The organism is Shewanella sp. A32 (assembly GCF_029167175.1).
GTDB classification, from domain to species: domain Bacteria; phylum Pseudomonadota; class Gammaproteobacteria; order Enterobacterales; family Shewanellaceae; genus Shewanella; species Shewanella yunxiaonensis.
On the sequence record NZ_JARFTS010000028.1, the window covers coordinates 1 to 46,329 of the forward strand.

At 47.2% G+C, this 46,329-nt stretch carries 51 protein-coding genes and 1 riboswitch; of the genes, 7 read left to right on the forward strand and 44 right to left on the reverse strand.

Translation table 11 applies throughout. The annotated features are described in order from the left end of the window. The 44 genes from PY479_RS15625 to flgB all read right to left on the reverse strand — a co-directional run. Positions 1 to 419: SDR family NAD(P)-dependent oxidoreductase (locus tag PY479_RS15625; protein ID WP_275484315.1), on the reverse strand; the 419-nt coding region annotated here is incomplete at its 3' end. Between the two features lie 55 nt (positions 420 to 474). Next, complete coding sequence (locus tag PY479_RS15630; RefSeq protein ID WP_275484316.1) at positions 475 to 1,638, reverse strand: nucleotide sugar dehydrogenase; 1,164 nt, start codon at positions 1,636 to 1,638, stop codon at positions 475 to 477. Positions 1,639 to 1,696: 58 nt separating this feature from the next. Then, positions 1,697 to 2,659 (reverse strand): DHH family phosphoesterase, encoded by a 963-nt coding sequence (locus PY479_RS15635; protein WP_275484317.1) that lies wholly within the window; start codon positions 2,657 to 2,659, stop codon positions 1,697 to 1,699. Positions 2,660 to 2,672: 13 nt separating this feature from the next. Next, positions 2,673 to 3,290: an adenylyl-sulfate kinase gene (gene cysC, locus PY479_RS15640; protein WP_275484318.1), complete on the reverse strand. Its 618-nt coding sequence runs from the start codon at positions 3,288 to 3,290 to the stop codon at positions 2,673 to 2,675. 24 nt (positions 3,291 to 3,314) lie between these two features. Next, positions 3,315 to 5,051 carry an SLC13 family permease gene (locus PY479_RS15645; protein ID WP_212595938.1) on the reverse strand — a complete coding sequence of 579 codons (1,737 nt, stop codon included), beginning with the start codon at positions 5,049 to 5,051 and terminating at the stop codon, positions 3,315 to 3,317. Positions 5,052 to 5,086: 35 nt separating this feature from the next. Then, positions 5,087 to 6,496 carry a sulfate adenylyltransferase subunit CysN gene (cysN, locus tag PY479_RS15650; protein WP_275484319.1) on the reverse strand — a complete coding sequence of 470 codons (1,410 nt, stop codon included), beginning with the start codon at positions 6,494 to 6,496 and terminating at the stop codon, positions 5,087 to 5,089. A gap of 56 nt (positions 6,497 to 6,552) precedes the next feature. Continuing rightward, positions 6,553 to 7,461 (reverse strand): sulfate adenylyltransferase subunit CysD, encoded by a 909-nt coding sequence (gene cysD / locus PY479_RS15655; RefSeq protein ID WP_212596538.1) that lies wholly within the window; start codon positions 7,459 to 7,461, stop codon positions 6,553 to 6,555. A gap of 722 nt (positions 7,462 to 8,183) precedes the next feature. Then, entirely contained in the window at positions 8,184 to 8,594 is a 411-nt protein-coding gene (locus PY479_RS15660) for a hypothetical protein (RefSeq protein WP_275484320.1), read from the reverse strand. Then, positions 8,581 to 9,909 carry a FliI/YscN family ATPase gene (locus tag PY479_RS15665; protein WP_275484321.1) on the reverse strand — a complete coding sequence of 443 codons (1,329 nt, stop codon included), beginning with the start codon at positions 9,907 to 9,909 and terminating at the stop codon, positions 8,581 to 8,583. Before PY479_RS15665 ends, PY479_RS15660 begins: the two co-directional genes overlap by 14 nt. Then, positions 9,899 to 10,525 (reverse strand): FliH/SctL family protein, encoded by a 627-nt coding sequence (locus PY479_RS15670; protein WP_275484322.1) that lies wholly within the window; start codon positions 10,523 to 10,525, stop codon positions 9,899 to 9,901. Before PY479_RS15670 ends, PY479_RS15665 begins: the two co-directional genes overlap by 11 nt. 3 nt (positions 10,526 to 10,528) lie before the next feature. Continuing rightward, complete coding sequence (locus PY479_RS15675; RefSeq protein ID WP_275484323.1) at positions 10,529 to 11,545, reverse strand: FliG C-terminal domain-containing protein; 1,017 nt, start codon at positions 11,543 to 11,545, stop codon at positions 10,529 to 10,531. Further along, entirely contained in the window at positions 11,526 to 13,268 is a 1,743-nt protein-coding gene (gene fliF / locus PY479_RS15680) for a flagellar basal-body MS-ring/collar protein FliF (protein WP_275484324.1), read from the reverse strand. Before fliF ends, PY479_RS15675 begins: the two co-directional genes overlap by 20 nt. 10 nt (positions 13,269 to 13,278) lie before the next feature. Beyond that, a complete protein-coding gene (locus PY479_RS15685) occupies positions 13,279 to 13,590 on the reverse strand; it encodes a flagellar hook-basal body complex protein FliE (protein WP_275484325.1) in 312 nt (103 codons plus the stop codon). A gap of 19 nt (positions 13,591 to 13,609) precedes the next feature. After that, positions 13,610 to 14,905 carry a sigma-54 dependent transcriptional regulator gene (locus PY479_RS15690; RefSeq protein ID WP_275484326.1) on the reverse strand — a complete coding sequence of 432 codons (1,296 nt, stop codon included), beginning with the start codon at positions 14,903 to 14,905 and terminating at the stop codon, positions 13,610 to 13,612. Further along, positions 14,902 to 15,789 (reverse strand): OmpA family protein, encoded by an 888-nt coding sequence (locus PY479_RS15695; protein WP_275484327.1) that lies wholly within the window; start codon positions 15,787 to 15,789, stop codon positions 14,902 to 14,904. The genes PY479_RS15690 and PY479_RS15695 overlap by 4 nt, the downstream gene beginning before the upstream one ends. A gap of 105 nt (positions 15,790 to 15,894) precedes the next feature. After that, positions 15,895 to 15,981, reverse strand: a riboswitch (cyclic di-GMP riboswitch). 142 nt (positions 15,982 to 16,123) lie between these two features. After that, positions 16,124 to 18,196 carry a flagellar biosynthesis protein FlhA gene (gene flhA / locus PY479_RS15700; protein WP_275484328.1) on the reverse strand — a complete coding sequence of 691 codons (2,073 nt, stop codon included), beginning with the start codon at positions 18,194 to 18,196 and terminating at the stop codon, positions 16,124 to 16,126. Positions 18,197 to 18,213: 17 nt separating this feature from the next. Beyond that, positions 18,214 to 19,347, reverse strand: a complete 1,134-nt coding sequence (gene flhB / locus PY479_RS15705) for a flagellar biosynthesis protein FlhB (RefSeq protein WP_275484329.1) — start codon at positions 19,345 to 19,347, stop codon at positions 18,214 to 18,216. 3 nt (positions 19,348 to 19,350) lie between these two features. Then, on the reverse strand, positions 19,351 to 20,130 hold the full coding sequence (gene fliR, locus PY479_RS15710; protein ID WP_275484330.1) for a flagellar biosynthetic protein FliR: 780 nt from the start codon (positions 20,128 to 20,130) through the stop codon (positions 19,351 to 19,353). Further along, positions 20,127 to 20,396: a flagellar biosynthetic protein FliQ gene (locus tag PY479_RS15715; protein WP_275484331.1), complete on the reverse strand. Its 270-nt coding sequence runs from the start codon at positions 20,394 to 20,396 to the stop codon at positions 20,127 to 20,129. The genes fliR and PY479_RS15715 overlap by 4 nt, the downstream gene beginning before the upstream one ends. Continuing rightward, positions 20,393 to 21,142, reverse strand: coding sequence for a flagellar type III secretion system pore protein FliP (fliP, locus tag PY479_RS15720; RefSeq protein ID WP_275484332.1), 750 nt, complete (start codon positions 21,140 to 21,142; stop codon positions 20,393 to 20,395). The genes PY479_RS15715 and fliP overlap by 4 nt, the downstream gene beginning before the upstream one ends. Beyond that, on the reverse strand, positions 21,135 to 21,485 hold the full coding sequence (locus PY479_RS15725) for a FliM/FliN family flagellar motor switch protein (protein WP_275484333.1): 351 nt from the start codon (positions 21,483 to 21,485) through the stop codon (positions 21,135 to 21,137). The genes fliP and PY479_RS15725 overlap by 8 nt, the downstream gene beginning before the upstream one ends. Before the next feature lie 6 nt (positions 21,486 to 21,491). After that, positions 21,492 to 22,364 (reverse strand): FliM/FliN family flagellar motor switch protein, encoded by an 873-nt coding sequence (locus PY479_RS15730; RefSeq protein WP_275484334.1) that lies wholly within the window; start codon positions 22,362 to 22,364, stop codon positions 21,492 to 21,494. Then, entirely contained in the window at positions 22,357 to 22,785 is a 429-nt protein-coding gene (locus PY479_RS15735) for a hypothetical protein (protein ID WP_275484335.1), read from the reverse strand. Before PY479_RS15735 ends, PY479_RS15730 begins: the two co-directional genes overlap by 8 nt. Further along, positions 22,782 to 23,789: a flagellar motor protein MotB gene (locus PY479_RS15740; protein ID WP_275484336.1), complete on the reverse strand. Its 1,008-nt coding sequence runs from the start codon at positions 23,787 to 23,789 to the stop codon at positions 22,782 to 22,784. Before PY479_RS15740 ends, PY479_RS15735 begins: the two co-directional genes overlap by 4 nt. A gap of 2 nt (positions 23,790 to 23,791) precedes the next feature. Next, on the reverse strand, positions 23,792 to 24,649 hold the full coding sequence (motA, locus tag PY479_RS15745) for a flagellar motor stator protein MotA (RefSeq protein WP_275484337.1): 858 nt from the start codon (positions 24,647 to 24,649) through the stop codon (positions 23,792 to 23,794). A 19-nt stretch (positions 24,650 to 24,668) separates the two neighbouring features. After that, the gene (locus PY479_RS15750; protein ID WP_275484338.1) at positions 24,669 to 25,382 is read right to left on the reverse strand and encodes a FliA/WhiG family RNA polymerase sigma factor; all 714 of its coding nucleotides are present in this window, start codon (positions 25,380 to 25,382) and stop codon (positions 24,669 to 24,671) included. Positions 25,383 to 25,391: 9 nt separating this feature from the next. After that, complete coding sequence (locus tag PY479_RS15755; protein ID WP_275484339.1) at positions 25,392 to 25,841, reverse strand: flagellar basal body-associated FliL family protein; 450 nt, start codon at positions 25,839 to 25,841, stop codon at positions 25,392 to 25,394. A gap of 24 nt (positions 25,842 to 25,865) precedes the next feature. Further along, positions 25,866 to 27,233: a flagellar hook-length control protein FliK gene (locus tag PY479_RS15760; protein ID WP_275484340.1), complete on the reverse strand. Its 1,368-nt coding sequence runs from the start codon at positions 27,231 to 27,233 to the stop codon at positions 25,866 to 25,868. Then, complete coding sequence (locus PY479_RS15765) at positions 27,227 to 27,550, reverse strand: hypothetical protein (RefSeq protein ID WP_275484341.1); 324 nt, start codon at positions 27,548 to 27,550, stop codon at positions 27,227 to 27,229. The genes PY479_RS15760 and PY479_RS15765 overlap by 7 nt, the downstream gene beginning before the upstream one ends. A 204-nt stretch (positions 27,551 to 27,754) precedes the next feature. Then, positions 27,755 to 28,141 (reverse strand): flagellar export chaperone FliS, encoded by a 387-nt coding sequence (gene fliS / locus PY479_RS15770; RefSeq protein ID WP_275484342.1) that lies wholly within the window; start codon positions 28,139 to 28,141, stop codon positions 27,755 to 27,757. A 17-nt stretch (positions 28,142 to 28,158) separates the two neighbouring features. Continuing rightward, positions 28,159 to 29,460, reverse strand: a complete 1,302-nt coding sequence (fliD, locus tag PY479_RS15775) for a flagellar filament capping protein FliD (RefSeq protein ID WP_275484343.1) — start codon at positions 29,458 to 29,460, stop codon at positions 28,159 to 28,161. A 68-nt stretch (positions 29,461 to 29,528) separates the two neighbouring features. Further along, positions 29,529 to 30,401 (reverse strand): flagellin, encoded by an 873-nt coding sequence (locus tag PY479_RS15780; RefSeq protein WP_275484344.1) that lies wholly within the window; start codon positions 30,399 to 30,401, stop codon positions 29,529 to 29,531. A 211-nt stretch (positions 30,402 to 30,612) separates the two neighbouring features. Then, a complete protein-coding gene (locus PY479_RS15785) occupies positions 30,613 to 31,641 on the reverse strand; it encodes a hypothetical protein (protein WP_275484345.1) in 1,029 nt (342 codons plus the stop codon). A 6-nt stretch (positions 31,642 to 31,647) separates the two neighbouring features. Further along, positions 31,648 to 32,547 (reverse strand): flagellar hook-associated protein FlgL, encoded by a 900-nt coding sequence (gene flgL, locus PY479_RS15790; protein WP_275484346.1) that lies wholly within the window; start codon positions 32,545 to 32,547, stop codon positions 31,648 to 31,650. Positions 32,548 to 32,556: 9 nt separating this feature from the next. After that, positions 32,557 to 33,897, reverse strand: a complete 1,341-nt coding sequence (gene flgK / locus PY479_RS15795; protein WP_275484347.1) for a flagellar hook-associated protein FlgK — start codon at positions 33,895 to 33,897, stop codon at positions 32,557 to 32,559. A 4-nt stretch (positions 33,898 to 33,901) separates the two neighbouring features. Further along, positions 33,902 to 34,330: a rod-binding protein gene (locus tag PY479_RS15800; RefSeq protein WP_275484348.1), complete on the reverse strand. Its 429-nt coding sequence runs from the start codon at positions 34,328 to 34,330 to the stop codon at positions 33,902 to 33,904. A gap of 11 nt (positions 34,331 to 34,341) precedes the next feature. Continuing rightward, on the reverse strand, positions 34,342 to 35,445 hold the full coding sequence (locus PY479_RS15805) for a flagellar basal body P-ring protein FlgI (RefSeq protein WP_275484349.1): 1,104 nt from the start codon (positions 35,443 to 35,445) through the stop codon (positions 34,342 to 34,344). Between the two features lie 12 nt (positions 35,446 to 35,457). After that, positions 35,458 to 36,123: a flagellar basal body L-ring protein FlgH gene (locus tag PY479_RS15810; RefSeq protein ID WP_275484350.1), complete on the reverse strand. Its 666-nt coding sequence runs from the start codon at positions 36,121 to 36,123 to the stop codon at positions 35,458 to 35,460. A gap of 5 nt (positions 36,124 to 36,128) precedes the next feature. Further along, a complete protein-coding gene (gene flgG / locus PY479_RS15815; protein WP_275484351.1) occupies positions 36,129 to 36,914 on the reverse strand; it encodes a flagellar basal-body rod protein FlgG in 786 nt (261 codons plus the stop codon). Positions 36,915 to 36,939: 25 nt separating this feature from the next. Continuing rightward, a complete protein-coding gene (locus PY479_RS15820) occupies positions 36,940 to 37,671 on the reverse strand; it encodes a flagellar basal body rod protein FlgF (RefSeq protein WP_275484352.1) in 732 nt (243 codons plus the stop codon). 15 nt (positions 37,672 to 37,686) lie between these two features. Continuing rightward, entirely contained in the window at positions 37,687 to 39,048 is a 1,362-nt protein-coding gene (locus PY479_RS15825) for a flagellar hook-basal body complex protein (RefSeq protein ID WP_275484353.1), read from the reverse strand. 18 nt (positions 39,049 to 39,066) lie between these two features. Next, positions 39,067 to 39,726 carry a flagellar hook capping FlgD N-terminal domain-containing protein gene (locus tag PY479_RS15830; RefSeq protein ID WP_275484354.1) on the reverse strand — a complete coding sequence of 220 codons (660 nt, stop codon included), beginning with the start codon at positions 39,724 to 39,726 and terminating at the stop codon, positions 39,067 to 39,069. 13 nt (positions 39,727 to 39,739) lie between these two features. Next, positions 39,740 to 40,162, reverse strand: a complete 423-nt coding sequence (flgC, locus tag PY479_RS15835; RefSeq protein ID WP_275484355.1) for a flagellar basal body rod protein FlgC — start codon at positions 40,160 to 40,162, stop codon at positions 39,740 to 39,742. Positions 40,163 to 40,164: 2 nt separating this feature from the next. Further along, the gene (gene flgB, locus PY479_RS15840; RefSeq protein ID WP_275484356.1) at positions 40,165 to 40,536 is read right to left on the reverse strand and encodes a flagellar basal body rod protein FlgB; all 372 of its coding nucleotides are present in this window, start codon (positions 40,534 to 40,536) and stop codon (positions 40,165 to 40,167) included. A gap of 27 nt (positions 40,537 to 40,563) precedes the next feature. On the opposite strand from flgB, the gene flgA reads away from it, so the two are divergent. The 7 genes from flgA (at position 40,564) to PY479_RS15875 (ending at position 46,040) form a co-directional block, all read left to right on the forward strand. Next, positions 40,564 to 41,376: a flagellar basal body P-ring formation chaperone FlgA gene (gene flgA, locus PY479_RS15845; RefSeq protein WP_275484357.1), complete on the forward strand. Its 813-nt coding sequence runs from the start codon at positions 40,564 to 40,566 to the stop codon at positions 41,374 to 41,376. A gap of 59 nt (positions 41,377 to 41,435) precedes the next feature. Beyond that, on the forward strand, positions 41,436 to 41,726 hold the full coding sequence (locus tag PY479_RS15850) for a flagellar biosynthesis anti-sigma factor FlgM (protein WP_275484358.1): 291 nt from the start codon (positions 41,436 to 41,438) through the stop codon (positions 41,724 to 41,726). Then, positions 41,723 to 42,154, forward strand: coding sequence for a flagellar protein FlgN (locus PY479_RS15855; RefSeq protein WP_275484359.1), 432 nt, complete (start codon positions 41,723 to 41,725; stop codon positions 42,152 to 42,154). Before PY479_RS15850 ends, PY479_RS15855 begins: the two co-directional genes overlap by 4 nt. A 459-nt stretch (positions 42,155 to 42,613) precedes the next feature. Next, the gene (locus PY479_RS15860) at positions 42,614 to 42,817 is read left to right on the forward strand and encodes a cold-shock protein (RefSeq protein ID WP_212596537.1); all 204 of its coding nucleotides are present in this window, start codon (positions 42,614 to 42,616) and stop codon (positions 42,815 to 42,817) included. Between the two features lie 374 nt (positions 42,818 to 43,191). Next, a complete protein-coding gene (locus tag PY479_RS15865; RefSeq protein WP_275484360.1) occupies positions 43,192 to 43,530 on the forward strand; it encodes a helix-turn-helix transcriptional regulator in 339 nt (112 codons plus the stop codon). Next, positions 43,517 to 44,776 (forward strand): HipA domain-containing protein, encoded by a 1,260-nt coding sequence (locus PY479_RS15870; protein WP_275484361.1) that lies wholly within the window; start codon positions 43,517 to 43,519, stop codon positions 44,774 to 44,776. Before PY479_RS15865 ends, PY479_RS15870 begins: the two co-directional genes overlap by 14 nt. 133 nt (positions 44,777 to 44,909) lie before the next feature. After that, the gene (locus PY479_RS15875) at positions 44,910 to 46,040 is read left to right on the forward strand and encodes an MFS transporter (protein WP_275484362.1); all 1,131 of its coding nucleotides are present in this window, start codon (positions 44,910 to 44,912) and stop codon (positions 46,038 to 46,040) included. The last annotated feature ends 289 nt before the right edge of the window (positions 46,041 to 46,329 follow it).

A 46,329-nucleotide genomic window follows, 5' to 3' on the forward strand; every position in this document is an offset into this window, starting at 1 on the left:
GCAAATGGCATCTTTTTATTGAGGCCATACGTTGAACTGGAGGACGCGTAGACCAAGTGTTCCACTTTATTGTGACGGCAACCTTCCAGCACACATAAAGTGCCGACTAAGTTACTATCTGCGTAAGCAAAGGGATTACTGATGGAGTAACGAACCCCCGCCTGTGCGCCTAAATGGATCACCCGCTGAAACTGTTCTTTGGCAAACAACGCTGCCATACCCGCTCTATCGGCAAGGTCCAGTTTCAGAAATTGAAATTTGTCAAAGTTGGCCAAGTTGCTGAGACGGGCTTGCTTCAGACTCACGTCATAATAGTCATTGAGGTTATCAATACCGACAACCTGATGGCCGGCCTCACACAATTTTTCTGACACGCGAGCACCAATAAAACCCGCAGCACCAGTGACCAAATACTTCATTGCCAAACCTCTTTAATATGGGTAACCCATCGATCACAAGGGTTACTTAACTCACTTAGTCCTGACCGAACAGGTCGCGGGTATAGACTTTGTCGGCAACGTCTTTCAACTCTTCCATCATACGGTTGGAAATAATGACATCAGACATTGCTTTAAACTCATTTAAATCGCGGATCACTCGGGAGTGGAAGAACTGATCTTCTTTGAGCACGGGCTCGTATACCACCACTTCAATCCCTTTCGCTTTGATCCGCTTCATCACGCCCTGCACCGCGGATGCGCGGAAGTTGTCGGAACCGCTCTTCATGATCAAACGGTACACACCCACAATTTTCGGCTTGCGGCTAATAATGGAATCCGCGACAAAGTCTTTACGTGTACGGTTGGAATCCACAATCGCAGCAATCAAATTATTCGGCACATCATTATAGTTGGCTAATAGCTGCTTGGTGTCTTTCGGCAAACAATAGCCACCATAACCGAACGAGGGGTTGTTGTAATGACTGCCTATGCGAGGATCCAGACAAACGCCATCGATGATTTGACGAGTATCCAGTCCGCGAGAGTCAGCGTAGGTATCCAGCTCATTGAAAAATGCCACACGCATCGCCAAGAAGGTGTTGGCAAACAGTTTAATTGCTTCGGCTTCAGTACTGTCGGTAAATAAAACCTGAATGTCAGGCTTTAAGGCACAATCTGCGAGTAATCGTGCAAATGTCTCTGCCCGCTGAGAACGCTCCCCGACAATAATCCGAGACGGATAGAGGTTGTCGTATAACGCCTTACCTTCACGCAAAAATTCTGGCGAGAAGATGACATTATTAGTCCCCAAGGACTCTCTAATCTCTTGAGTGTAACCAACGGGTACCGTTGACTTAACAACAATGGTGACATCCTTGTTGACCGCAACCACATCCTTTATCACCGACTCTACAGAGCTGGTATTAAAGTAGTTGGTTTTAGGGTCGTAATCGGTAGGCGTTGCGATGATGACAAAATCCGCATCGTTATATGCAGATTTATCCAATGTAGCAGTCAGGTTCAGATGGCGTTCCGCCAGATACTCTTCAATCATCGGGTCCGCGATAGGTGATTTGCGGGCATTAACTAAATCGACTTTATCCTGAATAACATCGATGGCAACAACTTCATGCTTCTGTGCTAACAACACAGCGTTAGATAGGCCAACATACCCAGTACCCACCACAACAATCTTCATAACCTTTCTATTCCCTATGCTCTAATTTTCAATTCCAGAGTTAAGGGCAACAACTATACTAGCGGTGAGCATAATACGCTATGACGGATTCCTTAAATTGGCGCAATTGTTGCGCTGGCAGGCTATTTATTCCTGCCGCGGCTGCTCTTCCACCACCGGTGGCAAACTGGCTACAAATATCGCCAGCTCCCTGTCGATTGTTAATTGGCGCTCGTAATGAAATCATCAGGGTGCCATCTGCATTGTTGGTGACCACTGCAACGGCTTTATCAGGGTTGTCATTCGCTAATGCATTACCCATCACTCCGCTGACACGTTTTGCCCAGGGAGCATCCGGCAATTGATACATTATCAATGTGTGATCATCATGAACCGGTGACAATGCTTCTAGATTTTCCATATCGGCCTGATAAGCTGCCTGTAATTTATAAAATGGCGATGAGGGATTTTCGCGTAATTCAAGAGGTGAACGGTACATCACCAACTGATGAAATAACTTATCTGGTGAGATGTGTAAATCTGCAGTTGAACTACCATAGCCGTTGTAATTCACCAACGTGCCAAGTTCTTGTAGGAAAACGATATCATCTTCATTCAGGTGTTCCACTGCAGCTAACTGGCGGGCAGCAGTCACCATATTGTCACCAAAAGCAGCGGCAATCGCCCATTTCTGAAACTGACCATTCAATAACTTATTTACAATTAACGCCGTGCAAGTGTCAGGCGCCAAATCAATGTGCACAGCTAATAATGGTGAATCCGGGATATCACCAGTACGATGATGATCGATGTAACTTATGGGTATGCCATTCGCCAACAAATCTTTCAATGCTGGCAGGTTTTTCTCCATCGAAATATCGAGAACTTGCACAGTGTCACCGACTGCAGCTTTGACGTTTTTAAGTAATGCGATGTCCCGTTTGACGCCTGTAACCAAAACTGCGTCTTTCGGTTCAGCTAAGCGCAATTGTACTAACGATAAAATGCCATCAGCATCACCGTTAAACACATCATAATGCATTGAAATTTCTCGTCTATTGTCGGATCAGATATTCGCCATTCTGCAGATATTGCAGAATAACGCTTACACATGCATCAATATCCATTTCATCAGTTTTTATATGAATATCCGGTGTTAAAGGCGCCTCATAGACAGAATCAATGCCAGTAAAGTGCTTGATCTCACCTGCACGAGCTTTGATATAAAGGCCTTTGGGATCTCTTTGTTCACACACCGCCAAAGGCGTATCGATAAACACCTCAATAAACTCGCCTACCGCATGTAATTGACGAACCAGCTGACGATCAGAACGAAAAGGCGAGATAAAGGCTGTCATCACAATTAAACCTGCATCGACAAACAACTTGGTGACTTCACCAATGCGGCGAATATTTTCAACGCGGTCAGCATCATTAAACCCCAAGTCTTTATTGAGGCCGTGACGCACATTATCCCCATCTAAAAGATAGGTGTGATACCCAAGTTCAAACAACTTTTGTTCAAGGGCATTGGCAATAGTGGATTTGCCTGAGCCACTCAATCCAGTAAACCACAACACTGCTGGTTTACGATGTCCTTTAGCATTGGCCCGCGCATTTTTACTCACGTTATGCTGGTGCCAGACCACATCAGGGGAATGTTGATTTGTCATAAAATCATCCTTCACAGGTGCCAGTTATCCCGGCTTAAATGGGAAAAATTCCGGCACCATCAACACTACAATTGCGCCATAGGTTAATGCCACGGGTAGCCCCAGCTTCAAAAAATGGGTCAAGCGGTACTTACCTGCGTTATAGACCATAAGATTCGTTTGATAACCAAACGGGCTAACAAAGCTACCACTGGCGGCAAAAGCGACGACCATCACAAAGGGCAGAATATCGACGCCCAGTCCCTTGGCTAGACCTACACCTAACGGAAACATCAGTGCAGCTGCCGCATTATTCGTCACAACTTCCGTCAACAACCAGGTTGCAATATAGGTCAGCAACAGGAGGTAAAAAGGGTCCAAACCCACCGCATAATCCTTGACCTGCTGAGAGAACCAAGCGGTAACCCCACTGTTAACTAGAGCATAAGATAATAAAATTGCTACTGAAACGATTAACCAGATATCTAATGGGAAGCGCCGTGCCAGCTCATTTACCGTCACACACCCAGTGAAGATATATACTCCGAGTAACAGCAACATTGCCTGCATCAAATCTGTGACGCCTAATGCCGATAATGTCACTGCGGCAATAAAGCCGCCAATGGCCAACCATTCACAGCGACCACTGAGTTTCTGATCCGGTTCAACACCACTAACACTGATGAAATTCTTCGAGATGTTATGACGCCGACGATAATCTTCCCCGACGGCCAACACCAGAAAATCACCGGCTTCAATCGTGACCTCACCAAGTTTGCCTGAAATGTTGTGACCATCACGACGGATAGCGACTACAGCGGCATCAAATAATGCCCGGAAACCAACAGTCTTCAATGTGCGTCCCACCAGAATACTTTCCTGGCGCACTACCACTTCCGTCAGTTCTCGACTCAGCAGTCCATCTTTATCGGCAAACAATTTGAGTCCAGTGAAGTGGTGTAGCTGCATCACCTTATTAATGTCACCCGCAAAAACCAGCCTGTCGCCCTCATATAGAATTTCTGCCGGCGAAACGGGGGATATCAATTGATCGTTACGGATCACTTCGACTAAAAACAGCGATTCAAGATGTCGTAAACCATTAACTTCGACACTCTTACCAACTAGAGGCGAGCCTTTGCTCACCTTTGCATCAATAAAATAGCCTTTGGGACTCAGATCATTCGTGCGACTGTCGGGTAGGAACCGACTGCAAAATCCTAGTACGATGCCGCACCCGAGCACCAAAATAATGCCTACCGTTGCAAATGAGAAAAAGGGCAAAGATTTGCCGGTTTCATTAATATAAAAACTGTTCACTATCAGATTGGTAGAGGTCCCAATCAGTGTCACTGTGCCGCCTAGAATGGCGGCATAGGACAAAGGCAACAATAAACGGCTGGCATTGTGGTAAGGATTATTGCGGATAGGAGCCATCAGCGTAGCAACCACTGCAGTGTTATTCAGAAATGCTGAACACACTGCGGTGATCCCTAACAGCCTCAACCAGCTGGATCGGTAACTTTTAACAATAACTTTAGTGGCTATCAGCCTCAAAAAACGCGTTTTCTCCAGGGCCAGTGAACACAACATCAACAAGATCAGTGTCACCAGCCCAGAATTCGCCATACCCGACAATATTTGCTGTCTGTTTACCAGACCGAAAGCGACCAGACACAGCAACAGTCCGCCAAAGATCATAGCGGGGCGCGTCTGGAACCGGATAAGCCCAGCAATCGTTGCCGCAAACAACAGTAGCGTCAGGTAGGCGTCTAGCGTCATTCATTCCCATCCAATATATGTGTAAACGATAGACACTAGTCTTTGCTGATGTCTCGCACACCCCAGTGTGGGTATTGCTTACGGATCAGCGCATTGAACTCCAATTCAAACTCACTGTACTGTTTGCGTAACGCGCCTGCCGACTCAGTGATTCGACCAATCATTCCCGCGCCAACAGTGGCATTAGTGAGTCGATCAATGATGATAAATGCTCCGGTATTACGGTTATCATCATATTGATCAAAAGGAATTTTTTCATTGAGAATGAAGCGACACTCGCCCATTTCGTTGAGCGACAACTGCCTGGACTCACTGTGCTTAAGGGTGTTGACATCCACCTTAAAATTCACCGCTCGCACATGACCAGACGTAAGTTTACTACCGGCTTTGATGAGATATTCCCGGTCAGCATAAAGAGGTTCCTCTGACATCCAGACCACGTCAGCATCGAAGCTGTCACTCACTAAGCAGGGCTCATGTGGCCTTACCAGCATATCGCCACGACCGACATCAATTTCGTCATTTAAGGTAAGGGTAACCGCCATGCCGGCAGAGGCTTTTTCCAAATCACCGTCGAACGTTACAATTGACTTAATCTGACTGCGCTTCCCCGAAGGCAGCACAGCAATTGTGTCACCGACACGAATATCGCCAGAAGCCACCGTGCCACTAAAGCCACGAAAATCCAGATTGGGCCGGTTTACATACTGCACTTGAAATCGAAAGGCATCCGCGACTCGTCGGTCGATCGTTACTGTATTCAGTAGTTTCAACAGCGGGGAACCTGGGTACCAACTCATATTGGTACTTTCATTCACCACGTTATCGCCCTTCAGTGCAGAAATTGGCACAAAACGGATATCTTTAAACTTCAGTTGTTCGGCGAAATCACGGTAGTCCTTTTTGATTTTCTGGTACACGTCCTGATCATAATTCACGATATCCATCTTATTGATCGCGATGATCACGTGTTTAATACCGAGCTGTGAACAGATGTAGCTGTGACGTCGAGTTTGAACTTGTACGCCATGACGGGCATCAATCAGAATAATGGCCAAATCACAGGTCGAAGCACCAGTGGCCATATTGCGCGTGTACTGTTCATGCCCGGGAGTATCGGCAATAATGAATTTTCGCTGTTCAGTAGCGAAATAGCGATAAGCCACATCGATAGTGATCCCCTGCTCTCGCTCAGACTGCAAACCATCCACCAGCAAGGCTAAATCAAACGCTTCATCTGTTGTGTTAAACCGCTTGGAATCCTTCTCAATCGCGGCCATCTGATCTTCAAAAATCATTTTGCTGTCATACAGCAATCGGCCAATTAAGGTGGACTTCCCATCATCGACACTACCACAAGTTAAAAAACGCAAAATATCCTTGTTTTCATGGATCTTCAGGTAACTTTCGATATCAGTGGCAATTAATTCTGAACTCGGTGACATTTATTTAAATTCCTTACTTTCTCACATGTATCAATGGAAATGTTTACGCCAAAAGATCAGAAGTAACCTTCCATCTTTTTCTTCTCCATTGAGCCGCTACTGTCATGATCAATTACCCGCCCTTGGCGTTCAGAAGTCGTACTCAGTAGCATCTCCTGAATGATTTCGGGAAGCGTTGATGCCGACGATTCAACGGCACCGGTAAGTGGATAACAGCCTAAGGTTCTGAAACGAACGGTACGCATTTGCGGAACTTCGCCCTCTTTCAAAGGCATACGCTCATCGTCCACCATGATCAGTGCGCCATCACGTTCAACAACAGGACGTTCAGCAGCGAAATAGAGATCTGGAATTTCAATATGTTCTAAATAGATGTATTGCCAGATATCCAACTCAGTCCAATTGGATAATGGGAATACACGGATACTTTCACCTTTATTTACTTTACTGTTGTAGATGTGCCACAACTCAGGTCGCTGGTTCTTGGGGTCCCAACGATGTTTACTATCACGAAATGAATAAACCCTTTCCTTGGCACGCGATTTCTCCTCATCACGACGCGCGCCACCAAAGGCGGCATCAAACCCATACTTATCCAACGCTTGCTTGAGTGCCTGCGTTTTCATGACGTCGGTGTGTTTAGCACTGCCATGATCAAAAGGATTAATGTTGAGTTTTACCCCCTCCGGATTAGTGTGTACAAGAAGCTTAAAGCCGTGCTTTTGCGCCATCTCATCACGAAAGCGGATCATCTCTCGAAACTTCCAGGTGGTATCAACATGAAGTAAAGGAAAAGGAATTTTGCCAGGGTAAAAAGCTTTACGAGCGAGATGCAGCAAGACAGAAGAGTCTTTGCCGATGGAGTACAACATCACCGGATTATCAAATTCGGCAGCGACTTCACGCATAATATGAATCGATTCAGCTTCCAGCGCCTTCAGATGCGTCATGCGCTGCTGATTTATGCTTTGTTCCACTCCACCTAACCTCTCGCTAAAATCCGGTGTGAAAGTATCTGATGACACTAACTGACACCAGCGGCTTTGCCTATGTTTGCGTTTGTTTAAGCGGAGTCTACCAGATGCCTATATACTCTAAATCTTCAATTTTGGAACTTATTATTCAATTAATGAATATACAAAGAGTAACCTTCTCGGTAAAAACCTAACAGTCTATAAATTCAAGTAAATCCACCGACCATATTTAAAACGGAAAGGCATTAGGAGCCATGAATTAGCCAATAATTATGGGAATTCAATCCAACAGTATTTTCGGCAACCATATTGGTCGCCATCATGTTGCTGTGTATCGTGCAGTGGAGCGATGATAGAAAAACGCTGAAAATATAGAAGATTAAGATAGCCGGCCTTGACAGGGCAATGGATTACCAAGATTGAGACGAACACAACTCAAAGGTTGTACTGTTAACAACAGTCTATGGTTATACAGGCGCATGGGTAATCGAGGTAGGTATCCAAAAATGGAAGACAACTGTTGGTTTTGAAATATGAATCACGTTAAATATTGTATGGGCCTTACCAGGACTTAGTTAGCGGCGAAGTGACCATTCACATCACTAATCCAACTGAATTACTTTCTGATAGCCCATCTGCATGCCGACACAGTCATATTATAAAAACAAATAAGTTAGCAGCTACAGGCCGTTATTTTTGCACCTTTTGATATGCTAGCTCCTCGAATGATACCCGCACACAAGTTCATCTAGTTGCTTTTGTTCTATTAGTTGCTGCTGCTTTTTGACGGCGTCTGCTCGCTGTGTCAGCATATGCTGTAGCCCCAGATTGAAACTCGCCTGTTGCAAGCAGGCTCGTTGCTGTAAACGGTATTCCTGAGAAGCCTCCATCACCCGCCGCTGTTGTTGCTCACATAGCTGCTGCATCTGGGATTTGATATCCCCCATATTCTGCAGATAAAGCGCCGAACCGCCACCATTGATCGACAGCGCATCCATATGTTCATGCAACTGTTCAAAGCGACTTTGTTCCAGTTGCTGGCTTTTCAGCAGTTGCGTTCTGCGACTCTGCATGCGCTCAAACTTTTGCTGCTGTAACACCAGATACTGACTAAGCGAACTCACGCATTAACTCCATTAGCTGATGATGACTATCGGCATAAACTGATTGTTCATTCAACCCTTGACATAAAAAGGCTTCGATAGCAGGGAAGCGTTTAACGACGGCATCCAACTCTGCATCTTCACCCTTCTGGTAGGCACCGAGTGGAATAAGCTCCTGGACCTGTTGATAGCGGCTATACAAACGTTTCAGCCGATAACAGGCCTGAAGATGAGCTTCACTCACTATCTGAGGCATTACCCGACTAATAGAGGCGCCGATATCAATGGCCGGGAAATGTCCCTGTTCCGCCAATGAGCGACGCAGCACAATGTGGCCATCAAGTATCGCTCGGGTGCTATCAACTATCGGATCCTGCGGATCATCACCTTCAGCCAGTACGGTGTATATGGCCGTCATGCTGCCGCGAGAACTATTACTGTTACCTGAGCTTTCCACCAGACTAGTAAGCTTACTGAATACCGAGGGAGGATAACCTTTGGTGGCAGGCGGCTCGCCAAGCGATAAGCCAATTTCGCGCTGAGCCTGGGCGTAGCGCGTTAGCGAATCCATCAGCAGCAATACATTTTTACCCTGCTCACGGAAATAGGCCGCAAGCTTGTGGCTGAGTTCAGCAGAGCGTAACCGTAACAACGGGGACTGATCCGCGGGTGCTGCCACTACAATGGCTTTTTTGCGACCTTCCGGTCCTAGAGCATGTTCAATAAAATCGCGGACTTCCCAACCACGCTCGCCAATCAGGCCGACAATCACCACATCGGCGGCAGTATAGCGGGTCATCATGCCTAACAGTTTACTTTTGCCAACGCCAGAGCCAGCGAACAAGCCAATACGTTGTCCTTTCCCCACGGTAAATAGACCGTTAAGCGCCCGAATTCCCACGTCTAGCGGTTGTTCTACACCACGCCGCTGCATGGGGCTCAGATGCGGGGCATAAAGCGTTTGTCGTGGCGCATCGATTTCCCCTAGGCCATCTATTGGCCGCATCAGTCCATCGACAACGCGCCCCATCAACGATTCGCCTACCGGCAGTTGATCGGAATTCTCAGTCACCCTCACTTTGGCGCCAGCATAAAGCCCAGAAACGGCAGCCAGTGGCATCAGGAATGCCTGTTCCTGATCAAATCCGATCACTTCAGCATCAAACCACTGTTGTCCGCCTTCCACTTGGCAGCGTTGTCCAAGAGATAGCCGCCCCCCTTTAACCGTCAGGGTCAGGCCGTTGATGCTCAACAGTCGCCCATAACTTTGGAATCGCTGAGGGGGTTTAATCGCGGCACTAGCCAGCCGCAGGCGCTGTTGCCATTCAGTCTGCATCGGTCAATATTGGCTTTATTTGTTGCAGTAATTCCGCCAGGCGTTGACGAAATGACAGCTGATGCAGTTGTGTTTCACCTTCAAACTGCACCTGCCCTGCCGGTAGGGATTCATCGACCCGAAACGGGATACCATCAATATCAGTCACCCCCTGACTTTTCAGCCACTGGTTATCACTGGCAGCGACACTGATAGCGGTAATTATGTCACGCCCTTGAAGCGCTTCCAGAGTGCGTTCAATCGCAGTTAGATAAGACTGTGGTTGTCCAGACAACTCACTTTCAATGACGGTCTGAGCCAACTCGCGGATCAGGGTGTATAGATCTTCACTTAACTGTGACGAGTTGATTTGCAATTGTAATTTGACGCCATTCATCAGTTGCGCCAACTGCTGACAATTATCCGCTTCAATGGCGATTTTCTGTTGTTGCAATTGCTTTTGGCACTGCATTTCCATCTCGGCTCTAAGTTCATCAGTCGCCCACTGCCGCCCAAGTTCCTCACCGGCTAATCGTCCATCATTCACGCCTTTCTGATAGGCATCTTCAAGCCGTTGCTGCAGCGTTAACTGAGACTCCGGACGAATAATTTCTGGAAACTGGAATAGATCTGACATGCGTTACCCCAGCACATCTTCCTGATAGAGCCGATAATCAATGGTACCCTCACTCATCATCTGGCGAATGATCTTCATGATCTCTGCACGAGCAGACTCTACTTTTCTGACCGGCTGCGGTGCTAAACCATCAAGTTGTTGCTGATAAACCTGCGCGAGACGTTTTGGCAAGGCATCCAAGATTGACTGAATAAATTCAGCTTTAGCGCCTTTGAGCGCGACAATCCACAGCTCATCTGAAATTTCATTCATTAGCTGTACCCGTACCTCTTCTGTCTGCAAGGCAATCGTCTCGAAATCAAACATCCGTTCTTCAATGGCTGTTGCAGTTTGTTTATCGTGTTGCCGCAGCAAGGCAATAATCTCTGCTTTATTGCCATTGTAGCGGTTTACAATCTCAGCAACTTTCTCGACACCGTCGACTCTGGCACCCGTTTGCTGCCCGACAAAATCGATACAGCGCTCCAGAGCAAAACGTAAATCATCAATAATAGGTTCACTCACTTCACGCATTCCGGCGATGCGAAATAACAGATCTTCATGGCGATCCTGCGGTAATAGTGCCAGCACTGCTGAACTTTGCTCCGGCGGTAAAAATGCCAGGATCAATGCCTGCATCTGTGCATGTTCCTCTTCTAAAAACCTCGCAATTAGCTCGGAAGGCACCCATTCCAGACGGCGTAACTCTTCGATTAAAGTGACACCATAAATATCATCAAGCATTCCACGCGCTAGCTTGCAACCGACGGCCTTATCCAGCGCCTTTTCAAGGTAACGACGCGATGCGCCGCTCACGCCACTCTCATTGCGGTAGCTGTCAAAGAAGTGCTGCAGTGTCTGGCTCATGTCCTCTTGCGTAATGTGTGCGATTTTAGCCATGCGTTCAGACAGCGCTTTGACTTCGCCCTTACCGAGGCGCCGAATCACATTAGCGGCGTTATCTTCCCCCATGCTTAGCAATAAAATGGCCGCTTGGTCGAGCTCAGATAACTCCCTGACGTCAGGACTTACTGGATTCAATTTCTATTCCTCGTTCTACCCAGGCTTTAATTACCGCAGTGACACGGTCAGATTCTTTATTGGCTAGGTACTGCATATGTGCGACCTGCTCTTCAAACAAAGCCCCGGCTTTAGGTAATGCCATGGTAGGAATTTCATCCTCTGTGGCAGCTTTGTTCTGTGACTTAGCGATTTCAGTCGATGCGGCAGTCTTATTTGACGTTGTAGCGTCAAAATCATCCAGTTTGCCATCACTGCTGTGTTGCTGAGCCAGTAATTGCGGGTTGGCTTCACTATTGTGACGTTTTCCCTTAACCAAATGGCTCACTAACGGTCTGACGCCAAAGAAAATCAACGCCAACGCAATCAGCGTACCGAAAAGGTATCGAGCATATTCCTGCATGATCGGCAACTGCCACCATGGCGTTGTATCTGTAGAACCCGCAACATCCGCCTCAACAAACTGAAAGCTGGAGATATTAAACTTATCACCACGCTGAGCATTGAAGCCAGTGGCCGTCCGCACCATGTCACCGAGTGATGTCAGTCTTGCATCTGTCCACCCCCCCTTACCCGCGGCAGCATCATTGACCAGCACTGAAACACTCATGGCTTTGAGTCTACCCACTTCATAGCGAGTGTGCGTAACTGAACGACCACTATCAAATGTGCGTTGCGCTTCTTGTTTCTGGCTAGTACGGCCATTCGGATTGGCATTAGCCTGTTGACCATTGGGGCTAGCAATTGGAGGATTGTTTGCCAAAGACCCCGGGATACCCATCGCCAGATCGTCCTGAGACGTACCGGTCTTGGTATTCTCTGACTTCACTATCGTATTAGGGTCAAGCGTTTCCTTGGTTTCTTCAACGACACTGAAATCCACATCTGCAGATACCTGGATCCGGTAGTTGCCTTCACCAACAATCGGCAACAACATAATTGCTGCTCTCTGTTCAATATCCTGCTCTAGCTTATTAATAAATTGCAGTTTCCTGTTGGAATCTTTGCCAACCGGCGAATCGTCAAACAGTTCCGCCGTCAACAGTTCCCCTTTTTGATCCACAACCGAGACAGAGCGCCGATCAAGGCCAGGAATACTACCTACGACCAAACTAACAATAGCCTCTACCTGCTGTTGCTTTAGCTCGTAACCGGGGGCGAGGTCGATCATGACCGACGCACCAGGAAGTTCCTCTTTGCGGCCGATAAATAGACTACGTTTGGGAATAGCCAGATGAACCCGGGCACTTTGAATACCGGTCATATTCATGATGGTACGCGCCAGTTCACCTTCCAGTGCATGCTGGTACTGTTTGGTTTCCATAAATTGGCTGGTGCCCATCTGCACCTTGCTGTTGATACTACTCATACCGTCAGGCAATGCCGCTTTGATACCACGGGCGGCCAAGGTGATCCTAGCATCAGCCAGTTTATCCTGCGGCACCATAATATTGCCGGTATCGGTATCAATTCGAAATGGAAACTTCTCTTTATCGAGGATTTCTAAGATGCTGGCTTTATCGTAATGTTCCTGATTACCATAGAGCGGTACATAGTTTTTGGCAGAGGTCCATAAAATAATCACGATGGCCGCGGCTACTAGCGTTGCCAGAAGGGCAATGGATGCCAGACTTCTGTCACCACTCTGTGGCCAACCAAACTTACCCGACAGATTAACGACCTTCTCCTTTAATCCACGATTACCAGAAAAATGTTCATCTTTGGTTGCCACTACACCCTTCATCAATCACCACCTACAAAGTCATACGCATAACGTCATCGAAACCCGAGAGGACCTTATTACGTACTTCCATCAACATATTGAAACTGAGGTTGGCCTTCTGACTTGTGACCATGGCACCGACCACGTCCTGAGAAGCGCCAGTATCGACTGCCTGCATCATTTCTGATGCCAGATTCTGCTGAGCGTTAACATCTCTAACCACTTGCATAAAATCTTGTTGGATGCCGCTGTTATTCGCCGGTGCAATCGCACCATTCTCGGCCATGAGTTCCATTTGATTCATGCGATTGAGCAAAAGGTTCTGCGTTGATATTGGTTCCATGTTTAACGTACCTGTATGTTTATGCTATGGCATCGATATCGATGCCATTTTTTCTCATTGCCGCTAACTTGTATCTCAGTGCACGGGTAGTCATTCCGAGAGCTTCTGCGGTACGACTTCGGTGTCCATTAAAACGTTGAAGTAAATCATAGATATAGTCGAATTCTGCCTGCTTGCGTGTGTGTTGCAGGCATTTTTCGTCACGGTTGAGTTGCTGCAGCGGCAAGCCCAGATCCTCAGCCTGCAGTTCCATTCCTCGCGCCATGACCACCGCACGCTGAATAACGTTTTCTAACTCGCGGACATTACCCGGCCAGTCATAACTCATCAGCACTTCACGCGCTGAATCACTCAGGTAATAGCGGTCTTCACCATATTTGCGGATAAAATACTGCACTAGCGGGATCACGTCTTCCATACGCTGTCTGAGCGCAGGCCAACACAAGGGCAACACATCGAGGCGATAATAAAGGTCCTCACGAAACGCCCCCTGGCTCACCAATTCGCGCAAATCTTTGTTGCAGGAAGCAATTACTCTGACATCCAAGCTGACTTTACTGTGGCTGCCGAGACGTTCAACTTCTCGTTCTTGAAGGACGCGCAGTAACTTGCCTTGCAACTCCAGAGGTAATTCAGAGATCTCATCCAACAACAAGGTGCCGCCATTAGCCAATTCAAATTTGCCTGCGGCAGCATTGACGGCGCCGGTGTATGCTCCTTTGGCATAACCAAACAACATGGCTTCAAGCATATTGTCAGGAATGGCGGCACAGTTAACAGCCACAAAAGCTTTATCTCTTCTCGCCGACATCTGATGGATAAACTGCGCTAATTTTTCCTTACCAGTTCCGGATTCACCTTGGATGAGCACGGTAGTGTTATTGGTCTGAGCAGCCCGGTTAGCAAGACGCAAAACTTTCTGGCTGGCTTGCGATACCGCCACCATATCTTGCATGTTTTTGAGCATGAAACGGGCGTTGCGCACCGAGGTAAGCAATTGAGTACAACTGAATGGCCGTAATAAATAATCTACCGCACCACAAGACAGTGCATCCGACGCCAATTGGCTCTGAGAGGACTCTACAATCACGATGATGGGAGTGACGGGGAATCGATGATGTATATTTTTTACCCAATCATTAACAATGTTTGGATAATTAACAAAATCAATGAATATAATTTCAGGCGCTTCAGTTAACCCATCGAGATAAAGGTCCTTCGCATGTTTTAAATATAATGATTCATTATTAAAACAGGCGACTTCATCAGTTTTTGGCTTTTTCCCTGATAACCACAAGACACAATTATCTTTCATCGTGTTACTACTCCATTATCCTTGCGGATAAGTCTTACTGATACCCTTCTATTTAATCCATTACCTTTTTCGTCATTATTAATTACAGGATAACGACTTCCATGTGCCCTCACTTCCAGTTGTGAAGGTTTCAACCCAAACTCGACCAATCTTGAAGCAATTTCATCTGCTCGCTGCTGAGAAAGTTGTCGATTGGCGATACGATCTCCTACATTATCGGTATAACCATCAATCAATACTTTAGTAACTTTATTATCTATATGAATATAACTAACTAAATCCTTCAATTTTTTTAGGTCTAATTCTGAAGAAAGATTTTCGCTACCTTTTTCAAAAAAGAATTCATTATCTCTAGCACTTTCCCACGACATAGGTGCCATATTAGTCACACAATCTTGGAACGCAGTAACCGCTGAAACACCTCGGAGATTAGTGAATATTATGTCTTTACTATTACTCTCCGAATGCAATTCGAAATCCAGCCAATCACCTGCCGCTACAACATTCAGAGCCTCACCAGCAACATTGTCATAAATAATTGATAAATCTTTAACATTACCTTCATAAGTTGATTGATAGGTAGGATCTGAGTGATTTTTCCAATCCGCAGGCTTAAATTTTAGCGTTGCTAAAGAGATTTTTTTTTCAGGAATTTTCAGCTTTAAAATTATCCGAGCTTTATATTCTGGCGTTTGAACAATATAAACATCCGCCACGCCATCAAAATTTTGTGACATAGAGCACTTAAATTTATTTGACTTTAAATCCCAAACGCCGTTTTCGTAAGTCTGTTGCCAACTTTCCTTAGCCAAAACATTCGTTATTGTTATTAATGGCAGCAAGAAACATGCTGGCAGAATAACTCTCCAGTACGAAAAAGACATTTTTATTCCATAAAAAATCACTGACCAAGAAAATTCCTGGCCCAGTAATATTAATAACAGCGGAAGAAAGATAGGCATTACGCCAGATAAGATCTACCGCTAAGTTAATGTAACCCCGCTATCATATTTGTTAACAAACGTAGACCGGAGGCTTTGCGTCCCAAATTTTCATCTGGTTTGCTATTTAATTGCCTTAGCAATTATTCACTATGAAAATTTACATAACACTGTAGTTCTTTTACTAAAGTATTATAAGCTAATCCAATAATCAATATTCCTTCACACTATTTTACACTTTCCTTGTCATTTTTCAGCATGATGACAAAAATTTGACCTAACCTAATGCCCCCATCACATTGACTCTGACATTGTCAGGTATTTCATTGTAAGAGAGTACTACAAGTGAATTATGCGTAAATGTCTTCGCATATCTGGCCAATAAAGGACGGAGTTGTGGAATAACAACCAATACCGGAGTCATCCCCTGTTTTTGCATTTCCTGCTGCACTACAGGCATCATGCGTTGAAACTGTTGCAGCAGATTTGGGGCAACCGGAAAGCTATCTAAAGCCACCTTGCCGGCCTGCATCGCCTGGTTCAAAGAACTTTGCAGCGTTTGTTCCAGCTTATTATCTAAGCTATAGGCAGCCAGTTCATCCTGTTCCCCCATCAACTGCCGGGTAATTGCTCGTTGCAGTGCACAGCGAACATCGGCAGCAAGTAATATTGGATCTTTGGTGATATCGGCGCTATCAACCAGCGTACTGGCAACGGTAACAGCATCTTTTATGGACACAAGTTCCCGTAGCAAGTAACGAAAAACTTTAAGCTGAATACTTTCTGATAATACTTTTTCCAGTGTCGCGGCCAGTTCAGGAGCCACATCTTTCACACGCTTGTTGAAATGTTTAACATCTTCAAACAAAAACAGCTCATCCAATGCTCCTTTGATAACTTTACCCGCATGAGTCGCAATCACCGTCGCCAGATCAACCACAGAATATCCCATGTTTAGCGCTCGGGATTTATCTTCCGACTTGATCCAAACAGCGTTGAGTCCATATGCGGGATCACGAGTAACCTCTCCATCCAACTGTCCATAAACATCGCCAGTTTCAAGCGCCAACACATGCTGAGGCTTTAACGTTCCACCGGCAACCGGTACCCCGGACAGCAATATGCGGTACTCTTGTGGATTGAGTTTTAAATTGTCACGGATCCGTACTTCAGGTAATAGGAATCCCAATTGTTCACATAACGTTTTACGGATGCCGCGAAGGGTACTAATCAGTTCCTCGCCCTTATCTTTTTCTGCCAAATACACCAACATAAAACCAAGCTCGACAGAAATCCGATCCACATGGGGGATGTCCTGCCAACTCAGAGGCTGCTGGTTTTCAGCAATCGTTTCTGTGAGCTTTTCAACTTGAGCGAGCTCATCAGCCGGCACCCGTTTATACAAGCGCCAAGCGACATAAAACAATACGAGGCCAAAACTTCCGAATGCCAGCATTGGCATTCCTGGCACAATCCCGAGCACAATCATGATACCGGCAGCAGTTGCGACAACCTTCGGAGATGCCAACAACTGTCCCCCTACCGCCTCTGACATATCCTCGTCATCATTCATCCGGGTGACGATGATGGCGGAAGCGACAGCCAGTAACAATGATGGGATCTGCGCAACTAAACCATCACCGATGGTGAGCAGTGCAAAACGCTGAAAAGCTTCGCCCATGCTCAAGTCATGCTGGAACACCCCAATACTGACACCACCAAGTAAGTTGATTACCAGAATGATTAATCCAGCAATTGCATCACCGCGAACATATTTGGAGGCCCCATCCATAGAGCCGTAAAAATCGGCTTCACGAGAAACCTCTACCCGGCGATTCTTGGCCTGTTCAGGACCAATCAGACCAGAGTTGAGATCAGCATCAATTGCCATCTGCTTACCGGGCATCGCATCCAGTGTAAAGCGGGCAGCAACCTCTGAAATACGTTCGCCACCTTTGGTGATCACCACAAAGTTCATCACCATCAGAATGGCAAACACCACAATGCCGACAACATAGTTGCCGCCGATAACCACTTCACCAAAAGACTGGATCACCCGTCCGGCAACGTCAGCGCCCTCATGCCCATGGAGTAAAACCACACGAGTCGACGCAACGTTCAAGGTCAGTCGCATCAGGGTGGCCACCAGCAAAATGGTAGGGAATGCCGAAAAATCCAACGGCTTACGACTCGAAACGGCAACCAACAACACCATGATGGACAGGACGATATTGAAGGTAAACAGCGTGTCCAGCACCCAGGCTGGCAACGGTAGGATCACCATTGCCAGGATTGCCAGCAACAAAATCGGAATTGCAGTATAAGGTCTGGTGAAGTTACGCCAGTTCAATTGTCTTCTCCAACGTATTAATTTTTAGCTAAATTTTTGGGAATTTTCAGTTCTGGTATTGGCGCAGGCTTGCTGCCACGCCCGGCCTTATATGCCTTCAGCTGTACAACATAAGTCAACACATAGGCTACCGCGGTATACAGTACTGATGGCACTTCCTGATCGACCCGGGTTGACCAGTAAATTGCCCGGGCTAACGCCGGGATTTCTAGAATTTCCTTTTGATGTTGCGTTCCTATGGCACGAATACGCAGCGCCATTTCATCAACCCCTTTAGCCACGACATAAGGTGCTTTGGCATCCTTTTCTGAGTAACGTAATGCAACAGCAAAGTGGGTCGGGTTAGTAATTATCACATCAGCTTTGGGTACTCGTTCTTCAATGCGACGTCGCGCAAACTGGTACTGAATCTGACGAATACGGCTCTTGATTAATGGGTTACCATCAGAGGTCTTACGCTCTTCTTTGACCTCTTGGCGGGTCATCTTGATCTTGTCCAAAACACTTTTGTATTGAAATGGAATATCAATCGCCGCGACCAAAAGTAATAACGTCGCCATTAACAACAGCGTAAAAAACAGCAACTGGAATCCCTCATGAATCGACATCCGCAACGACTCGCTTTGCATGGTCACCAAGCGGTTGATCAGCTGTATCAAAAATGCCGTCATACTGCCCATCAATAACCCAATTTTGATGACTGACTTTAATAATTCCAGCAGACTGCTCTTACCCATAATCCGCGATAGTCCTTTTAGCGGACTCAGTCTACTCGCCTTAAATGCCAGCAGGTTCCATGAAAAAATGACCCCGCCCGGCAAAGATGCAGCGATCCACATGGCAACAAAAATTACCACTAACATTGGCACCAGATTTTTCAGCATCTCAATCAGTGCCGCGGACAATCCCAACCCCATTTGTCGGGTATCGTGCAACAGTGATTGGTCCAACTGCATCGTTTGACGCATCACAACCAGCACCATCTGCATCAGGCCATCAGCGAACCATAAAAATGCTGCAATACCGACCATCATTAATACTGCGGTATTCAACTCACGGGATCTGGCGATCTGACCTTCTTTACGGGCTTCTCTAAGGCGTCGTTCACTGGGTTTTTCGGTACGTTCCTGGGAGCTATTGTTATCGGCCACACATCACCCCATTAGCCGTCGCATGACGTCGAGAGCATCAAACAACAGGCCGGAGAACACGCTGCCCGCCTGAGCGAAAGTCAGATACACCACCACGAACCCCATCAGCAGCGTCACAGGAAAGCCGAACGTAAACAGGTTCAGCGAGGGCGCTGAGCGACTGGCAATACCGAAAGTCATATTGACTAGTAACATGGCGATCACCGCCGGCAGCGCTACTATGATTGCCGATGTAAAAATCCAGCCAAACATGTTGATGACAGAGGCAAAGTTCAACTGATATAAACTGTGCCCTACCGGCCATAACTTAAAGCTGTCCACCAACATTTGTAGCGCTAGCAGATGCCCGTTCAGCGCGAAAAACAACAGCGCTATCATCAGCCACAATAGATTACCAAGCAGCGATACCTGGTTACCGGAGCCGGGATCCATCACAATCGCCATCGACAAGCCCATCTGCATTGACAAAATGAGACCTGCCTGGGTAAACACTTCAAACAGCATCCGCATCACCAGCCCCATCATCAATCCAAACAGCACTTGCTCCGTCGCCAACGCCACCATGGCCAGCGAAAATGGATCAACGTCAGGCGCGGCGGGTATCTGTCCTGCAAGGGCGAAAGACAAGAAAAATGCCAATAAAATCCTGGTCCTCACAGGTAATGCTGGATTATCCATGACCGGCATTGCCCAAAAAAACGCAGAAAGACGCACAAAGGGCCACCAGAGGGTACCTAACAGATGCAAGATATCGCTACCGCTAACAGAGATGAGCGGTGTCATCCAAATACACCCGGAATGAGCTGTGATAAACGTGCAAACCAGTCAGTGAAACTTTCAATCATCCAATGCCCTGCGAATATCAACGTCAGCAACGTAACCAACATACGAGGCAAGAATGTAAGTGTTTGCTCCTGCACTGAAGTTGCAGTTTGAATAATCGCGACCACCACACCAACAACCAGTCCCGGCACAATCAGTACCAGTAACATCTTGATGATGGTAATCACTGCATCACCAATAAGCTGTACCGCCAGTTCAGGGCTCACCAGTTAGCTCCAAAAGTTGCCGCCAGTGTGCCCGCGACCATGGACCAACCATCCGCTAGAACAAAAACCATCAGCTTGAAAGGTAAACTGATAATGAGGGGCGACAGCATCATCATCCCCATTGACATCAGGACACTTGCCACAACCAAATCAATGATCAGAAACGGAATAAACAACATAAACCCAATCTGGAATGCAGTTGTCAGCTCGCTCAACAGGAACGCCGGGACCAACACATCCAATGGCACATCTTCTGGCTTCAGATCGGAGGGTTCGCCCGCAATTCTCAGCACCTGCTGCATTTCATTTTCACGGGTTTGTGCCAGCATAAATTTACGTAGTGGCACGGCCGCACGCGCCAACGACTGCTCGGTAGTGATTTGCTCACTTTGCAGCGGCTTGTAGGCGTTTTGATAAATGTCCTGCCACACAGGCCGCATGATCAGCATGGTTAGCATCAAAGCGATACCAATAAGTACACGGTTAGGAGGACTTTGCTGTAACCCTAATGCTTGTCGCAAGATTGCCAGCACAATGACGATGCGGGTAAAAGAAGTTGCGACCATTAAAATACCGGGCAACAATGTCAATAGCGACATCAGCAACAGGATCTGCAACTTAACGTTATAATCCTGGCCATCAGCAGTATTATGCAGCGAAAACAAGGTGACATCCTGGGCACCAGCGCCGAACGAGAATGCCAAACCCGCAAATAACAGCACGCTGCGTATCACAGATTTACTCATCAGAACCCGTTTCATTAGTCGCTTGCTGTGGTAAAAAACGGATACCGTAAGCCCCATCCACCAGCACCACTTCTGCCTTAGCAAAAGCGACACCGTTAACCATGACATCCAAAGGTTCGCCGGCCGCTTTATCTAACGGCAGAACATCGCCGTCACGGACTTTACTGAGTTCACCAAGCGTCAGCTCGGTGCTGGCAACCTCAAGGGTAATAGTCAACGGCACGTCGCGGAAGAAAGTCATGTCGGCCCCCATATTTTTAGTTTGAGGTACCTCATTTTCCGTCAACTCATCGATATCCAGCGCATCCAGTTCTGCTAATGCTGCATCCAAATTATCTGTCATTATCTGTCACTCTTGTGTTTGTGTTACCTGAAATGCCAACTGGCCGTCTTCTTGGGCCACCTTTCCTGAAAACAGTTGCTTGCCCCCGAGTCTGAAACTGGCGGAATCTTGCAGAGATATCGGCATAAATTCGCCCTGCAATAGCTGCTGCAGCTGTCTGACATTTACCTTTTTTTCCGCCATCACAACGCGACCTTTTACGGGAAACTGGGGCCATTGGGTTTGCAACAGTGGCAGTTCTGAGGGTGTCAAAGCCGGCGAATGATCTGCTTCGAGAGGGAACAGCTCCACCGGCAGATTTAGAAACCAGCTGATCACATCCTCATCCAGCAATATCCGGACTTTCAAAATGAGATAAGAAAAAGGCTTCAGTGCCTGAGGCTGTTTCAACGGTTCCGCCATAGGCAGACTTTTATGGCCCCGAACCAACTCCTGAATGCTCCCCATTAACCGATTACAGGTACGAATAGCGATACGTAATTCTGTTATTGTGAGCTCTCTAGGGGATTCTGCCTGACGACTAATCTTGCCCCCCAGGCACAGGTCTGCCAGATGTCTAATGGCCAGGTGATCTATGGTCATATACGCTTTGGCATTATTTGCCGCAGGCAGCTCACAACCCATCATTAATTTGTCAGTTTCAGAGAACAAAAAATCAACGCCCCATCCCTGACACAATGCCATTTCCACTTCAAAGCTCAGGCCACTGATCAACTGGGACAATGCTTTCTGTAATACCTCTTTGAACTCTGCTTTAGACTCACCAAAGGCGCTAACCGCTCTTTGCTGACAGCGTTGGTCGCGGGTCAGTGGAAACACTTGCAACACGTCAGCATTTTCGCCCCTGATGAGTCCGCGCGATTTCTTTTTCTTAATCAAGCTCTCTGTCCTCCACGTCAGACATTGCGGCCTTTGTGCGTTTCGATCTGACTTTATCTTTCATCAACATCCCTGCCACCTTTAATACCTGACGACGTTTGTTGTCAGCTTCCCGACGCCAGTCGATGCCGATAAATTGCAGCCTTTCACTTATGGCGCGTCGATAGACGACACGGCCTTTAATGCGGACGCTGCCATCGATTTCGACAACCAATCTGCTGGGGATTTTCTTTTCCAGAGGCACCAGCAATCCCGCACCGCCCAAGCCAACATCTTTCATAATGGCATTACAGACATACCATTCGATCACCAGTGGCCAGTACAAAAGCACAGCAATACCATCATGTTGCTCATCTGCTGGCGTCAACTCCTTTGTCAGGTCATGGCGTCTGAAAAGACGGTCATTGCTTGTTCGCGTCATTGCTGCATTTCACTTATTCTGGTTACCGGCTGGTTGGCCTCAGCCTTGTTGGCGGCATCAACAACGGCCGGAGCCGCTTTAGTGGCTGGCGACATCGATGAAAACAGTGCATTGAGCTGCTTTTCCGCTTTGGGTGTGAGGATCAGCAACTCGACTCTGCGGTTCTCGCTGCTGGCTTGATTTTCTTTGTTCAGTAATCGGGTTGAGGCGAAAGCGTTTACTTGTTCCACGCGTTCTGAAGGCATCCCCCCAGCTTCCAACAGGCGACGAGCCTGCAGCGCTCTTGCTGCTGATAACTCCCAGTTGCTATAAACACTGCTGTTATAGGAAGTGACATCCGTGTGACCAGAGATAATTACCTGATTTTGTACATTTTTAAATATGGCCCCGAGACTGAATAACAGGTCTTCAAAAAACGGCGTCATGGCCACGTCGCCACGACGGAACATCTGATGATGGCGATCATCTTTAATGATCACTCGCAACCCCGAAGGGACCACGTCTACCAAGATGTTGGCCTGTGCTTGTTTTTGCTGAGCAACATCCTGAAAGTTCTGTAATAGCAGGCTCAATTCTTCCGCAGTGGCAAAGGTGCCATCGATAAGCGAATTGAGATGTTTTCCTTGACCAGCCGCAGGCTCAAGCTTGCCTTTAGGCACACTCAAATATTCTGACATACCGGGAATGGGATTATCAGGCGGCAGTCGATTCGGCGCTTCGTTATCAATAATGGAGGGTGAGCCCCCCAGATCCACTGGATAGGGGCTATTTTGGGGATCAAAGAAGTTCGGACTGCCGTCAAACACGGAATGCGTACGCATGTAATGAGCAAGCTGAGAACGTTCCTGTTTACTCGACACCTGCATCAACCACATCACCATGAAGAATGCCATCATCGCCAACGTAAAATCGGCGAAAGCCACTTTCCAGGCGCCACTATGCGGTTTTTCGGCACCACGTCGCTGGCGGCGGACCACTATCGGGCTGTTATTATTATTGTCCATAACTAAGCAGCCCTATTGTTAATCCACTCTTCCATCATATTGAAGGTAGGTTTGACTTCTTGATTGATGAGTTTGCGTCCGGCATCTGTTGCCACGATAGCAACATGTCCTTTGGCATGAGCTACCAACATCGCTCTGACACACTCAAAAATAGCGATACGCTTTTTGACATATTGTTCCATGGATGATGCCAATGGTGCCATCAAACAGTAACAGCCGAAAATCCCCATAAAGGTACCGACTAACGCCGCTGCGACATGTAAGCCGATATCCCCCATGGGGCCGTCCAGATGCTGCATGGTAATAATGATGCCCCCCACAGCTGCCAAGATCCCAAATCCAGGCATAGCTTCAGCAACTGCCGCCAGCGACTGAGAAGGCTTGAGCTTTTGCTCTTCGAGGTAATCGATCTCCTGCGACAACATGCTGTCGAAATCATGGGAGGATATTTTCCCCATACTGAACAGTCGTAGGTTGTCACAAATAAACGTCACTAAATTGGGATATTCGTTAACTAAGGGATAGGCCAAAAAAATCGAACTGGTTTCAGGGTTTTCAACATGTTCATCAAGATCTTTCAAGCCGCGAGTTCTGGCCAGATCCAATAATGCATACATTAGCATTAACAGATCCTGATATAACTTACTTTGATCCTTGGGCGCCTTAAATTGATATTTTAACTGAGTCAGCATTTCCGTTAGAACGTGCTTGGAGTTTCCGACAACCAATGCACCTAAAGCAGCACCAAAAATAATGATCATTTCTGCAGGTTGCCACAATGATGCCACATTGCCACCGGCAAAAATGAAGCCTCCTACCACAGTGCCTAATACTATGACTAATCCAACAAATTTTTGCATAGCTCTTGCGCCCTTAGCTCTAGCTTGTCAATTTTTCTGTCAACAATTGCAATGACTGCCTATGCAATTGGCATACGCGGGACTCGGTCAATCCCAGAGTCAAAGCTATTTCTTTCATGTTAAGTTCATGGGTGTAATACAACTGCAGCAATAACTTATTCCGTGCTGGCAGGTGCTGCATGCTCTGCGCTAACAACCGTCTTAGCTCAAGACGATGAATATCCCGGTCATCGGCCGCCATCGGCCCCTGTTGTTCTAACAGCTGCTCAAAACTATCCACCACTTCTGCTTGCTCTAGATAATGGAAGTCCATCAGCTCTTTCGTGGAGATATTTAACGCCGCACATATCTCACGCTCTTTGGGTTCGCGCCCAAGTTGATTGCGCAGTTTTCTGACACCATCACGGAAGCGATGTGCATCCTGACGGGCTTGTCGTGAACGCCAATCTAATCGTCGAAATTCATCTAACATAGCCCCACGAATATATTTGAATGCATACGATTCAAACTGTTCGTCACGCTCTTTCCCGTAGCGTCGTATCGCCTTTAGCAACGCCATTAAGCCTATCTGCTGTAAGTCATCCCGATCAGCCACTACCCCGATTTGCGAACGCATGTGTGCAACAACCCGCCGCACCAGATAGGCATAATGTTGCAATACCTCCGCTTCTCGTTGCACCGGAGCAGAGTCAAGCGAATCCCCTGCATTTTGCCAATCACACAGCGCTGACATAGAGAGCCTTTATTGCAGGTAGACGTTGGTAACCAACACCTGCTCCAGCTTACTGTCGACGCCCTGTTGCTTCAGCGCATCATTAAATTTCTGCAATAGCGAATGCTGGAGTGAATTCACATCATCAAAGGTCTGTTTTGCTTGATCGCGAGAAAAGTTAGCAAAATACTTCACCAGGACATTACGCAATACCGGCGCTTCATGATCGAGTTGCGCTAAAAAAGCTTGACTACGAGTAGAAAGGCTCAGTTCCAACACCAGATAGCGTGAATAGTTCTCATCACTGACACTAGCGACAAATCGCGCCATGGGGTAAAACAGCATAGAACTGGGTATTTCTGCTGCTTTATCCGCATGTGTCTGCGATGTTTCTTTAGCACTTTTACCGTAATAGATGCCTGCCCCGATCCCTAATGCCAGCAGAACGACTGCGAGAACAATTCCCAACACTGCCTTCATCTGTTTGCTCCTAAAAACATATAATTAAGCCTTCCTATTTAACCAACCATCTACTTTTGGCATCACCAGTTCTTCATCGTCTGCTATCTCAAGATGATTCGCCTGAACACCTTCCTGCTCGCCAAACTGAGGTGCTTGTTGTCCTTGCTGCTGTCGGTTGTTATCACCAGTCTGTACTATCACATCGCCACCGAGTTTATGGGTTAGGGAGGCTCGCAATTGTTCCGTAGTTTGTGACACCGCGTCTTTTACAGCGGCATGGCTGGCGTTGATGTGTACAACGGTCCGATCACCGTCAACACTGATACGAATATCAATGCTGCCGAGTCTGGGAGGGTCAAGGCGGATCTGCGCATTATGGGTTTTGCTTTCATATTGCAGCTGAACTTTATCGCTAAGCAGATTCACCAACTGCTGTCCGATAGCTGAACTTGCTGACGTCCGAGTCTCAAGCACCATAGTGTTGGGCAAGTTCCCGACCGTATTGCTCACCGATGTCGTGGACATAACAGGATTAGCGCTTTGGCTGGCGGCTAACACATCCGTCATGCCCTTTGTTTGTCCCGCAGTCGCTACCGCCGCATTAACCGCAATTTGCATCAGCCCCGCGACAGACAACGCCTGACTGTTTTTCACCGACGCACTTTGGACGGCATCGGCGGAATTAAAGGTCTGTTCAGTCAAGCCGGAAGCCAACGCGGCTACGAGTGGTGACGGTTGCAACGAAGTGGAGGAAGCTGCAGCGGCGTTATTTGACGTTGAAAAATATTGAACTGCCGCTGGCGCTGTTGAGGACACGGCAGACAACCCTGTGCTTGCTAATGAAGCGTCAGATAATGGCGCAGTAGTGGGCAATGAGATGAGATTCTGCGGCCACATGGCGGCAGTTAACGGCATACCGTTGTCTTGCGCGCTGCTTGGCAAATTAACATCGATGACACCGGTGCCTGACATATCGGCCTGAACCACTGCGCCAGGCGTCGCATTAGCGGTTTGTTCAATCGGAGCCTGAATCAACACCGGGGCGGAGGATATTATCGGTGTCATGGGCAGGATTTCTGCCGATAACGATGATGAAGACAGCGCTCCGTCATCAGCATCGTCAGGCTGTTGCTGTGGCTGTGGCTGTTGCGGTAGCAACAGCAGACTGCCAACCATACTGTTGGGCATACAGGAAGGCTCACCGTCAGTGGGGAGCGCCGGTAATTGCGATGGCTCAGCTTGTGCGTCCAGGTCATCCGATGTTGGGTATGTCAGCTCTGGTAACACAAAACTTTGACTCGGTTGCTCAGATGCATCGTCAACCGCCATTGACACGGTATTCAGATTCTTGCTGACACTAGGAGAAACCGTGCTGTTGTCAACCAACATCATTGGCACTGGCATCACCATAAGCGACTATCCATAGAGGCGTGATATGCTTCAAGACCTTCCTTATCCGACAAATGCCGCTGCATCTTGGATTCCAAATCACGCTTGGCCACATCAATCTTGTGCAACAGTTGTCGATATTGACTGGCAATAACGGGCTGAAGTTGCTCTTTCATTCCCTTAAATTCAGGTTTACTGCACTCGTTGATTAGCTGAACCATCTGTTTATCAAGTACACGAATGCGTTGCCATTGACGATTAGCCACTGCGAGTTCCATCTCTTGCAACAGTATTGATACCTGTTGCCGCAACTGTCTGGCATCCTCTGCACGCTGCACTTAATCTCTCCGTTTTCTTGGGCAATTTTAACCTTTACACTACTATACAAATATCAGGCCAACTTTATCTTTATGATTTTTATTGTATTTTTGATAATCGAATACAGCGTGCGGAAAAATACCTTCCGCCACAGGAAATACCAGGAAACTATCCAGCCAAAAAAAATGCCACCATGTAATGGTGGCTGATCACGACAGAAAGGCTCAGTTCAAAGAACCGAGCCCTTTCCATCCTTGTTGCAGGTTGGTCATCACGGTCTTGACCGAATCCAGATAGCTGATGTCGTTGCGAAAACTCGCCTGTAGTAAAGACTGGCCACAGTGTTGATAAAGCCGAGCCATATTTTCCGCCAACTCGCCGCCATTTTCGCGATCCAGAGACGCCTCAAGGCCACCGAGGATCCGTAGCAGTCTTTCTACACTTTGCGCTTTGCGATCAAATTTCTTGGCATTGATATGTCCAACAGTGCGTTCCAGTTCATCGAGGAAGCCATCAAACAGCATTAGCACCAATTTATGTACATCGGCACCGGCGGCTTTTCCTTCTACTGCGGTCTGCTGATACGCCGCAAATCCCATATCCAACATCATTACCTCCGGATAGCAAATTAACTTGAGAATGAAGACATACTGGATTCAAGCTGCGAAATGGTGACCTGCATCTGAGTAAACTGATTCAGGTAACGCTGATACACCATTTGCATTTTGGCATCAAAGTCAGTCTGCTTTTTGGAAACGGCGTCCAGACTGGATTGCAAATTATTCACTTTGGTGGTCAGAAACCCGAAGCGGTCTGAATAGGGAGTCAGAGATGTCTGCAGTTTGCTGACCAGGCCATTGGTGCCGGTGAGCATATCAGAAACTTGCTGAGGATCGGTATTCAACGCCGTATCAAGACGATTGCTATCGATCGTCAGTTCACCATTACGGTCAAACTCCAGGCCGATAGAGTACAAGGTCTTACTGTCAAACAGCCCTTGAAAACTGCTGCGCATCAGGCTTTGCAAGCTTTTGGACATGCTGTCATTTTTGATGCCGTCATCGGTCAGTTTTGACATCAAGTCGTTGTATTTATCCACGATACCTTGCAGGTTTGCCTGCGTTTTCTGGGTATCCTTGGCAACGTCAATTTTTACTGGGGTATCACCGCTCGCCTGCGCCTGCAGCAGATCAATCTTAACCCCATCAATCACATTATCGAGGGTGTTAGTCGCAGAGGTGAGCGTAATCGAAGAGCTGGACCCCACCTGCACAATGGCATCTTGCGCCGCAGTCAATTGCTGTACACCGGAAACCGCGGAAGCAAAAATAGTCCCGTTAGGATCGGTGCCTGCATTAAAATTCAAAGAGATCTGATTAGCCGCACCGGTTTCATCGCTGGTCAGTAGCAAAAAGGTTTCACTACCGCTTTGCATCACAGTTGCATTAACCCCGGTATTATCGGCACTGTTATTAATTGCTGACGCAACATCAGACAGCGTTGCTGACGCAGGCAATGTCGACAAGTCCACCACAAACTCGTTACTACCAACGGTAATGCCAAGATCGCCATCGGTCGGTAGCGCTTGTGCGGGGTCAAAGCTCATCGCTAACTGATGGGCCTGCGCCACCTGCTGGACATATATCTGATAAGAACCTGGTGCCGCGGCCCCCGTTACCGAAACGGCCATTGTACTGCTACTAGAAACGGTAGCCGAACTTGCCAACAAGCCATCGGAACTGAAGCTACTTAACTGACTGACAAAATCACTCAATGATGATTGCAGTGTTTGAAACGCTTTTAACGAAGTGTTGTAACCGCTGTACTGATTCTGCAACAGGGTGTCTTTAGCAGCCCGGTCAATGGCGGTATATTGCTGAGCCAAGTAGGCTGGGTCCAAACTGGTTGCTGAGCTGGTAGAAGTGGCCATATTTTTCCGTCCTGAATAAAAACATCAGGGCGGCACGATTCAACTCGTGTGCCGCCCTAGAATAGCAATTAACGCAGCAGCGAAGCGATCATGCTAGTGGTGCTGTTGGCAGCGCTCAGGACAGAGATGCCTGAGTTCATCAGCAACTGTTGTTTAGTCATAGCAGAGGTTTCTGCAGCATAGTCAGCATCCATCAGGTTAGAGGCTGCAGCTTCAGTGTTCTGTTTCATGTTGGTCACGTTGTTGACGGTGTGATCCAGACGGTTCATGCTGGCACCCAATTTGGATCGAGCTGCACCAATGTTATCAATTAACGTATCGATTTTACCGATTGCTGTGCTCGAGGTAGCCTGTGTTGTCAAAGCACCTAAAGTTCCGGCAGTATAGACCCCTGTGCCATCAACTGTACCAACAGCGGTATTAACATTACCGACTTCAGTAGAAACGTTCACGCTCAACACTTCAGCAGTAGAAGCACCCACCTGGAAAGTTACAGCGCCCGCGCCAAATTTACCGGTAACAGACAATAGTGCAGTACCAGCACCATAAGAAGTGTTATCCATAATACTTGCCATCTGCGCAGCTAATTCTTGGTATTCGCCGTCCATTGCAGTGTATTCTGACGCGCTGTTGGTTCCGTTAGCGCCCTGAGTTGCCAGTTCTTTCATACGGTTGGCAATATTGGTCATTTCATCAAACGCACCTTCGGCAGTCTGCATCATAGACTGAGCATTATTGGCGTTATAGATAGCGGCTTTCTGACCAGTAGCCTGAGCATTCAAACGGTTAGCGATCTGCAGACCAGCGGCATCATCTTTAGCGGAATTGATACGATAGCCACTGCCCAGACGTTCCAGCGCAGTACTCAAGGCGCTGTTGGTGCGGTTCAGCTGGTTCTGGATGGAAAGGGAAGCTGCGTTAGATTGAATAGATAATGACATCACTGTTCTCCTTTAGAATCGATGTTCTCTAGAGATAAGCGACCCGCTTACCGCAGAACTAAAATTTATTTTTAGATATTTTTTTATTTATCAAAAAATCATTTAAAAACCATGATCAAAAGAAACTTCTCAGCTGGGAATACGACCGAGGCGCAGAAGACAAGTTGTCTCACAGGAAGAGGGTTGCTTGACAACTGCCTTCTGCAAAAACTTAACGGCTGGAAGATAGACTGAACGACACCAGATTTCGGGTGATATTGGCCTGAGACACCAGAATGGACACTGCATTTTGATCCGGTTGATTGAGGATCTGCTGCACTTGCTCGGTCAGTTCCTGCAATTCTTCTGCACCGACCGGCGAACGTTGGATTTGTTGCAACCGTTGCAAGATTTGTTGTCGCTGGGATTCAATATTCTGCAACGATGAACGAATCGATTTTTGTAGCTGTGCTATCTGCTGTTGGTACGCTTCACTGGAGGTATTCTGGCTTTGCGCTAGCTGCTGCAAGCTATCCAGTGCATGAGGCTCTTCGCTGAGACTGACTGACACCGGATTGCCAGCGGCAATCCGCACGCCCTTCCCCATCATCAGCCAGGGTTCTTTTAATGCTGAAGAGGCGGCTTTCGCTGTGGTAAACAGCAGCGAATCTCTATCAGACACCGTCACCGAAATCTCCTGTCCGGCAAATGCTTGTTGCAGTGTCGCAAGATTTGCCGACTTATCGGCATAGGCCGGTAACGAAAAAGAGACAGCTTTACCAGTGCGGCCCATGACAATACTGACCTGTTCATCCAGCGCCTTAGGGGTCAACAGGTCAACTTTATTAGTCAATTCTCGGGTCACAGACGCTTGCGACGGGTCGTTGCTGCGCAACTTACCATTGACGCCGCCTTGCTGCAGCTGTGCTTTCATCTGACTGACGGCGCTGGCGATCTGTTGTTGATTAGCGTTGCCATTAATCGTTTGCTGATTAATTCTGGCACTCAACGCCTTCAATTGAAATGACAACTGCTTCAGGGTTCGCACAGACTGTTCATTGTTGCCCATGGATTTGGTCACCGTCGCTAATGCAACCCACCGCGACAACACCTGATGCTGGGTACCCTTGTCAGCTGTCGCATTGGCAGCTTTATTATCTGTCTGCGCCTGTTGCGTTGTGTCATTGACTGCAGGCGTAGTTACTCGACTTTCCTGAAGTCGTTGGGTATCGCTGGTGGCTGAAGTATTGGTAACTAACATGGGTTATCAGATCATCGAAAATAAAGACAGTTGGCTGACCCGGTTATAAACCTTCAAGGTCGATTCATACGAGGCAACTGATTCGTTCATCTTCACATAGGTTTCGGCGTAATCAACCTGGCTGATATCATCTCTGAGCCCTTGGGTATACACCGCAATATCATCATTACCCTGCTTGATAGATTCCAGTGAATCGCGTATTGCTCCGACTTTTGTCAGTTGATCAGTCACTCGCTGCAAGAAGCTGCTAATGCCATCCATCATGGTTCGGGATTCATCGCCAACACTGGGATTGGCTGGATCAGTCGTCAGCAAATTCAGGTAAGTTTGCATCTGATTCAGAAATGTAGCCCCAGGATCAATATCACTGCCCACCACATTACTGCTGACATTGGAATCGGCAGATACCGAAACCTCGCGGATATTACTGTCCCCCAGATACTGATATTGCCCCGCAGCATCCTGCTGGAATGGCTGTACATCCGTCAGACTGCCAGAGAAGTAATAGCGGCCATCGCCATCTTTCGCATTCAGCAAGTCAACAATCGCCGGAAACAGCACATTCATCTGCTGGCCCAAAGCCGCAATTTCAGTCTCGCCCATAGAGCCGTCAGCAGCGGTGGTGGTTAATTCCTGCATGCTGTTCAGAATATTCACCGCGCCCGTGAGCTGAGTTTCCTGCTGTCCCAGGGTGTATTCCACATCATTCATGTTGGATTGATACTGTTTAATAGAACTGAGCTCACCATCCAGCGTCAGCAACATTACCGAGCCAAGCGGATCATCGGAGGGCTTTGCAATACGTTGGTTAGTGGCCAGCTGTACCGATAAACGGTTGTAGTCGGTTGTGCCCTGATTAATGGAACGGATGATATTCTGGTGATATTGATGCGAACTGACTCTCATAGTGATTCCTTAGAACATCGCGAGCAGGGTCTGGAAGGTTTGATCGGCCGTAGAGATCACTTTGGCATTGGCCTGATACATCTGTTGGTAATACAGAATGTTAGATGCCTCTTCATCCAGATTAACGCCACTGAGATTATCACGAGTCTGGACAGCGTTATCATTCAGCGATTGAGCCGTTGTTACACTACTTTGATTTTCATTGCTCTTTGAGGCTAAGCGTCCAATTAACAGCGAATAATCACCGGACTGATTATCAAAAACATCAATAAGATTAGCGATATTGCTATTATCGCCAATCCCACCGGCAGCCACCCAATTACCACTGCCATCGTCTTTACCACCGATAAAGGCCAACGAATCAATAGTGACACTGTCACTAACAGCGAAGGTTCCCAGGGGGTCGTTGGCATCATAGCTGAAGAGTGGAGTTCCTGGATTGCCGTTTAAATCAAAGCCCTGAGCCAGTACTCCGTTCACATTGTCACTCAACTGACTAAGTATGTTGTTGAGGCTGGCAACTGTAGGCTGTAATACCTCAGTATCAGCAGCGATGAGCCCCCCCATAGAGCCACCGATATTGTCAGTCAGGCGAAACACTTGCTTGCCCAGGGTCAGTGATACATCCGTACCATTTACGGCTAAATCCGCTGCTTTGGTACCTATCAATAAAGGTGCACCATTCACCGTAGAAATATCTAAGGTGCCATCCTCATGGTTTGTCGTTGCAATACCGATATAGGATGACAACTGAGTCACTAGCAATTCGCGGTTATCTTCCAGCTCTGCGGTCGGTTCACCTTTGGCAACGGCCAGGGCAATACGGTCATTGTAATCAGCCAGCTTACGTAGCGAGTAGCTGATACTGGAAGCCGTCTGAGTCATCTCTTTACTGAGTTTACCGCGCTGATCAGCCAAGGCGCCGTTGATCTGTGACATTTTGTTAACTAAAGCATCCGCACTAGATAAGACCTCTTGCCGATAGGCGCGAGATTCTGGTTGCGCTAGCGCAGAGTTTAGTGCCCCGGTTACCTGACTGATGGCATCGTTAAAGTTCAGAGAACTAGTTCCCATCAGTTCTTCGGCGTAACCAAGATAACTCTGTAAGCCGTTATAAAAAGCCAGATCAGAACTAGTGCGCCAAATATCATCGTTATAGAAACTATTAACAACGCGATCGACATTACTGACGGCCACGCCGTTCAGATGCCCCGGAGCGGTTGCCAATTGAATCGCCTGACGGCTGTACCCTTCCGTGGCCGAATTGGCAACATTATTACCACTGACAGATAACGCAGTATTTGCGGCATTCAGTCCAGATAAAGCATTGGACAGCAGTCCTGATGACATCTCACTAACTCCCCGAGTTGATCCCGCTCGCGTTCAACGGCTGAGAAAATGCACTTCCTTCTAATGTAGAAGCGACCATTTTTTCGGGTTCCTTAAATTTATTTTCCAGGGAATGCAAGTGTCCCCCTATCTGAGCCACCATCTTTTCCGCAAGACCAATCTGGCCTGAGGCAGCGAGAGATTGTGAGATTTGAGCATTGTAGATATCTTGGTACATACGCTGCTCTCGGCTAGCAAACATGCCATCGCTACCACTGATGGCTTCAGTCGCGCTATTCATGTTTTTCAGTACCAGCTGCAGAAATACTGCCTCGAACTGTTCGGATGCCTGCTGCAAACTGTCAGATTCAGAGAGGTTTCCATAAATCTGACTGACCTGAGTCGGGTCAATTGCCAGCGACTGATTAAGCACCGGTGAAATTGGACTGCTCATCATTATTCCTTCTAAATCACCACCAAATCAGCTTCCAGAGCTCCGGCTTTATCCAGTCCCATTAGAATGGACATCAGCTCAGCCGGGGTTGCCCCTAATGCATTAATTGCTTGGACTATAGTTTCCAGCGAGGTTCCCTCAGGGAACACCATCATGTTGTGGCGCTGCTGATCAACATTGACAGTGCTGGCGTTGACCGGAACGGTCGAGCCATTGGAGAAAGGTGCAGGCTGGATGGCGCCCTGCTGTTCGGTGATGGTAATGGTAAGACTGCCGTGCGTCACTGCTGCCTTACGGACACGTACCATATCGTTAATGACCACTGTGCCGGTACGACTATTGAAAATCACTTTAGGCCGTTGACTGCCCAGTTCTACTTGAATGTCCTGCAGCATGGACATAAAGGTGTTGAAGTTGTTGGGATCGCGTGGGGCGCTTACTTTCAGCTTGCCCCAGTTCTCCGCTTCTGCAACACCCGGACCAAATTGCTTGTTAATAGCATTTACGATATTGCGGGCCGTTTTATAGTTGGGATCTTTCAGATTCAATACCACTTCACCGGCATCCCGACTTCGACCGAGAACGGCACGCTCAACAGTGGCACCGTTTGGAATTGCACCAGCGGTAGGTACGTTTACGGTGACCGATGACCCCGTATTACCTGATGCACTCACGCCGCCGACCACCAAATTGCCTTGAGCGAGCGCGTAAACCTTGCCATCAATTCCTCGCAGCGGCGTCAGCACCAAGCTGCCGCCCAACAGACTCTTGGCATCACCTAATGAATTGACGGTGACATCAATCATCTGACCGGGGCTGCTATCAGGTGGCAAAGTTGCTTGCACAATGACTGCTGCTATATTTTTCGTACGCGGCAGGTTAGTGTCGTCCATCTTCACGCCAAACTGCTTGAGCATATTATTCAGGGATTGCCCCGCAAACTTGATTTGTGACTTATCACCGGAACCGGCTAGCCCCACCACCAAGCCATAACCCACTAACTGATTCTCACGGACTCCCTGTACATCAACCAGATCGAGTAATGGCCGACTGGAAGCAAACAGCCACGGTGATAGCACCGCCAGTAGCAAACCCAACAGAAGTTTTCTTGCCATCGCTTCTTTGCCTTAAAACGGATTGAGATAACGGGTGAACAGCTTTGTCAACCAACCAGGTTCAGATGCATCGGCCAGGGTGCCGCTGCCCGCATAACTGATAGTGGCTTCGGCGATCCGCTGTGATGATATTTGGTTGGTAACATCAATATCTTCTGGGCGTACTACGCCTGCCAGCTCCAGATACTCATCCCCCTGATTCAGACGGATCTGTTTTCGTCCTTTGATACGCAAGGCACCATTAGGCAGCACTTCCGTCACTCTCACCGAAATATAACCACTAAGAGAGTTCTGCTGGTTGGCGCTGCTCTGCCCCGAAAAACTGGTAGAAGAATTGGTCTGCACCGCCATGTCGTTAGTATTGAGCGTCCCAACCAAAGGAACCCCCACATCCCAGCTACTGTCTTTACCCAATGATGAATCAGCACTTTTACTGGATAGGGTCCGTTCTGCTAACACTACCGTTAAAATATCACCGACAGAGTAAGCTCGTTTGTCTGCAAACAGCGTAAACATGTAGTAGTCGCTATATAAACCACCTTCCTGGTGGTTAACCAATTGTGCATTATCCGACGCAAGGTCATCCTTGTTAGCCGCATTTGTCTGGTGGCCATCTCCGGAAGGCGCGCTACTGCATGCACTCAGTACTAACGTGATAAACAGAAGTAGAAAACGCATAGACATCACATACTTTGGTTAACGAAACGCAGCATTTCATCAGCGGCTGAAACGACTTTTGCATTCATTTCGTAGGCTCGCTGAACCGCGATCATATCGACCATTTCATCCACGACACTGACGTTAGAACCTTCAACCGTAAACTGCTGCAATTGTCCCAATGCATCTTGCCCTGGAACCCCTTCAGTCGCACCACCTGAAGCGGCTGTCTCGCGGTAAAGGTTACCGCCAAGCGCTTCAAGACCGGCCGGATTGACGAAATTCACAGTGAGGATCTGCCCGAGATCCTGAGGCTGATTGTTCCCAGCAACCACCGCGGTCACCGTGCCATCTTTGCCGATCGTCACTTTAGTAGTATTGGCAGGAACAGTAATGTTTTGTGCCAATGGCAGACCATCGCTGTTGACCAGAACGGAATCAGAATTCAGCTGAAATTGGCCATCGCGGGTATATAGCGTTTCGCCATCCGGACTTTCTATCTGGAAAAATCCTTGTCCTTCAATAGCTACGTCTAGCTGATTATCAGTGGTTTGAAACGCGCCTTCGGTAAACTGCTTCTGTGTGCCATTCACACGAACGCCGGTCCCCAATTGCAAACCGGAGGGTATTTGATTTAATGCATCGGCTTGCGTTCCTGGCTGACGTTGTACTTGATAAAACAGATCCTGAAACATCGCCCGGTCTTTTTTAAAGCCGACAGTACTGACGTTTGCCAGATTGTTGGAAATGGTGGTCATGCGCAGATCTTGTGCTTCAAGACCTGTTTTGCTGACCCACAGTGCTGAGTTCATGTAGTAAAGCTCCTTTTGCTATCGCTTATGCTTCGCCACGAATCAATCGATCACCAGAGCTGGCCAGCTGTTCGGCAACCTTCATCATTTTGACGTTCATCTCAAACTGGCGGCTGATATTCATGGTTTTTACCATCTGCTCAACCGCATTGACGTTAGATCCTTCCAGCTTGCCACTCACCAGGGTCACCGCATCATCGCGATTAAGTGGCTGACCACTATTATCACGTAACAAACCATCGCTGCCTTTCACCAGATTACTATTGGCACTCACCAGCTTGATTTGTGCTTCTTGAGCGATGAGGCCGCCCCCCACCGGGGTAAGATTAATCGTGCCATCAGCGCTGATATCAATGTCGCCAAATTGCGGCAATTGAATCGGGCCGCCATCACCCAGTACCTGCAACCCATTCACGCGCAAAACACCATCGCCATCAACCTGCAGGTTACCCGCTCGGGTATAGGCTTCGTTGCCGTTGGCATCTAGAACCGCCAAATAACCAGATTTACTCAGTGCGACATCCAACTTGCGGCCAGTTTCCATCATTGGCCCCTGAGCCAAACTGGTCACCACGGGTGTCAGCTGTGCCTGGTAACGAGTGCGAAAACCATCACCACGGATCATCATTGACTGAGCTTGCTCCAGATCTGCGCGGAAGCCAGCGGTGTTCACATTGGCGAGGTTGTTTGCCACAACCTGTAAGGCTTTGTTATTCAGCTCCGCACCAGAAACTGCGGTATATATCAAGCGTTCCATCTAGGCTAAGCTCCTTTAGACCGCATTAAATAGCACTTGCATCATGTCGCTAGCGGTGCTGATCGTTTTAGCATTGGCTTGATAGTTTTGTTGGAAAGAGAGAAGGTCCACCAATTGATCGCTGATGTTGACATTCGAGTTCATATACTGTCCGGAGAGCAACTGGCCAACGGTACCGCTGTCGGCAGTGGTATAAAGCGGACTGCCTGATTCTGCAGTGTCATACCATACGGTATTATCACCTTGTTCTAGGCCGTTTACGTTAGCGAAAGTCGCTAACACCAGTTGGCCCTGAAGTTTGGACTCACCATTGGTGAAGGTGGCATATAACTTGCCATCATCATCCACGGTAACACCGTTAAATTCGCCAGAGGTATAGCCATTAGCATCGTTGTTATACATGGCAAATCCACTACCGAATTGCGTGCTTTGCTTCATGTCGATAGTCAGATTGACATTTCCGGCACCATTAGGGTTTCCGTTAGCGTCTAGAGGGCTAAAGGTCAATTGCACTTGGCGCATGCTGTAGGGGTCAGTGGCGTTACTATCGGCAATAGAACCAGGGACAAAGCTGCTGTCGATTGGCAACATCTGACCATCGGTATCAAACGTCATCGTCACCACACCAGCGCTTACAGTCGTGCCATCCACCGTCACATCTTGAGAGCTAACAGCTGCACTGCCAGGGAGTCCAAGCTGCGCTGCAGATAAAGGTTGACCATCGGCAAAATACATCGTCTGCCATTGGTTAGCACCAGTATGGTTGTAATACTGGGTCAATACATGGCTGTTACCGAGAGAATCATACACTTCAGTAGACTGAGAGAAGTTATAAGCAGAGCCATCGGTAGGATCAAACGTGTCCGGAGCCGCAGGATAAGGGATAACATCACTGGCCGAACTAAAGTTGCCAGAAAAAGTTAACAGATCCGTGGCCTGCGCGGGAATATTAGATCCTTCGATTTTAAGATCTGTGAGAATACCCGGCACAATGTTTGGATCGGGTGCATTATCAACGCCATAGCCTTGTAGCCTGGCACCGCTGGCATTCGTAACATAGAGCTGATCGTCCAAACCAAACTGCCCGGCCTGAGTGTAGGCTTCGCGACCATTATCTGACAGGATGAAAAAGCCCTTCCCAGTAATCGCCAAATCCAGGTCGTTATCGGTTCTGACCAAATCACCATTGGTAGTGAAATCTTCTTTTATGTCTGCCACTCTAACGCCACCGCGCTGGCCACCGTTATACACAGCAGCAAATTCAGTACTTCCCGTTTTAAAACCGGAAGTTGATGAGTTTGAGATATTGTTACTGGTGACTTCCAGTGCGGTCTGAGTGCTTTGCAGGCCACTCAGGCCTATTTGAAACATTGACATAACTAGCTTCCTTAATAGTTAACTCTGAGTGACTAACTGATTGATATCAGACAAATTAAAATTACCCAATCCATTCACTTGCAATAAAATATCATCGACAGAATTGCCTACTGACACCCGCTCAACTTGGCCACTCAGCCAAGGTTGCAAATTAGTACTCAGTCCGTTGGACTGGGCATAAACCTTGACGGTATAAGCACCTGCATCTTGATCATCAAATTGGAAGTTCAAGGTCCCCTGCCCGCTATAGGGCAACTGCTGTTGCTCAATGAGTTCACCATCGGCGTTATAGAGCTGAGCAGTCACTGAATCCGCAGCCGCAGAGAGATTCACCTGTCCTTTGATATTTCCCTGTTGCTCAAGTACCTGGGTACCGGTCTGTACATTGACTTCAGTGCCGACCAATTTGGTTGCATCCAGCACCTGTAGCGTATTCAACGATGTCTGAGTGTCGGCAGTATTCTGTTTGATGCTTTGCAGTGACTCTAAACTACTAAACTGAGCCAACTGACTGACAAACTGCGTGCCGTCCTGAGGATTTAGGGGATTTTGGTGACTTATTTGAGCTACCAGCAAGTTAAGAAACATGTTGGAAAGATCTGAACCATTACTGGCAATAATCGGATTATTGCTAGTACCGGTAGTCGAAACAGCAGAACTCACGCTATTAACACTCATTTTCTGCTCCTTATCACTGGCCTAGTTTTAAGATGCTTTGCTGCATACTGGTCACCTTCCCCATCACCTCCGCAGAGGTCTGGTAGCTACGTGATGCAGACAACATATCGGCCATTTCCTCCAAGGAATTTACATTGGAGTAAAAAACATAACCGTCTTGGTTCGCCAAAGGATTGTTAGGTTCATAACGCTGTTCAACCGGTCGGTTGGAGGAAACAACCCCTAACATGCGAACATTGGCAGCAACACTACTGTTATCATCACCATTACCCGCCTGATACAGCGCTGAGAACACCGGTTTAAGCGCATGGTAAGCGCTATCAGCACTGGATGCTGCAGTATCCGCGTTTGCCAAATTGGAGGCGATGGTATCCAAACGCATCACCTGAGCGTTCATCGCACTACCACTGATGTCATAGATATTGTTGAACGACATTTCTATTTTCCTTTAATGGCGCTGTATAGCCCGTTAATCTTCATATTCAGGAAGGTCAGACTAGTCTGAAAATCCATGGTATTTTTGGCGAAATTTGCCTGTTCAACGTTCAACTCGACACTGTTTCCATCAGCAGACGGCTGGTAAGGAATGCGATACATCAGCGGATGTTCTGTGTTCATATCCACCTTTTCGCCTGAAGCCATCTCTACCTGCTGTTGCACATTCTGCATCACGCTGTTGTAATCAATATCCCGAGCTTTAAATCCAGGGGTATCGACATTGGCGAGGTTGCCCGCAATAATTTCTGACCGCTCTAAACGCAGTTGCATTGAGTAGGGGTGCACACCGAATGCTTTATCAAATGGTCCCACGTGTTGAACCCTGTTCAGGTATGAATTTTGCCTTTTATAAAACAAGCTTTGTGCCAAAAATTAAATTCTTTAAATATCAATATGATAAATTTTAGATTTGAGAAATTTAAGCATCAGAAGGAAGTGTTTTTTCCGCTACGGAAGCAATCCTGGCTACTCTTTCCTCTGTTATTGTCATTACCGGCACAGGCAGCCTCCGCGCTTTCGACCAAACTGGAGCAACAAGTAGAAAAAGAACTTACGCAATACAGCCGGCGGCTTGGCGTCAATAGCCAAAAACATCAAATTGAACTGCACTTTTCTGGTAGTACAGAAACACAAGCCTGTGAAAAATGGCATTTTGAACGCCCGCAGCCCACACAGGCACCGCTGGGGCGTTTGAGTTATCGGATAGAATGCCTTGCTCCTGTCAAATGGACCGGTAGAGCCATTGTCGAAGTAAAGTACTGGGCCAAAGTAGTGGTCACGACCAAATCTGTCGATCGAGATATCCAACTCGGTAAATCAGAGTTGAAATTACAGACCCAGGAGTTGGGAAGCTTGAGCAGAACGCCACTGTTTCATATTAATGACGCTGTAGGCAAAGTGACTAAACGCCGACTCAACCGCGGAGCCTTGGTATCGCCATTTTTACTGGAAAATCCGTATATCATCAGTCGCGGAGACCTGGTGACTATGCGCATTACTATCGATGGTTTTTCTGCCATTACTAAAGGCACTGCACTCGAAGATGCTCGAAAGGGTGAACGGCTAAAAGTACAGAACAATAGCTCTGGTAAAGTGCTGCAGGGAGTAGCAGAAGACAATGATCTCGTTGAAATAGACTTTGCTGCAAAATAATTTAAGTTCTTAACAAAAATGGTCGCCTGCTTTTTATAGACCCCCAGGAGATTAACGGTATGAAAATTAGCAATCAGGGCATTATCCCGCTGGACAACCTGAAAGCAGATACCCCTAGCGCAGGTAAAGGTCAGCAGCAGAAGAACAGTGATATGACCAAGCTCAACTTGTGTACTGCGCAGTTAAGCACCCTCAGCCGCTCTGCTGGAGATGTTTATGCCAGCTTATCAGAGCAGAATGAAGTCGATATGGACAAAGTAATGGCAATGCGCAGTGCCATTGAAAAAGGTGAATTGCCGCTAGATGAAGACGCGTTAATTAACGCTATCATGGATATGCATCGGCTATGAGCATCAACAATCTCAAGACATTCTTCGACAGTATGAAACAAGATGTCGCCCAGCTAAATCAGCTTATTGGTCATCTTGATAATCAGTACGAGTTGCTAAGTAATCGGCGAGCGGAAGAACTGACCTCTCTCAATAACCAGATCACTTGGCTGATACAGGATTTACGTCGTTCAAATCTCGAACGGGAGCAGTTTCTGCAGCAGTTAGGTTTACCTGCCAACCGCGCGGGGTTAAAAATGCTCCTGGAAAAGTTACCCTCCCCCACTCGCGAAAAAGTGGGGGAGTTAATACAAGAATTAAGTCTAAAAACGCAAACCTGCAGCATGATGAATGAACGTGCAGGAAAACTGCTGACAACCCAGCGCCGCTTCATGACTCGCTTCTTCGGTTTGCAAGATCAACAAGCTTACCCAGATTTTCGGGCTTAAGGGTTCGCACGCTCAAATAACAGCGACTGAAAACTATTATTTGAACATTGAAGAATAATCATAATTTCAATCACATATGATTCTTGATGTCGGCATCAACTTAATGGCTGTGCGCCATAACTAGCCAGCGTCTTTAAGATAATTGTCCTGGAACAATCGGCCATCAGGATGTAGTGGCAAAGAACATTCAGCCTACGATTTGTTATTTGCACCACAGCACGTTTGTGCCACATTCCAATCCATTATCACAATTTTTATTGCGTCGTCTTCTTGCTAATTGAGCAATTTAACCTAATGATTAGTTGCGGTATCTATTGCTAGTATTGTAGATTATTGACAGCTATTTCTATATGAAAGCACGCTGCCATGGGCAGATTGTGATTTCTTAGTTAAGACAACTCTTGTAATGGTGATAGCAAGATTCGTCATTCACTGGTCACCTAAATGAAGATTGAAAATATGAGTACAGGTAAAGTTAAGTGGTTCAACGCAGATAAAGGCTTTGGTTTTATTACACCAGATGATGGAAGCAAAGACTTATTCGTTCATCATTCAGAAATTAAAATGGATGGTTATAAATCACTTAATGATGGTCAAAAGGTTGAATTTGAAGTGGGTAAAGGCCAAAAAGGTCCTTGCGCCATTAACGTTAAGCCACTGTAAATTGCTTTAAGATACATAGCATTACCATCACACAGACCCATGGTGATTTACTCTGGGTCTGCTTATTTTCGTATCATTCCATTCCGCATTTTGTCTATAGCATCTAGCAGTCGATTCAATACAGTTCTGCACAGAATTCTTTTTAATCCATACTCAGTGCAAGATAAATGACACAACAGTATTCTGCTGTATTGTTATCCAATCGCATTATCCCCTTTCTAAGTCCTATCAACATATGTATCTTATATAGTTCACAAAGGCATCTCTTGAACCATATATAGTACAAATTAAACTTGATGTTTTTTACAGCATTTATAAAATATGTATCGTATATAGGTCACAAATAAACATAATGCACTATATATGGAGCATTTATGCCAAAATCCATCATAAGAACTTATTCTCGGTATACTGAGGAAGCGATAGACTTATTGGCGAAACTCATCCGAGCCGCACGTTTAGAGAAGAAAATGACCACTGTTGAGGTGGCTGAACGAGCTGGAATTTCACGGGGAACGCTTTCACGTATCGAAAAGGCTGATCCAAAATGTGAGATTGGAACTGTTTTTGAAGTGGCCAAAATTGTTGGGGTAAGCCTATTCGACGCAAATCCGCGCCAAATAGCGATGCATAATAAATATATAGATGAAAAGCTTTCGCTATTGCCTATGAACGCAAGAAAGGTAGTGAGGAGTGTAGATGATGACTTCTGATAACCACTATACGTCGTCATATGTGTGGATTTGGTTACCAGGAGCGACGACTCCCGTTGTTGCTGGACAGATTAATCTTGATGGAAGTGAAATACACTTTAACTATGGTCGGGGTTATCTGGAACGGACGAAAGGTGCAATCCCCATATACGAGCCGGAACTACCATTACAATCCGGGATAATCCCCTTGTTAGAGGGTCTCACTATACCTGGATGTATACGTGATGGAGCACCTGATGCGTGGGGACGACGAGTGATCATTAATAAGCAATTAGGGGCAAAAGGTCAGGACATAGACCCTGGGCAGCTAAATGAAATGACGTATCTTTTGGAATCGGGGTCTGACCGTATTGGTGCACTAGATTTCCAACTATCAGCTCATGATTACATTCCAAGATCTTCAAGAAATGCCAGCATGGAAGAGTTGATGCAATCAGCGGAGCGTGTTGAAAAGGGGGAACCATTAACTCCTGAACTCGATCAGGCACTTTTCCATGGTAGTTCGATCGGAGGAGCAAGACCCAAGGCATTGATTGAAGGAGATAACCGGAAGTTCATTGCAAAATTTTCTTCTTCTAGCGACATGTATAGCGTCGTAAAGGCTGAGTATATCGCAATGCGTTTAGCGCAGATGGTGGGGTTGAAAGTCGCGCCTGTGAGATTGGAGAAGGCGGCTGGAAAGGATGTGCTGCTTGTGGAGCGTTTTGATCGCGAACTAACCCCGAATGGCTGGACTAGAAAGTCCATTGTTTCAGCACTAACACTATTTGGTTTCAACGATATGGAAGCGCGTTATGCAAGTTATGAAACCCTCGCGGAAATAATCCGCTCGCGATTTGTTGCTCCTAAAGCGACGTTGCGTGAAATGTTTGGACGACTCGTATTCTCAATATTAAGTGGAAACACTGATGACCACGCCCGAAACCATGCAGCATTCTGGGATGGGAAGTCGCTATCATTAACGCCAGCGTATGATATATGCCCTCAAGGGCGTAGCGGCGGCGAGGCCACTCAAGCAATGCTGATCTCGGGTCAGAACAGATTTAGTCAATTGGCTACTTGCTTACATACAGCCAATAACTTCCTACTGTCAGAAGATGAAGCTAAAGATATATTTGAACACCAGATTACAACTATAGAAAACAATTGGGATCACGTATGTGAAGAGGCTGAACTCACTGAAATTGATAAACGGCTACTTTGGCGTCGTCAGTTCCTCAATCCATACTCTGTGCAAAGTAAATAACACAACAGTATTCTGCAGTATTGTTATCCATTTTTAGGCGATAACTTCATTACAACATGACAAAGTTCATATGGATATAAACACATCTTTTAAGCGTATCCCGGTCAGCATTTGGGCTCTCGGTTTGGTAAGCATGTTTATGGATATCTCGTCCGAGATGATCCACAGTCTACTGCCCTTGTTTCTGGTTGGTACATTGGGGACAAGCACCTTCGTTGTCGGATTGATAGAAGGCATTGCTGAATCTACAGCCCTCATCGTTAAAGTATTTTCCGGGGCCCTAAGTGATTATTTGGGTAAACGCAAGGCACTGGCTGTTTTCGGCTACTCGCTGGGCGTACTAACCAAACCATTGTTCGCCATCGCCACGTCGTCCTCTATCGTTTTCACAGCGCGCTTACTAGATCGCGTGGGTAAAGGGGTCCGGGGGGCACCTCGCGATGCACTGGTTGCCGATCTGACGCCACCGGAGATACGTGGCGCGGCGTTCGGTCTGCGCCAATCCCTCGACACGGTTGGAGCGCTCTTGGGCCCTTTACTGGCAGTTGGCCTGATGTTGCTCTGGGCAAACGACTATCGTGCAGTATTTTGGGTCGCTCTCATCCCTGGTGTAGTCGCCGTTTTTCTATTGCTATTCGGTGTGAATGAACCAGAACAACACATTGGTGAAAAACGTACCAATCCGATCCACCGTGATAATCTCCAGCGATTGAGCAAAGCCTACTGGTGGGTAGTTGGTATCGGTGCTGTCTTCACCTTGGCTCGATTTAGTGAAGCATTCCTGGTACTCCGTGCTCAACAAGGAGGGATCCCCATCGCCTACGTTCCACTGGTTATGGTCGGTATGAATCTGATCTACGCAATATCAGCCTATCCTTTCGGCAAACTCTCGGATCGAATGAAGCACAGCACTTTGCTGGCTTTGGGCTTGATAGTCTTGGTTGCTGCTGATTTGGTTTTGGCGACAAATGATCATTGGCTAACCGTTGCCATCGGGGTGTCTTTGTGGGGGCTCCACATGGGGATGACCCAAGGCTTACTTGCGACAATGGTTGCCAACGCAGCACCGGCGGATCTAAGAGGAACCGCCTACGGCTTTTTCAATCTGGTCAGTGGTATTGCCATGTTAATTGCCAGTGGTACCGCAGGACTATTGTGGGATCTTCAGGGTGCATCTTTCACCTTCTATGCGGGAGCTATCTTCGCATCCTTGGCATTGGTTGGCGTTTTTCTAAAGGCTCGGCGAACCCAATCTGTTTCTTAAAGGCTACCATGTGACAAACTAAGTTGCGTTCCTCACCAACCAATTGGCCGGTGAAGTGCACTCGAGGCCTATGGCCCCGAGCATCCTGTAATTAAGATGCCATTAAAAATGGGATGATTACCGGGGGATTACCATAGCAGACAGGAATAAATAGCAGTGGGCAAATCCAAGCACCAAATCACCAATTGGGCGGAATATAACAGAGCTTTGACTGTAATAGCCCCCAATTAAAACGGACACTCATTAGTTAAGCGATAGGCTTAGACCTATCTTTAAGGAGTGTCTATGG

What these genes read in the sequence shown, in the direction of transcription:
- PY479_RS15630 (WP_275484316.1), bottom strand. Translation starts at nt 1,638, where the DNA reads ATGAAGATTGTTGTGGTGGGTACTGGGTATGTTGGCCTATCTAACGCT.
- PY479_RS15635 (WP_275484317.1), bottom strand. Translation starts at nt 2,659, where the DNA reads ATGCATTATGATGTGTTTAACGGTGATGCTGATGGCATTTTATCGTTA.
- cysC (WP_275484318.1), bottom strand. Translation starts at nt 3,290, where the DNA reads ATGACAAATCAACATTCCCCTGATGTGGTCTGGCACCAGCATAACGTG.
- PY479_RS15645 (WP_212595938.1), bottom strand. Translation starts at nt 5,051, where the DNA reads ATGACGCTAGACGCCTACCTGACGCTACTGTTGTTTGCGGCAACGATT.
- cysN (WP_275484319.1), bottom strand. Translation starts at nt 6,496, where the DNA reads ATGTCACCGAGTTCAGAATTAATTGCCACTGATATCGAAAGTTACCTG.
- PY479_RS15665 (WP_275484321.1), bottom strand. Translation starts at nt 9,909, where the DNA reads ATGCAGACTGAATGGCAACAGCGCCTGCGGCTGGCTAGTGCCGCGATT.
- PY479_RS15670 (WP_275484322.1), bottom strand. Translation starts at nt 10,525, where the DNA reads ATGTCAGATCTATTCCAGTTTCCAGAAATTATTCGTCCGGAGTCTCAG.
- fliF (WP_275484324.1), bottom strand. Translation starts at nt 13,268, where the DNA reads ATGAAGGGTGTAGTGGCAACCAAAGATGAACATTTTTCTGGTAATCGT.
- PY479_RS15685 (WP_275484325.1), bottom strand. Translation starts at nt 13,590, where the DNA reads ATGGAACCAATATCAACGCAGAACCTTTTGCTCAATCGCATGAATCAA.
- PY479_RS15690 (WP_275484326.1), bottom strand. Translation starts at nt 14,905, where the DNA reads ATGAAAGATAATTGTGTCTTGTGGTTATCAGGGAAAAAGCCAAAAACT.
- PY479_RS15695 (WP_275484327.1), bottom strand. Translation starts at nt 15,789, where the DNA reads ATGTCTTTTTCGTACTGGAGAGTTATTCTGCCAGCATGTTTCTTGCTG.
- fliR (WP_275484330.1), bottom strand. Translation starts at nt 20,130, where the DNA reads ATGACACCGCTCATCTCTGTTAGCGGTAGCGATATCTTGCATCTGTTA.
- fliP (WP_275484332.1), bottom strand. Translation starts at nt 21,142, where the DNA reads ATGAGTAAATCTGTGATACGCAGCGTGCTGTTATTTGCGGGTTTGGCA.
- PY479_RS15725 (WP_275484333.1), bottom strand. Translation starts at nt 21,485, where the DNA reads ATGACAGATAATTTGGATGCAGCATTAGCAGAACTGGATGCGCTGGAT.
- PY479_RS15735 (WP_275484335.1), bottom strand. Translation starts at nt 22,785, where the DNA reads ATGACGCGAACAAGCAATGACCGTCTTTTCAGACGCCATGACCTGACA.
- PY479_RS15740 (WP_275484336.1), bottom strand. Translation starts at nt 23,789, where the DNA reads ATGGACAATAATAATAACAGCCCGATAGTGGTCCGCCGCCAGCGACGT.
- motA (WP_275484337.1), bottom strand. Translation starts at nt 24,649, where the DNA reads ATGCAAAAATTTGTTGGATTAGTCATAGTATTAGGCACTGTGGTAGGA.
- PY479_RS15750 (WP_275484338.1), bottom strand. Translation starts at nt 25,382, where the DNA reads ATGTCAGCGCTGTGTGATTGGCAAAATGCAGGGGATTCGCTTGACTCT.
- PY479_RS15755 (WP_275484339.1), bottom strand. Translation starts at nt 25,841, where the DNA reads ATGAAGGCAGTGTTGGGAATTGTTCTCGCAGTCGTTCTGCTGGCATTA.
- PY479_RS15760 (WP_275484340.1), bottom strand. Translation starts at nt 27,233, where the DNA reads ATGGTGATGCCAGTGCCAATGATGTTGGTTGACAACAGCACGGTTTCT.
- fliS (WP_275484342.1), bottom strand. Translation starts at nt 28,141, where the DNA reads ATGATGTTGGATATGGGATTTGCGGCGTATCAGCAGACCGCAGTAGAA.
- fliD (WP_275484343.1), bottom strand. Translation starts at nt 29,460, where the DNA reads ATGGCCACTTCTACCAGCTCAGCAACCAGTTTGGACCCAGCCTACTTG.
- PY479_RS15780 (WP_275484344.1), bottom strand. Translation starts at nt 30,401, where the DNA reads ATGTCATTATCTATTCAATCTAACGCAGCTTCCCTTTCCATCCAGAAC.
- PY479_RS15785 (WP_275484345.1), bottom strand. Translation starts at nt 31,641, where the DNA reads ATGTTAGTTACCAATACTTCAGCCACCAGCGATACCCAACGACTTCAG.
- flgL (WP_275484346.1), bottom strand. Translation starts at nt 32,547, where the DNA reads ATGAGAGTCAGTTCGCATCAATATCACCAGAATATCATCCGTTCCATT.
- flgK (WP_275484347.1), bottom strand. Translation starts at nt 33,897, where the DNA reads ATGTCATCAGGACTGCTGTCCAATGCTTTATCTGGACTGAATGCCGCA.
- PY479_RS15800 (WP_275484348.1), bottom strand. Translation starts at nt 34,330, where the DNA reads ATGAGCAGTCCAATTTCACCGGTGCTTAATCAGTCGCTGGCAATTGAC.
- PY479_RS15805 (WP_275484349.1), bottom strand. Translation starts at nt 35,445, where the DNA reads ATGGCAAGAAAACTTCTGTTGGGTTTGCTACTGGCGGTGCTATCACCG.
- PY479_RS15810 (WP_275484350.1), bottom strand. Translation starts at nt 36,123, where the DNA reads ATGCGTTTTCTACTTCTGTTTATCACGTTAGTACTGAGTGCATGCAGT.
- flgG (WP_275484351.1), bottom strand. Translation starts at nt 36,914, where the DNA reads ATGAACTCAGCACTGTGGGTCAGCAAAACAGGTCTTGAAGCACAAGAT.
- PY479_RS15820 (WP_275484352.1), bottom strand. Translation starts at nt 37,671, where the DNA reads ATGGAACGCTTGATATATACCGCAGTTTCTGGTGCGGAGCTGAATAAC.
- PY479_RS15825 (WP_275484353.1), bottom strand. Translation starts at nt 39,048, where the DNA reads ATGTCAATGTTTCAAATAGGCCTGAGTGGCCTGCAAAGCACTCAGACC.
- PY479_RS15830 (WP_275484354.1), bottom strand. Translation starts at nt 39,726, where the DNA reads ATGAGTGTTAATAGCGTGAGTTCTGCTGTTTCGACTACCGGTACTAGC.
- flgC (WP_275484355.1), bottom strand. Translation starts at nt 40,162, where the DNA reads ATGTCGTTCAACAATATCTATGACATCAGTGGTAGTGCGATGAACGCT.
- PY479_RS15850 (WP_275484358.1), top strand. Translation starts at nt 41,436, where the DNA reads ATGAAAATTAGCAATCAGGGCATTATCCCGCTGGACAACCTGAAAGCA.
- PY479_RS15855 (WP_275484359.1), top strand. Translation starts at nt 41,723, where the DNA reads ATGAGCATCAACAATCTCAAGACATTCTTCGACAGTATGAAACAAGAT.
- PY479_RS15860 (WP_212596537.1), top strand. Translation starts at nt 42,614, where the DNA reads ATGAGTACAGGTAAAGTTAAGTGGTTCAACGCAGATAAAGGCTTTGGT.
- PY479_RS15865 (WP_275484360.1), top strand. Translation starts at nt 43,192, where the DNA reads ATGCCAAAATCCATCATAAGAACTTATTCTCGGTATACTGAGGAAGCG.
- PY479_RS15870 (WP_275484361.1), top strand. Translation starts at nt 43,517, where the DNA reads ATGATGACTTCTGATAACCACTATACGTCGTCATATGTGTGGATTTGG.
- PY479_RS15875 (WP_275484362.1), top strand. Translation starts at nt 44,910, where the DNA reads ATGTTTATGGATATCTCGTCCGAGATGATCCACAGTCTACTGCCCTTG.